Source organism: Marinobacterium halophilum (assembly GCF_003014615.1).
In the GTDB taxonomy this organism is placed as follows: domain Bacteria; phylum Pseudomonadota; class Gammaproteobacteria; order Pseudomonadales; family Balneatricaceae; genus Marinobacterium; species Marinobacterium halophilum.
This window is the reverse complement of the sequence record NZ_PYGI01000009.1, coordinates 95,376-140,472: the sequence shown is the minus strand read 5'-3', so window position 1 is coordinate 140,472 and position 45,097 is coordinate 95,376. Positions and strand designations below refer to the sequence as shown.

General features: G+C 56.8%; 34 protein-coding genes (1 of these 34 running past the window's edge). 12 read left to right on the top strand and 22 right to left on the bottom strand.

What is annotated here, in order from left to right; genetic code table 11:
• Positions 1 to 702 precede the first annotated feature (702 nt).
• Together CLV44_RS08050 and CLV44_RS17640 are read left to right on the top strand one after the other, a co-directional pair.
• On the top strand, positions 703 to 1,548 hold the full coding sequence (locus tag CLV44_RS08050) for an SDR family oxidoreductase (RefSeq protein WP_106591602.1): 846 nt from the start codon (positions 703 to 705) through the stop codon (positions 1,546 to 1,548).
• A 228-nt stretch (positions 1,549 to 1,776) separates the two neighbouring features.
• Positions 1,777 to 3,096: a methyl-accepting chemotaxis protein gene (locus CLV44_RS17640; protein WP_106591601.1), complete on the top strand. Its 1,320-nt coding sequence runs from the start codon at positions 1,777 to 1,779 to the stop codon at positions 3,094 to 3,096.
• A 71-nt stretch (positions 3,097 to 3,167) separates the two neighbouring features.
• Here the strand turns inward: CLV44_RS17640 and gdhA are convergent, their stop codons facing one another.
• A complete protein-coding gene (gdhA, locus tag CLV44_RS08040) occupies positions 3,168 to 4,520 on the bottom strand; it encodes an NADP-specific glutamate dehydrogenase (protein WP_106591600.1) in 1,353 nt (450 codons plus the stop codon).
• Positions 4,521 to 4,844: 324 nt separating this feature from the next.
• Here gdhA and CLV44_RS08035 point away from each other — a divergent pair, with 324 nt between their 5' ends.
• From CLV44_RS08035 to CLV44_RS08025, 3 genes are all read left to right on the top strand, one after another.
• Positions 4,845 to 5,357, top strand: a complete 513-nt coding sequence (locus tag CLV44_RS08035) for a disulfide bond formation protein B (RefSeq protein WP_106591599.1) — start codon at positions 4,845 to 4,847, stop codon at positions 5,355 to 5,357.
• Between the two features lie 60 nt (positions 5,358 to 5,417).
• A complete protein-coding gene (locus tag CLV44_RS08030; RefSeq protein ID WP_106591598.1) occupies positions 5,418 to 5,624 on the top strand; it encodes a hypothetical protein in 207 nt (68 codons plus the stop codon).
• Between the two features lie 146 nt (positions 5,625 to 5,770).
• A complete protein-coding gene (locus CLV44_RS08025) occupies positions 5,771 to 6,076 on the top strand; it encodes a c-type cytochrome (RefSeq protein ID WP_106591597.1) in 306 nt (101 codons plus the stop codon).
• 53 nt (positions 6,077 to 6,129) lie between these two features.
• Here CLV44_RS08025 and CLV44_RS08020 read toward each other — a convergent pair whose 3' ends face one another.
• Together CLV44_RS08020 and pomA are read right to left on the bottom strand one after the other, a co-directional pair.
• Entirely contained in the window at positions 6,130 to 7,059 is a 930-nt protein-coding gene (locus tag CLV44_RS08020; RefSeq protein ID WP_106591596.1) for a flagellar motor protein MotB, read from the bottom strand.
• A gap of 11 nt (positions 7,060 to 7,070) precedes the next feature.
• Positions 7,071 to 7,829, bottom strand: a complete 759-nt coding sequence (gene pomA, locus CLV44_RS08015) for a flagellar motor protein PomA (protein WP_106591595.1) — start codon at positions 7,827 to 7,829, stop codon at positions 7,071 to 7,073.
• Between the two features lie 181 nt (positions 7,830 to 8,010).
• Here pomA and CLV44_RS08010 point away from each other — a divergent pair, with 181 nt between their 5' ends.
• Genes CLV44_RS08010 through dxs form a run of 3 tightly spaced genes read left to right on the top strand, consistent with a single transcriptional unit; the run spans position 8,011 to position 10,951 of the window.
• Positions 8,011 to 8,259: an exodeoxyribonuclease VII small subunit gene (locus tag CLV44_RS08010; protein WP_106591594.1), complete on the top strand. Its 249-nt coding sequence runs from the start codon at positions 8,011 to 8,013 to the stop codon at positions 8,257 to 8,259.
• Complete coding sequence (locus CLV44_RS08005; protein WP_106591593.1) at positions 8,256 to 9,152, top strand: polyprenyl synthetase family protein; 897 nt, start codon at positions 8,256 to 8,258, stop codon at positions 9,150 to 9,152. Before CLV44_RS08010 ends, CLV44_RS08005 begins: the two co-directional genes overlap by 4 nt.
• The gene (gene dxs, locus CLV44_RS08000; RefSeq protein WP_106591592.1) at positions 9,152 to 10,951 is read left to right on the top strand and encodes a 1-deoxy-D-xylulose-5-phosphate synthase; all 1,800 of its coding nucleotides are present in this window, start codon (positions 9,152 to 9,154) and stop codon (positions 10,949 to 10,951) included. Before CLV44_RS08005 ends, dxs begins: the two co-directional genes overlap by 1 nt.
• A 9-nt stretch (positions 10,952 to 10,960) precedes the next feature.
• Here dxs and ribA read toward each other — a convergent pair whose 3' ends face one another.
• From ribA to CLV44_RS07915, 17 genes are all read right to left on the bottom strand, one after another.
• Positions 10,961 to 11,575: a GTP cyclohydrolase II gene (ribA, locus tag CLV44_RS07995; protein ID WP_106591591.1), complete on the bottom strand. Its 615-nt coding sequence runs from the start codon at positions 11,573 to 11,575 to the stop codon at positions 10,961 to 10,963.
• Between the two features lie 51 nt (positions 11,576 to 11,626).
• The gene (locus CLV44_RS07990) at positions 11,627 to 12,103 is read right to left on the bottom strand and encodes a phosphatidylglycerophosphatase A family protein (RefSeq protein WP_106591590.1); all 477 of its coding nucleotides are present in this window, start codon (positions 12,101 to 12,103) and stop codon (positions 11,627 to 11,629) included.
• Positions 12,100 to 13,065: a thiamine-phosphate kinase gene (gene thiL, locus CLV44_RS07985; protein WP_245912641.1), complete on the bottom strand. Its 966-nt coding sequence runs from the start codon at positions 13,063 to 13,065 to the stop codon at positions 12,100 to 12,102. The genes CLV44_RS07990 and thiL overlap by 4 nt, the downstream gene beginning before the upstream one ends.
• 18 nt (positions 13,066 to 13,083) lie before the next feature.
• Positions 13,084 to 13,560, bottom strand: a complete 477-nt coding sequence (gene nusB / locus CLV44_RS07980) for a transcription antitermination factor NusB (RefSeq protein WP_106591589.1) — start codon at positions 13,558 to 13,560, stop codon at positions 13,084 to 13,086.
• Positions 13,561 to 13,562: 2 nt separating this feature from the next.
• Complete coding sequence (gene ribH / locus CLV44_RS07975; protein ID WP_106591588.1) at positions 13,563 to 14,036, bottom strand: 6,7-dimethyl-8-ribityllumazine synthase; 474 nt, start codon at positions 14,034 to 14,036, stop codon at positions 13,563 to 13,565.
• A gap of 11 nt (positions 14,037 to 14,047) precedes the next feature.
• The gene (ribBA, locus tag CLV44_RS07970) at positions 14,048 to 15,166 is read right to left on the bottom strand and encodes a bifunctional 3,4-dihydroxy-2-butanone-4-phosphate synthase/GTP cyclohydrolase II (protein WP_106591587.1); all 1,119 of its coding nucleotides are present in this window, start codon (positions 15,164 to 15,166) and stop codon (positions 14,048 to 14,050) included.
• Between the two features lie 17 nt (positions 15,167 to 15,183).
• A complete protein-coding gene (locus tag CLV44_RS07965; RefSeq protein WP_106591586.1) occupies positions 15,184 to 15,855 on the bottom strand; it encodes a riboflavin synthase in 672 nt (223 codons plus the stop codon).
• Positions 15,855 to 17,015, bottom strand: coding sequence for a bifunctional diaminohydroxyphosphoribosylaminopyrimidine deaminase/5-amino-6-(5-phosphoribosylamino)uracil reductase RibD (gene ribD / locus CLV44_RS07960; RefSeq protein ID WP_106591585.1), 1,161 nt, complete (start codon positions 17,013 to 17,015; stop codon positions 15,855 to 15,857). Before ribD ends, CLV44_RS07965 begins: the two co-directional genes overlap by 1 nt.
• Position 17,016: 1 nt before the next feature.
• On the bottom strand, positions 17,017 to 17,499 hold the full coding sequence (gene nrdR / locus CLV44_RS07955) for a transcriptional regulator NrdR (protein WP_106591584.1): 483 nt from the start codon (positions 17,497 to 17,499) through the stop codon (positions 17,017 to 17,019).
• Between the two features lie 106 nt (positions 17,500 to 17,605).
• Complete coding sequence (glyA, locus tag CLV44_RS07950; protein ID WP_106591583.1) at positions 17,606 to 18,862, bottom strand: serine hydroxymethyltransferase; 1,257 nt, start codon at positions 18,860 to 18,862, stop codon at positions 17,606 to 17,608.
• A gap of 182 nt (positions 18,863 to 19,044) precedes the next feature.
• Entirely contained in the window at positions 19,045 to 20,391 is a 1,347-nt protein-coding gene (locus tag CLV44_RS07945; protein ID WP_106591582.1) for a DUF58 domain-containing protein, read from the bottom strand.
• Positions 20,388 to 21,371, bottom strand: coding sequence for an AAA family ATPase (locus CLV44_RS07940; RefSeq protein ID WP_245912640.1), 984 nt, complete (start codon positions 21,369 to 21,371; stop codon positions 20,388 to 20,390). The genes CLV44_RS07945 and CLV44_RS07940 overlap by 4 nt, the downstream gene beginning before the upstream one ends.
• A complete protein-coding gene (locus CLV44_RS07935; RefSeq protein WP_106591581.1) occupies positions 21,368 to 22,636 on the bottom strand; it encodes a DUF4350 domain-containing protein in 1,269 nt (422 codons plus the stop codon). Before CLV44_RS07935 ends, CLV44_RS07940 begins: the two co-directional genes overlap by 4 nt.
• Positions 22,627 to 24,153 (bottom strand): DUF4129 domain-containing protein, encoded by a 1,527-nt coding sequence (locus tag CLV44_RS07930; protein WP_106591580.1) that lies wholly within the window; start codon positions 24,151 to 24,153, stop codon positions 22,627 to 22,629. The genes CLV44_RS07935 and CLV44_RS07930 overlap by 10 nt, the downstream gene beginning before the upstream one ends.
• Positions 24,140 to 25,111: a stage II sporulation protein M gene (locus tag CLV44_RS07925; RefSeq protein ID WP_106591579.1), complete on the bottom strand. Its 972-nt coding sequence runs from the start codon at positions 25,109 to 25,111 to the stop codon at positions 24,140 to 24,142. The genes CLV44_RS07930 and CLV44_RS07925 overlap by 14 nt, the downstream gene beginning before the upstream one ends.
• A gap of 12 nt (positions 25,112 to 25,123) precedes the next feature.
• On the bottom strand, positions 25,124 to 25,819 hold the full coding sequence (locus CLV44_RS07920) for an RDD family protein (protein ID WP_106591578.1): 696 nt from the start codon (positions 25,817 to 25,819) through the stop codon (positions 25,124 to 25,126).
• Positions 25,820 to 25,835: 16 nt separating this feature from the next.
• Entirely contained in the window at positions 25,836 to 26,339 is a 504-nt protein-coding gene (locus tag CLV44_RS07915; RefSeq protein ID WP_106591577.1) for a DUF4234 domain-containing protein, read from the bottom strand.
• 191 nt (positions 26,340 to 26,530) lie between these two features.
• On the opposite strand from CLV44_RS07915, the gene ettA reads away from it, so the two are divergent.
• On the top strand, positions 26,531 to 28,189 hold the full coding sequence (gene ettA, locus CLV44_RS07910) for an energy-dependent translational throttle protein EttA (RefSeq protein WP_106591576.1): 1,659 nt from the start codon (positions 26,531 to 26,533) through the stop codon (positions 28,187 to 28,189).
• A gap of 63 nt (positions 28,190 to 28,252) precedes the next feature.
• On the opposite strand, the gene CLV44_RS07905 is transcribed toward ettA, so the two are convergent.
• Positions 28,253 to 29,368, bottom strand: coding sequence for a GGDEF domain-containing protein (locus CLV44_RS07905; protein WP_106591575.1), 1,116 nt, complete (start codon positions 29,366 to 29,368; stop codon positions 28,253 to 28,255).
• 147 nt (positions 29,369 to 29,515) lie between these two features.
• Between CLV44_RS07905 and CLV44_RS07900 the strand changes: the two genes are divergently transcribed.
• Entirely contained in the window at positions 29,516 to 29,881 is a 366-nt protein-coding gene (locus CLV44_RS07900) for a PilZ domain-containing protein (RefSeq protein ID WP_106591574.1), read from the top strand.
• A 17-nt stretch (positions 29,882 to 29,898) separates the two neighbouring features.
• Here CLV44_RS07900 and radA read toward each other — a convergent pair whose 3' ends face one another.
• Positions 29,899 to 31,272 (bottom strand): DNA repair protein RadA, encoded by a 1,374-nt coding sequence (gene radA / locus CLV44_RS07895; protein ID WP_106591573.1) that lies wholly within the window; start codon positions 31,270 to 31,272, stop codon positions 29,899 to 29,901.
• A 1,071-nt stretch (positions 31,273 to 32,343) separates the two neighbouring features.
• Here radA and CLV44_RS07890 point away from each other — a divergent pair.
• Positions 32,344 to 33,054 carry a response regulator transcription factor gene (locus CLV44_RS07890; protein ID WP_106591572.1) on the top strand — a complete coding sequence of 237 codons (711 nt, stop codon included), beginning with the start codon at positions 32,344 to 32,346 and terminating at the stop codon, positions 33,052 to 33,054.
• A 194-nt stretch (positions 33,055 to 33,248) separates the two neighbouring features.
• A protein-coding gene (locus CLV44_RS07885; RefSeq protein WP_106591571.1) for a DUF4347 domain-containing protein crosses the window boundary here: on the top strand, positions 33,249 to 45,097 show its 5' portion. 946 nt of this gene lie beyond the right edge of the window; 11,849 of the gene's 12,795 nt are visible here — the first part of the coding sequence; the start codon lies at positions 33,249 to 33,251; its stop codon lies off the right edge, out of view.

The following is a 45,097-nucleotide window of genomic DNA, read 5'->3' as shown; positions in this document are numbered from 1 at the left end:
TATAGTGCTGGTACTTTTTCCTGGCCATCTTACACCTCCGCGTCAGGGGTAAACCTAACTATAGAAGGTGTCTACTGTTCGTGGGTAACTCGGACTGCTAACGGTGTAAAAGATGCAACCACCCCTTCAGCATCCCGGCCGCACGCCTGTAGTCAGTCGCTTTCAGGGTCTGTATATTGAGTGGCGCAAATGAGCCGAAGTCGTCGGCAATAAAGGATGTTTGCATATCAGGGAAGAACAATGAGCACATTGAAAACAACAGTCACAACGCTGGCATTGTCATGCGTATTGGCAAGCAATGCACATGCAGGTTTCAGACTGAACGACGGACGCGTCCTGATCAAAACCGGAGATCCGGTCGCAAAAATCCATCAGCACATAAAACCAACAAAAAGCTACTCGGGCAAAGTGTGCGCTAAACCCTCCGTCATGTCGTGCAGGCGGAAAGGCAGCACACACGGGCGTATATACGAATACGAAATCAAGAAAGTCACGTATGTAGTGCAAAGCAACAGCGGACAGATCACGTATATCGAATGGAAGTATTAGTCGTAAAGCATCCCCATGTCCACCGGGACACCCGAGCAACAAGGCATTGCCAACAGGGGGCGTCCGAGGCACCTGTTTCCACATCATCCTGATATCGTTGAATTCGTCACACTGCGGTGTGCATAACATCGACGGTCCTGAAAAGAGGCAAATGTGACGCAATCCATACTTATTACCGGCTGCTCTACCGGCATTGGTCAACACTGCGCTATCCGGCTGCGTGAATCCGGCTACCGTGTACTGGCAACCGTGCGTAATCCTGATGATGTGGTGGCGCTCGAAGCCATGGGGCTGGAAAGTTTCGTGCTTGATTTGAACTCCTCGGCATCGATCGAGCGGGGGGTCGCCCATGCGCTTGAGCTGACCGGCGGTCGGCTCGATGCGCTGTTCAACAATGGGGCTTACGGCCAGCCCGGCGCAGTGGAAGATTTGAGTCGGGGCGTATTGCGTGCCCAATTTGAAACCAATGTGTTTGGCTGGGTCGAACTGACCAATCGGGTATTGCCGATCATGCGCCAGCAGGGCAGCGGCCGTATCATCATGAACTCTTCCGTGCTCGGTCTCGTCGCCATGAAGTATCGCGGAGCTTACAACGCGTCCAAGTTCGCTATCGAAGGGATCACCGATACCTACCGTCAGGAACTTCGCGGCAGCGGTATCCATATCAGCCTGATCGAACCCGGGCCAATCAGCAGTGCTTTTCGACACAACGCACTGACAGCCTTCAAGCGCAATATCAACTATATACGCAGCGCGCATGCTCAGGTGTACGCCGGGGTGCTAAAACGCCTGGAGGGCGGTGACAAGCAGGACTCCAGCTTTACCCTCCCACCCGAGGCCGTGTTCAAAGCATTACAGCATGCACTGGAAAGCAAGCGCCCACGGCCACGCTACTATGTGACTGTGCCAACCTATTTGTTGGGCTATTTGCGCCGTGTCCTGCCGACGCGTTGGCTGGACCGGTTACTGGCCCGCGCGGCCGACAGCGAGAACCGTTGATCGCGGCCCGATCACACCTTGCCCGCTCAAGGTACTCATATTATCGGCGACAGCCACTGATCCGACAAACCTCACAATGACGTATGTCACCTTTTGATGACGAAATAAATGCATATATTAACCAATAATTTTAATATATGACTCTGTGTGCTTTGGTGTTTCCCCCACTCATTGCCCGAGCTTCCACAGATGCCTCCCCCAAAATAGCCGTAATACGGGACGTGTCACATGTTTGCACGCAAACTGAAGCAAGAATTATCGACCTCCAAGGAACAGCTGTTCGAAGCACATCAGTTGATTGATGCCATCCGCGACAATATGGCGATGATTGAGTTTACGCCTGATGGCAAGATTCTCACCGCCAACCTCTTGTTTCAGCAGGCCAGCGGCTACCGTGAAGATGAGCTGATCGGACAGCATCACAGCATGTTATGCACACGCAGCCTGACCCAAAGCCCCGCCTATACTCAGTTCTGGCGCGAATTGGCCCGAAATAAAAGTGTCAGCGACCGTTTCAACCGCCTGAACAAGAATGGCGACAGCATCTGGCTTGAAGCCAGCTACATGCCGGTAGTCGACATGAATGGCCGAGTCGTCAAGGTGATCAAGCTGGCCAAGGATATTACCGAGGCCGTTGAGGCCGAACAGCTGCATAAAAGCTTTCTTAATGCGATCAACCGCTCAATGGCCGTCATCGAATTCAACCTCGACGGTGAAGTGGTACGCGCCAACGACAACTTTCTCACAACCATGGGCTATGCAGCACACGAAATAGAAGGCCGTCACCACAGCTTATTCTGCGCTTCCGATTACACCGCAAGCACCGACTACAAACAGTTCTGGAAACGGCTGAATCAGGGCGAATACATTTCCGACATTTTTGAACGGGAAAGCCGGTCAGGCCAGGCTGTATGGCTACGTGCAACCTACAATCCCGTGTATAACGCACTGGGTGAGCTCTTTGGCGTCATCAAGATTGCCAGCAATATCACGCCCGAGGTCCTGCGCCGCAACGCAGAATCAGATGCGGCACAAATTGCCTATGAAACCGCACTGGAAACCGACAACAGCGCTGTGAATGGTGCGCGGGCGGTAGAGGAAACCGTCGAAATGGTGCGTAGCATTGAAACCCGTCTGAAGACCGTCTCTGACCAAGTGCTGGCACTCAACGAGCAGTCAGGCAAAATCGGCCGCATCGTAGCCGTCATTCAGGAAATTGCCGAGCAAACCAATCTCCTCGCCCTTAATGCTGCGATCGAAGCGGCACGTGCCGGTTCACAGGGACGAGGGTTTGCCGTGGTCGCGGATGAAGTACGCAACCTGGCACAACGCACCAGCCTGGCCACTGAAGAGATCAAGCAGGTCGTCGAACAGAATCGGCAATTAGCCTCCAATGCCGCCGATGAAACCCGCAGCAGCCAGGCCCAGATAGAACAGGGCGTGATCCTCGCGAACAAGACCGGTGCGGTCATGCTTGAAATTCGTGAAGAAGCTCAACGCGTCGTCGCCACCATCGGCCAGTTCACCGAGCAGGTCAAGGCCGACTGACATCTCCGCCAGCCGCCAACAAAAAAGCCCGCAGAACAATGCGGGCTTTTTTTGGACTTAACCGTGCAGGATCAGACTACGCCCTGCTCCAGCATGGCATCAGCCACCCGGCGGAAGCCGGCAATATTCGCACCCAACACCAAATTATAGGGCTGGTCGAATTCCTTCGCTGTCTCGCTGCAGCGAGTATAGATATCGGCCATGATCGCCTGCAGCTGCTGATCAACCTGCTCGAATGTCCAGTTCTGCATGCTCGCATTCTGGCTCATTTCCAACTGGCTGGTCGCCACGCCACCTGCATTTGCCGCCTTGCCCGGCCCGTAATGGATACGGTTGGCAATGAACAACTCCACCGCTTCCGGCGTTGACGGCATGTTGGCACCTTCACTGATACAGCGGCAACCATTGTCCAGCAGCACGCGCGCATCGGCTTCGGTCAGTTCGTTCTGAGTCGCACACGGGAAAGCCGCATCCGCCTTGTAACGCCATACCGCATGACCATCTTCCGGATAGGCTTCGGTCGGGGTGAATTCCGCGTGCGGGAATTCGTTCAGGTATTCACGCAGGGAGACGCGTTTCTCTTCCTTCAACACCTTCAGTGTTTCCAGATTGATGCCGTGGCTATCGTACAACGTGCCACTGGAATCAGAGCAGGTCACCGGACGTGCGCCCAGCTGGTACAACTTCTCGATGGTGTAGATCGCCACGTTACCGGCACCGGACACCAGGCAGGTTTTGCCATTGAGCGTGTCCGCATGCGCTTTCAGCATGTTATCGGCAAAGTAGACACAACCGTAACCGGTCGCTTCCTTACGCACCAGAGAACCACCCCAGAGCAGCCCCTTACCGGTCAGGACACCTTCGTAACGGCCCGTCAGGCGCTTGTACATGCCGAACATATAGCCGATCTCACGGGCTCCTACACCAATATCACCGGCCGGCACGTCGGTCGTCGGACCGATATGACGGTAGAGTTCGGTCATGTAGGACTGACAGAAACGCATGATTTCCTGGTCGGAACGGCCTTTCGGATCGAAATTGGCACCGCCCTTGCCACCGCCGATCGGCAGACCGGTCAGTGCATTTTTGAAAATCTGTTCAAAACCAAGGAATTTGATAATGCCAGCATTGACCGACGGGTGGAAGCGCAGTCCGCCCTTGTAAGGACCCAGTGCCGAGTTGAACTCGATACGGTAACCCTTGTTGATCTGTACCTTGCCCTGATCATCAACCCAAGGCACCCGGAACATGATCTGACGTTCAGGTTCTACCATGCGTTCGATGATACGATTGTCACTATAGTGAGGGCTCTGTTCCAACAATGGTTCCAGCGATTCAAGCACCTCTTCGACCGCTTGATAAAATTCGGTCTGTGCAGGGCTCGAGGCCATCAGGCCAGCGATGGTGTTGTGAATATAGGACATTAAGTACCTCAGACGATGAAGCGGATATTGGTCAGAACGGCGCGCAGACGGTACAAAGACCCTCTGCAGTCACAGTTGGATTCAGGCAGGATCTGACGAAAAGCAGGTGACCTGGATATGTTCTGACGCGACAAAGCTGACTAATAATAAAACACTACATTAGTGCATACAATGCACCAAATGTAAGCTATTAGACCTGATCGTGCCCTGTTTTAGTACTTTTCTGTTAAGCCCCAACTGCGCCAATCAGCATAAGACTTGCTCCACCGCAGGCATAAAGCTACTCTGGCAACTATATGATTTATAATTAAAAGAGGCTTGATAATGTTCTCTCTGCAGCTGCTGGGCTCACGTATTTATTGGCTGGTTTTGCTGATTGGCGCACTGCTGGCGGAGAGTGTCGCACTTTATTTCCAGTACGTGCTTGATTACGGACCCTGTGTTCTTTGTATCCATATACGCTTGTGGTTGTTTGCACTGATTTTGGTCGCACTTGCGGCGCTGCTGACGCCCCGCTGTCCGAAAGCACAGACCGGCTGTCATCTGCTGACCTTGATTATTGCACTGGGCTTCAGTGAACGCAGCTGGCGTACACTGGCAACCGAGCGTACCTGGATTGAAAGCGCCTGCTCTCTGGATTCGGGCTTGCCAACCTGGTTTACTCCAGAGCTGTGGTGGCCGTGGATGTTTGAAATCTGGGAGTCATGCGGTTATACCCCCGAAGTATTTGCCGGTTTTACCATGGCTGAGCTGCTGGCCGTCGCCGGTTCCCTGTTTGTAGTTCTGGCCGCCGCCGCAATGGGTGCCAACCTCGTCAAGAAAACAGCGCACAACTGACACCAGACCGTCACAATCTGCAGTTCATAATGGCGTCATGACACTAAAGAGGATGCCATTATGAGTTCGATTCGACTCACCGCTCAGCTGAAGCAGTTGCTGAACCGCGGTTACTCCATTGAAGATGTCCGCAACCTGGTTGCGGTGCCCCACGAAGTACTTGAGCAGGCCATTCGTGAACATCGCCTGCAGGAACGCTCACGCTGCCATGACCGCCTGCTGCAGGGGCAAGCCGAATTCGCCATGCGCCTTGGGCGCGCACGCTAGGTAAACCGCAGGACTTTCCTGAACGTAAACAGAGGGGCGGCAACATGCCGCACCTTCGTTCTATTTACATTTGTCCAATACCAAACCTAAACTCAGCGTATTGAGTATAATCAAGTGTAAGCCTGACCAAACAAAGGAAACCTGCAATGAAAAAATCACTGCTGATCGCCGCAGCTACCATGCTGCTGACTCCGGCTGCAGCCATGGCCGAGCGTTCCGGCGAAGAGGTATACAATACCAAGTGTGCGGTATGCCACGTTGCCGGCGTTGCTGGCGCACCCAAGTTCGGTGATGCTGCTGCCTGGGCGCCGCGGGCCGAGAAAGGTATCGACGCCTTGCTGGCCACTGCCATCACCGGCATCAATGCCATGCCGCCGAAAGGCACCTGCATGGACTGCTCCGATACTGAACTGAAAGTCGCTATCGAGTACATGCTGGACGCCGCCAAGTAAGTCGCTGCAATCGGCCGATGTAAAAAAACCGCCATCAGGCGGTTTTTTTATGCTCAGAACAGAACACCCGGGTCAATCGGCTCACCCTCGGTATCGCCCTCTTCTCGCGACTGCAGTTTTTCCAGTGCCTCCTCGGCATCACCCTTCTGGATAACAATTTCGACGCGGCGGTTACGGGCACGCAAGGCCGCTGTATTGTTCGGGCCCAAGGGGCGCGCTTCGGCATATCCGGTAATGCTGAAACGGGATTGATCAATCCGCCGGTCGGCAAACAGTTCATGCGCCACCGACAGCGCCCTGGCCGCGGACAGATCCCAGTTGGATTCAAAGCGACGGCCACCATAGGGCAGGTTATCCGTATGCCCTTCGATCGCCACCTTGCCGCTGATATCGAGCAACAGGTCCCGGATCTTGGCAATCACCGGAATATAGGCAAATTTGAGTTCTGCCGAGCCCGAGTCAAAGGCACCACGTTCCTTGACCCGGATGATGATGCGAGTGCCTTCGGTTTCCACCTCGATACTGCCTTCACCGATTTCAGCCGACAATGCCTCCGCCACTGCAATCGCCTGCTCTCGCGCTTCGGCTTCCTGCTCACGGCGCAGCTCTTCCAGCCCTTTGAGCTTATCCTCTACCTGCGCCTCGCCTTCAAGCGAGCGGATATCGAGGCTGTTCATGTCATTGTTGACCGTCATCTGCCGCACTTCATTCAACGGCGTCGGTTCAGGACGTCCAGGGCTGAACTCCTGAGCAATGATCGAGGTCCCCTTGGGAATATCCTCGACCTTGATCTGGGTCTGAACGCCGAAAGCCTCACGCATGGAACCGGCCAGCTGCTTGAACTTGAGCACATCCATCTCGGAAAAGGACAGCAGCAGAACGAAAAAGCACATCAACAGCGACATCAGGTCGGCAAAGGTCGCCATCCACATGGGCGCCCCTGCAGGAGGACATTTACACTTTTCTTCGTTCTCGTCACTCATTGCCGACTCCCTCAGCTTTCGGCAACGACGCGTTTGCCTTCAGGCAGATAATTGCGCAGCATTTGATCGATTACACGTGGGTTCTGCCCCGCCTGGATGGCCAGCAAACCGTCAATAACCAGGGCCTGATTGAGTGCTTCCTCGTCACGACGCACCTCCAGCTTGTCAGCCACCGGCAGTGCGAACATGTTGGCGATCATGGCTCCGTACAGTGTGGTCAGCAGTGCCACCGCCATTGCCGGACCGATCGATTTGGGGTCGGACATGTTGGACAGCATCTGTACCAGGCCCACCAGGGTGCCGATCATGCCCATCGCCGGGGCCACATCACCCATGGCTCGGAACAACTTGCTGCCGAAATCGTGGCGGTCGTAGGTCAGCCGAGCTTCCTTGTTCAGCAGCTGCTTGACCACCTCCGGATCGTGGCCATCCACCAACAGCTGAATGCCCCGCTGCATGAAGTCCAACGAGACCTGCTTGTCTTCCAGCGACAGCAATCCCCCTTTACGCGCCGCGTCGGCCAGATCAACAGTTTCCGCAATAATATCTTCCGGGTTCACTGACTTGAACATGAAGGCCTTGACCATCGCCTTGCCCGACCCCAGAAACTGGGCCAGCGTGAACTTCATCAACACCACCAGCAAGGTGCCGCCGACAACAATCAGGATTGAGGGAGGGTTAACAAAAACACCGATATCGCCGCCAAGTACCATAGCCGCGATGATGATACCAAAGGCCCCGATAAGACCAACGAGGGTAGCCAGATCCACTGATCGCTCCTGAATAGAATTTCCGACCGAATACACAGGCAAGATACAGCCGCTGCCCACCACGATAATACCAGAATAGAACGGGTGTTCATCCTCTTTACCGGGGTTTTTCCCGATGCCGGATTGACCGTTATCACACGGTTGGTTAACGTGAGCAGCCTAGAGGAGACAATACACCGCCATGGCACGCAAACCGAAAACACCGGACTTTGAACAGGCCCTGCAACAGCTTGAAGGGCTGGTCGAACAACTTGAACAGGGCGACCTGCCTATCGAAGACGCACTCAAGGCCTTCGAGGAGGGCATTCGACTGACCCGCGACTGTCAGGGCATCCTGCAACAGGCCGAACAGAAAGTGCAGCTGCTGACCGAACAGGACGGCGAAATAGAGGTGACCGATTTCCCAGGCAATGGAGCGCCATCGGCATGAACCGTCTCGCACAGCTGTTGCAGCAGCACCGTAACCAGGTCGAGCAGCAACTGGACCAGCTGATTAGTACGGCCGGCAGCATCGAACCCAGGCTTCAGCAGACCATGCGCCACGGTTTGCTCAATGGCGGCAAGCGCCTGCGCCCGGCACTTGTGTACCTGAGTCACCAGCTCTGCACCGGCCAACTCCCCAATGAGTTGACCAAACGCGCCGCCGTTGCCATCGAGTGCATCCACAGCTACTCACTGGTGCATGATGACCTGCCCGCCATGGATGACGATGACCTGCGCCGGGGCCAACCCACCTGTCATATCGCCTTCGATGAGGCCAGCGCCATTCTCGCCGGTGATGCGCTGCAATGCCTGGCCTTTGAACACCTCAGCGAACCGATCAACGGCTACCCCGCCGCCCTGCAGCTGCGCATGCTCAACACGCTTGCCCGCGCCAGTGGCGAACGCGGCATGGTCGCCGGTCAGGCATTCGACCTTGCTCATGTGGGCAAGCCGCTGACACTGGAACAGTTGCAAGCGATGCACGCCTGCAAGACCGGCGCGCTGATCACCGCCGCCGTCGAGCTCGGAGCACTGTCCGCCGGTACTGCCGGGGACGACAAACTGCCCGACCTGCGCCGTTACGGTGATCTGATCGGCCTCGCCTTCCAGATCCAGGATGATCTACTCGATATCGAAGGTGATACCGCTACCCTGGGTAAACCGCAAGGCTCCGACGCAGCACAGAACAAACCGACCTATCCGGCCCTGCTCGGCCTCGACGGTGCCCGCGCACGCCTGCAGCAGCTGCATGACGAAGCGATCGGGATACTGTCCACCTACGGTGACGATGCGGACGATCTGATCGCCCTGACCCATTACATCGTCAACCGTGATCACTGATGCTATTTCACCAGATCCCGACCCAACGTCCAGCCACGCCACTGCTGGATCAGGCCAATGAGCCGTCGGCACTGCGCAGGCTGTCACGTTCACAGCTGCCGCAACTGGCCCGCGAATTGCGCGCTTTTCTGCTCTACAGCGTCGGCCAGACCGGCGGCCATTTTGGTGCCGGTCTCGGTGTTGTCGAGCTGACCATCGCCCTGCACTACCTGCTGCACACACCGGACGATGACCTGATCTGGGATGTAGGCCACCAGAGTTATCCACACAAGATTCTCACCGGTCGCCGTGAGCAGATGCTGAGCATGCGCCAGGCCGGCGGACTTTCCCCCTTTCCCAAGCGCAGCGAAAGCCCGTTCGATACCTTTGGCACCGGCCACTCCAGCACTTCGATCTCGGCCGCACTGGGCATGGCGCTGGCGCACCGATTGCAGGGCCGTGACCGCCACAGCATAGCCGTAATCGGCGACGGTGCCATGACCGCTGGCATGGCGTTCGAAGCACTCAATCACGCTGCCCATACCGGTGCCAACCTGCTGGTTATCCTGAACGACAACGACATGTCGATTTCGCGTAACGAGGGCGGTCTGGCCAGCTACCTGGCCCGCAATCTGAAACAGAAAGCGGAAGGGACAGTCACCAGCACACTGTTTGAAGCCCTGGATTTCCACTACAGCGGACCGGTAGATGGCCATGACTTCAGCCTGCTGCTGCCGGCACTGGAGCAGGCACTGCAGCGCTCAGGGCCCCAGTTTCTGCATGTCATCACCCGCAAGGGCAAGAGTTTCGCCCCTGCCGAGGCCGACCCGGTGGGCTACCATGCCCTGACCAAGATCGATCCGGTCAGCCCGCACGCTACCGCCAGTGCCCCCAAACGTCCCAAGTACTGCAATGTATTCGGCCGCTGGCTATGCGCCACTGCTGCGGTGGATGACCGTTTGACCGGCATCACCCCGGCGATGCGCGAGGGATCGGATCTGGTCGCGTTTGCCGCGCGTTACCCCGAGCGTTATTTCGATGTTGCCATCGCCGAACAACATGCCGCCACACTCGCAGCAGGCCTCGCCTGTGGCGGCATGAAACCGGTACTGGCGATCTATTCCACCTTTCTGCAGCGGGCCTATGATCAGGTCGTTCACGATATCGCGACCCAGCAGCTGGACGTACTCATTGCCATCGACCGCGCCGGTCTGGTCGGCGAAGATGGCGCCACCCACGCCGGCTGTTTCGATATCGCCTATCTGCGCTGCCTGCCCGAAATGGTGGTGATGACGCCCGCCGACGAGCAGGAACTGGACGCCATGCTGACCCTGGGTTACCAGCACCCTGGCCCGGCTGCCGTTCGTTATCCACGCGGCAGTGCCGCTTTGCCTCAGGCAAAAGTCCCCACACCAGTGACGCTCGGCAACAGCCGTACGCTACGGGCAGGAAAGCAGGTTGCGCTACTCAACTTCGGCCCATTGCTGGCGGCGACGCAACAGGTGGCCGAGACCAACGATTACACGCTGGTGGATATGCGCTTCGTGAAACCACTGGATACAGCGGTGATCAATCGGATGGCGGCCGCACATGACCTGCTGGTGACGGTCGAGGACCATGCGCGACAGGGCGGAGCCGGATCAGCGGTGGTTGAGTATGCTCAGGATGCCGGACTGACAACCCCGGTATTGAGATTGGGGATTCCCGATTACTGGATTGCCCACGCCGGACGGGACGAACAACTGGCCGAATGCGGTTTGAATGCTGCCGGTATCGAGGCTTCGATCCGGCAGCGGCTGCAGGGTGACACAGAGGGCTAAGCCCGCTGTTTACTCGTCACCTTGCTTGAAATGGTGTTCGGTCATCATATGGCCGAGCTTGCCCATTTTGGTCTGCAGGTAATCTTCATTGTGGCGGTTCTTGCCCACCTGCAGCGGCACCCGTTCACTGACGTTGACGCCGTACTTCTCCAGCGCCGCCACCTTGCGCGGGTTATTGGTCATCAGCTTCACCGCCTTGATGCCCAAATGTTCCAACATCGGTTCGCACATGGTGTAGTCGCGCATGTCAGCGGCAAAACCAAGCTGTTCATTGGCTTCGACGGTATCGGCACCGCCATCCTGCAGGTGATACGCTTTGATCTTGTTCAGCAAGCCGATGCCACGGCCTTCCTGACGCAGATACAGCAGCACCCCCTTGCCCGCCTCGGCGATACGTTTGAGCGCCTCCTGCAACTGAAAACCGCAGTCGCAACGCAAACTGAACAACGCATCACCGGTCAGACACTCGGAGTGGATTCGAGCCAGCACCGGCTCGTCGCCGGCCACATCACCGAACACCAGAGCAACATGTTCCTTGCCGTTGGCCGGGTCTTCAAACCCCACCATGGTAAACACCCCCCAGGGGGTCGGCAGCCGTGAATCGGCTACATACTGTACTGACACCTTGGTCGTTCCTCTGTCACAGATTCGTTTCACGGGCACCGGGTGTGGTGGTTAACCCCACCACCACAGCAGGCCCTGCAACACCAGCGCGGCAAAAGCACCGGCCAGCACATCGTCAAGCATGATTCCCAATCCGCCATGTACCCGACGGTCAACCGGACCAATCGGCCAGGGCTTCCAGATGTCGAACAGGCGGAACAGGGCAAACCCGAGCAGCGCCCAGACCCAGTCCACCGGTACCGCAATCATGGTAATCCAGTAACCAACAAATTCATCCCAGACAATACCGCCGTGGTCATGCACACCCAGATCGCGTGACGTACGACCACAGAGCCATATTCCGATCACAAATGCGATCAGGGTCAGGCACAGATAGACCGGCAGGGTGGTTTGGGCCATCAGATACCAGAGCGGAACAGCTGCCAAAGTACCAACAGTACCCGGCGCTTTCGGCGCCGCACCGCTGCCCAGCCCAAACGCCAGGAAATGAATCGGGTTGCGCCAAACCGATGCCGGTGCCTTGTTCATGTCGACTCCTTGAAATGATCATAACCCCGTGCCAGCCCGTCAACCGGACAGCCATCGGCCGTCACAACCGTCAGTCCCGGCTCGGCGCAGAACCGACCGATATCGGTCAACGCAACACCGAGACGTTCGGCCACCGCCATGCATGCGGCAACGTCAGCAGGCGCAACCGCGAGGCACAGTTCAAAATCTTCACCACCAGACAGCGCCCATTCTTGAGCCTGTTGTGGATAACTATTCAACAGCGCGGCCGAACAGGGCACCTGATCCCGTTCGACTACCGCCCCTGCCGCCGATGCATCCAGCACATGCTGCAGATCAGCCAGCAGACCGTCGGAAATATCCAGCCCGGCCTGCAACCACGGACGCAGCTGTCGGGCCAACTCCACCCGGGGCTCAGGCCGGTAGAAGCGCTGCTGCAGCCAGTCCACATTCCTGTTGGATGGGGTCGGCTGCAACAGGGTTTCCAGTCCGCCACGGCTGTCGCCCAGCGTACCGGAGACCAGAATGCGATCCCCGGCGCGAGCACCACTGCGCAGCAACGCCTGGCCGGCCGGTACCCAGCCGTGAACCTGAGCACTCAGGGTCAGGCAGGGACCGCGCGTGGTATCACCGCCCACCAGGCTGATGCCCAGTTCGCGGGCACGGGTTGCCAGTGCCGCGGCAAAGGGTTCCAGCCATACGGGATCCGCCTGCGGCAGGGTCAGCGCCAGCGTCAGCCAGGCAGGTGTTGCGGCAGCAGCGGCCAGATCACTGACCGCCGCTCCCAGCAAACGCCAGGCGACCTGCTCAGGTGCCGTACCGGGCAGAAAATGCACGCCCTCAACCAGGGTATCGATCGACACCACCAACTGCTGCCCATCAGGCACCTGCAGCACGGCACAGTCGTCACCGATACCGGTGACCACTCCCGGACCCTGCGCTGCCTGCATGAAGCAGCGGCGGATCAGCTCAAATTCGCCCACGGTTAACCGGCATCAACTTCAGTTGCCTGAACGCCGTGCCCGGATCTCTTCTCCACGCACTCGCTGGGCCAGCTTGTCGAGAATACCGTTAACGTACTTGTGGCTCTCGGTCGCACCGAACACCTTGGCCAGCTCAACACTTTCGTTGATCGCCACGCGGTACGGTACCTGCAACCGATGAATCAGTTCGTAGGCACCGATACGCAGTACGCTCAGCTCGACCGGGTCCAGATCTGCCAACGGGCGATCCAGAAACGGACGGTACGCTTCGTCCAGTGTTTTGCTGCCGCTGGTCACACCACGCAGCAGTTCACAGAACAGCTTGATATCCGTCGCGCTCATGTCGTTGTCGACACGGAACTGGGCTTCGATCTCGTTGACCAGCTGTCCTGCCACGGACCACTGATACAGTGCCTGCAACGCAAAGCTGCGGGCGTTGCGGCGCATTTCGGTCAGGCTCGGCTTGCCCTTTTTACGCGGAGTCGTGTCGTTCATGCTCAGGCCTCAAGCTGTCGTAGCAGACTGACCATTTCCAGTGCGGACAGTGCTGCTTCTGCTCCCTTGTTACCAGCCTTGGTACCAGAGCGTTCAATGGCTTGTTCGATGGAGTTAACGGTCAGGATGCCGTTAGCGACCGGAATATCGAAATCCATGGAGACCTGGGCAACACCCTTGGAGCTCTCGCCGGAAACATATTCGAAATGCGGTGTACCACCACGAATCACGGCCCCCAGGGCGATGATCGCATCATCTTTCTGCTGCTGTGCCAGACGCTTGACCACCAACGGAATCTCGAATGCACCCGGCACACGGATAACGCGGATGTTCTCTTCAGCCACACCGTGGCGGGTCAGTGCATCAATGGCACCATCCAGCAGGCTTTCAACGACGAACGCGTTGAAGCGGCCGACTACGATGGCATATTTACCGTTGGCGCTGACGAAATCGCCTTCAAATACTTGTACTGTCATAAGCGTGTCCATCAATCCTCGTAGGGAATATATTCTTCGATTTCCAGATCGAAACCGGAGATCGCATTGAATTTCATCGGTGAGCTGAGCAGACGCATCTTGCGCACACCCAGATCACGCAGTATCTGTGAGCCGGTTCCGACCGTCAGGTAGGCACCGGAAGCACTGACGTTAACCTTGGAACGGCTGCGGTCGGCATTGAGCAGGTTGTCGATGGCGTTGCCCAGATCAACCCGACGACCGGAATCGAGCAGCAACACCACGCCCTTGCCCTCATCCGCCACACGCTTGAGCGCCCGGCGCATGGTCCATTTCACCTGATCACCTGGACGCACACCCACCACATCACGCAGCACTTCATCGCGGATATGAACGCGCACCAGCGTTGACTCTTCAGGCGTGACATCGCCCTTCATCAGCGCCAGATGGGTACAGCCCTGAATTTCGTCACGGAAGGTTACGTAGCGGAAGTCACCGTACTCTGTCTGCAAGGTGCCTTCATCCTGACGCTCTACGGTATGCTCGTTGAGGGTGCGGTAGTGGATCAGGTCGGCAATGGTGCCGATCTTGATGCCGTGTTTGGCCGCAAACTTTTCCAGATCCGGACGGCGCGCCATGCTGCCGTCTTCATTGATGATCTCGACGATCACCGAAGACGGGCTGAAACCGGCCATTCGAGCGATGTCACAACCGGCTTCCGTATGACCGGCACGGCTGAGTACACCGCCGGGCTGGGCCATCAGCGGGAAGATATGACCCGGCTGGACGATATCTTCCGGCACCGCATCGGCCTTCACTGCGGCATGAATGGTCACCGCACGGTCAGCTGCCGAAATGCCGGTCGTCACACCTTTGGCCGCTTCGATCGACAGGGTAAAGTTGGTCGAGAAGGCAGCACCGTTGCTCTGCACCATCAGCGGCAGTTTAAGCTGCTCGCAACGCTCGCGGCTCAGGGTCAGGCAGACCAGTCCACGGGCATGGGTGATCATGAAATTAATATCTTCCGGACGCACGCACTGAGCCGCGATCACCAGATCGCCCTCGTTTTCGCGGTCCTCGTCATCCATCAGAATGACCATCTTGCCCTGACGGATATCTTCGATCAGTTCTTCAGTCGTATTCAGCTGCATAAATCTCTCCCGTCGCCTCAGCGACGCATGAATCCGTGGTTAGCCAGTAACGCCATGGTGACACCGTCCGCATCGCCATCAGACGGCGCATCCGTGTGTACAGCGCCCATCAGACGCTCCAGATAGCGGGCAATAATGTCCACTTCCAGATGCACCTGACGCCCGGCTGTATAACTGTCGATAAGGGTTTCCTGTGCCGTGTGAGGCACGATATTCAATAGAAAACTGTCGCCCTCCAGCGCATTCACCGTCAGACTCACACCGTCCACGGTGATTGAGCCCTTGGTGGCCACATAACGCTGAATAGAGGCTGGCATGCGCACCTGCAGGCGTACCGAGCGAGCGTCATCGCTGCGCTCGACTACAGTGCCCAATGCATCCACATGGCCGGTCACGATGTGACCGCCGAAGCGGGTATCCGCGCGCATCGCCTTTTCCAGGTTGACCGCTTCGCCAACCTGCAACGATTCAAACCGGGTGTGCGCCAGCGTTTCCCGCGACACATCGGCGATAAAGCCGTCACCGGGCAGTTCCACCGCAGTCAGGCACACGCCATTGGTGGCAATGCTGTCACCGAGTTTGACGTCAGCCAGATCCAACGTGCCGGTGCGAATATAGAGACGCATATCGCCGCCGATCATGCGGATATCGGCAATACTGCCTACTGCTTCGATGATTCCGGTAAACATCAGTCAGTCTCTTTCCGGCAGCTCAGGGTTAGACGCAGGTCGTCACCGAGCTGGCGTGTATCGATTAATTGCAGGCGGTGCTGCTGCGCCATCTGCTCCAACGGCAGATCAAACAGCGGCCGTGCCGCACTGCCCAACAGGGTCGGTGCCATATAGAGTACCAGCTCATCGACCCATCCGGCACGCAAGGCCGTACCAGCCAGGGTTGCACCGCATTCGATCAGCACTTCATTACAGTGTTCATGTTCCGCCAGCCAGGACAACAATGCCGTTAGATCGACCCGACCGTCCGTACCAGGCAACGCCAGCACTTGCGCGCCAGCCGCTGTCAACGCAACTGCTGCCGATGTGGATTCGGCCTGTGCCGTCACCACCAGGGTACGCCCCGGCAGGCTAAGCATGGGCGCGGTTGTCGGCAGCCGCAACTGGCTATCCAGTACAACCCGCAGCGGTTGCCGCAGCGCCGCCTGTTCCGCCTGTTCTGCCGGCAACCCAAGCTCGGCGGCCCGTACCGTCAAGGAAGCCTTGTCGATCAGTACCGTTTCCACACCGGTGAGCACCGCCGAGCTGCGTGCCCGCAACCGCTGCACATCAGCCCGTGCAGCCGGGCCCGTTATCCATTGTGATTCACCGCTCTGCATGGCGGTACGGCCATCCAGACTAGACGCCAGTTTAAGGCGGACATAGGGGCGGCCGCGTTCCATACGGCTGATAAAACCGGGATTCAGTGCCCGTGCGGTGGTTTCCAGCAGGCCCGATACCGCCTCGATACCGGCCTCGCGCAACCGCGCCAGACCACGACCGGCCACCAGCGGATTGGGATCCTGCATCGCACAAACCACGCGTGCCACACCGGCATTAACCAGGGCTTCGGCACAGGGCGGCGTGCGGCCATGATGGCTGCAGGGCTCCAGCGTGACATACGCTGTCGCGCCACGTGCTGACTCACCGGCAGCACGCAACGCATGCACTTCGGCATGAGGTTCACCCGCACGCAGATGAGCGCCTTCGCCGACCTGCTCACCGTCGCCCACGATGACACAACCCACCCGCGGATTGGGGTCGGTCGTATACAGCCCCTGACGCGCCAGACGGATCGCCTGCGCCATCCAGTGATGGTCCTGTGCGCTGAAGCCTTCAGTAGTTGGTACCGTGCTCATCTTAATCTTTATCCTGCTCACGGTTGAGAAGTGCTGCACCAGACAGGCGTTCGATCTCGTCACGGAACTCATTGATATCCTGGAAGCTTCGATACACCGATGCAAAGCGCACATAGGCCACTTCATCCAATGTATGCAACTCGGCCATCACCGCTTCGCCGACTTCACGCGAAGGCAACTCACGCTCACCGGTGGCGCGCAGGCGCTGTTTGATGCGGGTAATGCAGGCTTCAATCTCTTCGATGCTGATCGGACGCTTTTCCAGCGCGCGCTGGATACCGGCACGCAGTTTGTCTTCGTCAAAAGGCTGGCGGGTGCCGTCGTTCTTGATCACGCGCGGCATCAACAATTCGGCAGATTCGTAGGTGGTAAAACGCTCATGGCAGCTGATGCATTCACGCCGACGCCGGATCTGCTGACCCTCAGCGACCAGTCGAGAATCGACAACTTTGGTTTCATGGGTGCCACAGAACGGACAATGCATGGGTTGCCTCAGCGAAAGAGCGTTTCCCCGTTACCGGGGTGTATGGGTGGGACGCGAACAAAAAATAAAAAAGGGCGGCCTCAGCCGCCCCGGCTATTCTACCGGCTTACTTGTAAACCGGAAAGCGTGCGCAGATCTCTTTGACCTGACCCTGAACGCGGGCGATGGTCTCTTCATTGCTGATATCGTCGAGGATATCGCAGATCCAGTTCGCCAGCTGAGCGACTTCTTCTTCCTTGAAGCCACGACGGGTCACCGCCGGAGTACCGATACGCAGACCGGAGGTCACGAACGGTGAACGCGGATCGTTCGGTACGGAGTTCTTGTTCACAGTGATGTTGGCACGGCCCAGAGCTGCGTCCGCATCCTTACCGGTGATGTCCTTGCTGATCAGGTCAACCAGGAACAGGTGATCTTCTGTACCGCCGGAGACGATGTTGATGCCACGGGCGATGAACACTTCGGCCATGGCCTTGGCGTTACGTACGACCTGAGCCTGGTATTCTTTCCATTCCGGCTCCATCGCTTCCTTGAAGCAGACCGCCTTGGCCGCGATCACGTGCATCAGCGGGCCGCCCTGAGATTCCGGGAATACCGCGAAGTTCAGCTTCTTCTGCAAATCTTCATCAGCGTTGGCGGACAAAATCAGACCACCACGCGGGCCACCCAGGGTTTTATGCGTCGTAGTGGTAACGACATCCGCAAACGGCATCGGCGTCGGGTAAACACCTGCGGCAACCAGACCGGCAATGTGTGCCATGTCGACAAACAGGTACGCGCCGACCTTGTCAGCGATTTCGCGGAAGCGCGCCCAGTCAACGATCTGTGAGTAGGCAGAGAAACCGGCCACGATCATCTTCGGCTTGTTTTCAACCGCCAAACGCTCAACTTCGTCGTAATCAATGGAGCCGGTTGCAGTGTTCAAACCGTACTGAACAGCCTTGTAGATGCGGCCAGAGAAGGATACGGCAGCACCGTGGGTCAGGTGGCCACCATGGGCCAGGCTCATGCCCAGAATGGTGTCGCCCGGCTGGCACAGTGCCATATAGACGGCAGCATTGGCCTGGGAACCGGAGTGCGGCTGTACGTTGGCGTACGTAGCGCCAAACAGTTCCTTGGCACGTTCAATCGCCAGCTCTTCAACTACATCGACGTACTCGCAGCCACCGTAGTAACGCTTGTGCGGGTAGCCTTCGGCGTATTTGTTGGTCAGCACAGAACCCTGAGCTTCCATGACGCGCGGGCTGGTGTAGTTCTCGGACGCGATCAGTTCGATGTGCTCTTCCTGACGGACGGCTTCGGACTGCATTGCAGACCACAGATCCGCATCATAACTGGCGATTGACATATCTTTGCTAAACATTGCTGTCCCCTGAAGTGGCAAAAATAGCGACAAAGTTGGCGCAGGCGGTAACGAACTGACCTGTAGCTGCCTCATAAAAGAGGCGCATTATAGTCTAAAAATCATACGGAAGGCACATGAAAAGGGGTCAGTCCATTACGCAAAAGATTCATTTTGCTCTGCCCCCTCTCGGAAGACCAGCGTTACAGCTTGCCGGCGCGCTTGAGTACCAGGTACTGTTCGATCAGAGCTACATGCATTTGCTGCGGCGGCGCGTCCACCGTTATCACACCCTGCCTCTGCAGACTCCTGATTAATTCCTCGCGCTGCTCACGATAAAGGGTTCGGGCGCAGAAATTGAGCACTTCCCGAGTATCCTGTTCGCTCTCTAGCGGCGTGTCCAGACAGCTTTCGCGTAGACACGCCACCATCACCAGATGCTTACGCGCCAACAGTTGAACAGCCGCCTGAAGATCATCACTGTCATCATCCCGCAGATTGGTCACAAGAATGACCAGTGCTCGCTTCTGCTGACGCTGTAGCAGAGTGGCCGCCGCCTGCACAACGTCGCTGGCTTCGGTACTGCTGTGCACATCGTAGAGGCTGTTGAGCAACACATTGACGCCCTGACGCCCTTTGACCGGGCGCACCCAGTGACTACTCCCGGCAAAACCAAGAACGCCCACGGCATCACCAGCTCCCAAGGCGATATAGGCCGTCAGTAACAACGCATTGAGCGAATGGTCAAAGTGACTCAGCTCGCCATCTACTGCCCGCATGCGGCGACCGGTATCCAGCATGAACAGCACTTCCTGATCACGCTCATCCTGATATTCCCGCGACACGAGTCGTTGCTGACGAGCCGTCGCCTTCCAGTCTATCTGGCGGATCTCGTCACCGCGCTGATATTCTCGCAGCTGCTTGAACTCCTGTCCCGAACCGCGACGCTGACTCAGGTGCGCACCGATATGAGCAATACGCTGCTCGTAGCTGAGGAAATTCAGGTTGGCCAACGCCATAAAATTCGGATAGACCTTAACTCTTTGCGTTGCCGCTACGGATCGCTGCAGCCGCCAGAGCCGAAGCGGCGACTGGATCCGCATCCAGATCGCCCCGAATTCGGCATCCCCCCGGTGCTCCGCACGCGCCGTATATTCCACCTCTTGGCTCTCGCCGGGGGACAGTTTCAGTTCGACCGGCAACTGCTCGGTCGTCACCGCCGCCGGGTAGTCATCCATACAGCTGAACTGAAGCGCCCGCCTCCCAACATTTTCAAAGCGCAGGCGAATACGCGCATTGGCTCCCAGTGCCAGACTCCCCGGCAACTGACGCTGCGCCACGGGGATGGGCTGAGCACATACCCACAGGGCATCTATCAGTGCAATCAGCCCTCCCAGCGCCAGCCCCCCCCACCAGAGCGTGGTCAGCACATTCAGCTCAAGGGACGTAAAGGCGCGCATCCCCACCAGTATCAGCGCCGCCGTCAGTAAGATCAGCAGGGACTTGAACAGTGCCCGATCCGGTATCAACCACAGCAGCGCTCTAATCATGTACGCGGCGCGTCCACAGTCTGCATCAACTGCTGTAACACCCGGTCAGGCGTAAAACCATCGATTTCACTTTCCGGTGCCAGCAAAATACGGTGACGCAATACCGGCAGCACCACCTGCTTGATATCGTCCGGCAGCACGAAGTCGCGTCGGTTTATCAATGCCCAAGCCTTGGCTGCACTGACCAGACCAATGCTGGCACGGGGTCCGGCCCCTTTGAGGATACTGCTGGCGTTGCGGGTTGCCTGCACCAGACGTACGGCATAGACAAGCACTTCATCATCCAGCGTCACTCGCTCAACGGCGCGTTGTAACGCCAACACATCTTCCGGTCTTAGCGCCCCGGAAAGACGATCACTAATCGCGTCCATGCTCAACTCTCCGCCGGTCACTTGGCGTACCAGACGAATCTCGTCATTGAAGTCCGGGTAGTCGATAAATACTTTCATCAGGAAGCGATCCAATTCCGCCTCCGGTAGCGGGTAGGTCCCCTCCTGCTCGATCGGGTTCTGGGTCGCCAACACCATGAACGGCGGGGTCAACGCATGAGGGGTACCTTCAATGGTCACCTGCTGTTCCTGCATGACTTCCAGCAGGGCCGCCTGGGTCTTCGCTGGCGAGCGGTTGATCTCATCGGCCAAGAGCAGGTTGGTAAACACCGGGCCACGGCGCACATGAAAACGCCCTTCTTTCATGTCATAGATTGCATGACCGGTCATATCCGCTGGCATCAGGTCGGGGGTGAACTGAATGCGCCGAAAATGGCCACTGAAACAGGTCGCCAGAGCCCGTACCAGCAGGGTTTTGCCCAGCCCCGGCACCCCTTCCAGCAAAACATGGCCGCGACAGAGCAGCGCCACCAGTACTTGGTCAACCACCTCATCCTGGCCGATCAACAGCGAACCTATGCCGGTGCGCAGAAAATCAATCTGTCCGCTCACGTCAGTCGCGAGTGGAGGGGCTTCCATTTCGAGAGTCATAGTCGTTTCCTGATGTTAAGAAGAAGCTGCACCGTTTCGACCAGATCGGTCGAGTTATAGTGTTCCTGCGGCGTCAACGCCTGACGCACCTGCTCCAGCGGCAGCTGGGCCTGCTCGGCCACCGCCGCGAGCTGCAGTTTATCGGGCAGTTGTTCCAGCCCGCCCTGTAAACGGGCTGCACGGTTCAATACTTGACGCCGCAACGGTGCGAGCAGGTAATTCAGCTGGCCATGGCGATGATGAAAGCGCGCCACCGCTTCGATATGTTCATTCAATGTTCGCCGTTGCTGAGGCGAGGAGTGCAGCACCGGTCCGAAACGGCGGCCGCGATAAAGCAGCCAACCCAGCAGTAGAAAGATGCCGACGGTCAGCGCTTCGACAGCATGATCCAGCAACAGCAGAGACAGCGATGGCCACTGGCTGTAGCGCTGAATATGGACGACCGGACGGTCTCTATTGAGCCAGAGCAGCAGGTAGGCATGATCAAACAAGCCGATACGGTCGTTATCCCAGATGCTGATATTCCGCAGTACGCTGACACGACCATTACCCAGGCGCAACATCAGCAAGCTGGTCCGCTCAACGGGCAATGATCGGGCTTCCAGCTGCATCTCGATACCAAAGCGGCCATTTTCATGCCACTGCAGCGGCGACTCCAGTGGGCTGTAAATCCGCGCGTTATCGGCCGGGGCAAATCGGCTTAACGCAGTGGTTGCGACACCGGCTTCTCGTCGACGGATATCAACCATCACCTGTTCGGAGAGGCTTGGCGGGGCAGATTCCTGCGGCGCTTGAGCGAACTGTGCAGCGGCTTCATGCACAGTTTCCGAGAGCTCAGCCGCCGCTACCTTGTCATTCAGAGCCTGTTTGTTCAGCTCGGGGGGGGCATGGCTGACACCCAATGCCTGTGCCAACGGATGCTGCTCCATCTCAGACCTGTAGTGCCAGATCAGCTGCCCTCCAGATGCTACCCAATCCAGCAAGACATCAACCCGTTCCGGCTCATCCAGCAAGTATTCGGCACTGGTCAGTAGCAAACTGTCACGCGGACCCAGCTGATTGACGGCCACTGGATAACGACTGTGCTCAACCTGCAGCCCCTGCTGCTCCAGCAACTGACCCGCCGCCAGAAATTGATTGCGCCTAACCTCTTCCCCCGGGCCTTGGTCCACGACCTGATCGACAGATTCCAGCCCCGTCACCAACACATAACCCAGCAACATCAGCAACAGCACAGGCAATACCCGGAACAGGATCATGTGCATCCTGCCAACTCCCGCTGCACTTCGCGCAGCAACTGCTCGACACGCGGACGTATCGGTGATTCGTGTGCATAGGCCAGCCGCAGCCAAACCCCGGTCAGCTCGTCAAACAGAGTGCTGCCAGCCAAGTCCGGATGACACCGGGCGGCAGCCGCACACTCCAGCTCGGTATGCCAAGACTCGACCTCGACGCGATAGTGATGTACCAACCGATGCAGGGCCTGGCGATAAACCAGCGACAGCGCCAAGCGCGTATCCCCCTGATCCAGAGCCTCCATAACGGCAGCATTGAGATCGGATGGCAAACTGTCGGCACCAATCGCCATACCCATCAATACCCGGGGCGCATCAGCCTCAAGCGCATCCCTGTCGGGTTGCCCTTCTGACTGCCCCAGCTGTCGCCACAGCACCCGTGCCAACAGCACCAGCAGCATCAGCCCTCCCAACCACATTAAAATCTCAGCCAGACGGTAAAAGCCGTCACTGACTCCACCGCGCGAGACCTCCTGAATATCGAACAGCGATTCTAGCCAGGCGCTATCAACCGAATCATCGTCCGTTTTTTCCGTCTCCTTCCAACGCCACTGAGTCACTTCTTCTTCGATCACATAAGGGGGCGACGACAGTAGTTCCACTGCGGCCTTCTTGGTAGCATCCGGCGAAGCAACCTCGGCGACTACAGCGGCTTGCACTGGAGATGCAGGCAGATAGGTCAGCCACAGCATGACGACCAGCATGACAGTGACCAAGGAACTAGCTCCGGCACTGGGCTTGGCCTGGGTCACCTGATGATCCTGAACGATCTGTCGGAACAGCAGATCCAGATCCCAGGCCTCGAGTTCTATGCGACGGTTAATGTAAAGGGCAAAACCGGACGCGACATAAAAGGGGGCCACCAGCGACATGCAGATCAGGGTCAGGGCGTTACTCAGGTGCGCCAGCAGACCCGACTCATCACTGAACCACCACCCAGGGCCCCGTTCGAAGAAATCACCCACCAGCGCCAGCACCAATACCGGCACGGCCAGTACCAGCAACATTTCCACATGGGCCAGAATCAGCGTCAGCCAGGTCGCGGCACGGCCATGACCATAGGCCAGGGTACGACAGCGCTTCAGGCGGGCACGCCCCTTCTGTTTTTCCAGTACGGTGACCGCCTGCAGGAAGGCGCGCCGCGGATCGAACCGGCGCCACAACAAAGCGCCGATACTGCCGAATAGCCAAGTACGCAGCAGCTGCCACCACGTCAGGCCGCGCAGCGTACGCTCGGCAAACAGGTAACGACTGAGCAACAACAGCGGCAGGCGCTCAAACAAGGGCTTGAGCCACCAGATCACTAGAGTGACCACCCAGGGATCGTCGGCGAACCCCAGACTCAGCACGGTGAATATCAGTACTGCCGGCAACAGCCAGGCCAGCCACAAGGGCCGAAACCAACGGCGAGCCATCAGCACGCCCAAGTCAAGCGCCTGCCAGGGCGTACGCACCTGCGCGCGAATTTGCAGATCAGCGAGGTTCACGGCGCGTCCCCAGTGATGAAAAGAAGCAAAACCAGAGCACGCTCAGCCAGAACAAGGCCCCAACGCTCAGCTTGACCGCTACCGGCAACTGCGAACTGGATGACCAAAAGGCCTCCAGAAACGCGGCCACGAATAGCATAAATACACCACCGTACATCAGCTTGACCGCCTCACTGGCCGCTTGGCGCAAGGCATCCAGACGCCCCCAGCGTCCGGGATGGATCAACGCATGACCGATCATTAACCCTGCCGCCCCGCAAATGACGATCGCGGTTAGCTCAAAGGCGCCATGGCCGATAACAAAAGGATAAAACGTGACGCCCAGACCAACGCGGGTCAGGTAGCCGGTTACCGCACCCAGATACAGACCGTTGAACAGGACTACGGCAACGGTTCCCAAACCCAGAAAAATGCCACCGGCAAAGGCCTTGAAGGCGATACCGATATTGTGGCTGATGTAATAGCCGAACATGAACAGATCGGTTTCCGAGTCACGCTCAGCCCCCAACCGTGCATTGCCCGGGTCATACATGGCTTCCAGCTCGGCCGCCTGGTCCGGTGACAGCATGCTGTAGGTAAAGCTTTCACTCAGGTAAGCACCTACGCCCATGACTAGTGCCGGCAGTATAAACAGCAAGGCCGAACAGAGGACGTAGCGCCGTTGCTGACGCAAGGCAATCAGAAATGTCGCCAGCGCCGCGCCTAAACGTTGCAGCGTCGCACGGGAATCGCGCTGATACAGCCGATGGTGGCCCAGCATCACCAAGCGATTAAGGCGGCTGACCAGAGCATCGGAATAGTCGCGCTGACGCGCCATGGACAGGTGTCCACAGACCTGACGGTACTGTTCGGGGAAGTGTTCATCCGGCACTTTATCATCCCCACGCCCCGCTTCAAGCAGTGCTTCCAACAGCAGCCAGAGCGGCGAATAGCGTTGTTCGAACTCCGTTTCCTTCATCGCATCCTGCTTCTATTTGCGCCCCAGCAGCCAGGCACCCATGCCTTTCAGTCGTTCCAGTCCGGCTTCACCGGTAACGCCAGTCACCGGGGCCAACAATTCTGCCAGTTCCTGCTGTCGCGGCTCGCTGATGGTACGGCTGCGTACGGTAAGACTAATAATGCCCTGGCGCTCGGCCCGGGTCAGAGCCTGTTGTGGCATCCGCGGTTTAATCGACACATCCAACTGCGGTGCCGATTGCCTGTCCACATGGACGACCAAAGTACCCGCGGCCAGGTCACCCAAGCGCTGGAAGCGCCGCGACAACACCATGCTGAGTAACCCGGAGACATACATCAACGGAAAGAAGTCGGCCGCCCTCAGCAAGTTGCGGATCACCGATGCTCCCCAGCCCACAGGAGTGAAATCTTCGTTGACGACCCTCAAGCCCATCGCTTTTTTGCCCGGTGTCTGGCCTTGACGAAATACTTCGAAGAAGACCGGATAGAACCACTCCAGCAAAAAACCAATGATCAGATAAAGCCCCATGCCGAAGCCGCCCAAAAAACCGGAAAGGATACCGATCAGGGCATAAACCAGCCCGCGCCAGACCATATCGATGAGGAACGCCAAAATGCGCACCACCGGACCGGCCATGGCCTGAGTAAAGTCAATGCCTTCAGGAGTTTCAACACTGCAGTGATTATCGAGCAGCCTGGATGCCTGCATGGGAATCACCGTCCGCTTAGCGGCTGGCGCGAATATCGAGGTGCTGGTTTATCTTGTAGCTCAAGTAAAGCACGTTGAAGAAGAAGGTCAGGATAGGGCCTGCCCACGTCGGCTTGCCTTCGCTATTCGTGACACGATTGAGACGGTTACGGAACTTAAACGCCCATACCAATATCATGATACCGCTGGCGAGGCCCAGCAGGCCATCAACCAGAACCAAAGCACCGAAAGAGGAAGAGGGGCCTACGACGGCAACAACAATGGACGAGATGCCGCTGGCCACGAACAGACCGACGGACGCGCTGACAACACCTTGGGAAATCTGGTTTTCAGAGATACTGTTCAGCTTGCGCGTTCGGTCGTACAGCCAGTAGATGGTATAGATGCCCAGCGTAATGATCGATAGACCAAACACGGCCCAAGTGCTGAAGCGGGGAAAAACGGAAATATCACCGGCAGCTTGCTGGACTTCGAGATCAGCTTCCGGTGCGACATAAGGGTTGTCGGCAACTTGATTCATTTTTTTGTCCTTGAATGATTACAGTTTCAAGATGAACTGCAGGCGGCTTCCAGGCCGACGACTAGCCTATATCAGGCATCGTCCCTTGCCAACCGTCAACCCGATCTGTTGGCCGCGGGCAACATGGCTTTCCCCAACCGCCACAGGTAGAATCTGGCTGTTTTTCAACCTCTAAACCTACAGGCGTATCAATGGCTCAGTACGTTTACACGATGAACCGAGTGGGCAAGGTCGTACCGCCCAAGCGTGAAATCCTCAAGGACATCTCTTTATCGTTTTTCCCCGGTGCCAAGATTGGTGTACTGGGTCTGAACGGTTCCGGTAAATCCACTCTGCTGCGCATCATGGCCGGGGTCGATGCCGAGTACACCGGCGAAGCCCACCCGATGCCCAACATCAAGGTCGGGTACCTGCCGCAGGAGCCGGAGCTCGATGACAGCAAGACCGTGCGCGAAGTGATCGAGGAAGCGGTTGCTGACGTCAAGGGCGCACTGGCCGATCTGGATCAGGTCTATGCCGACTACGCTGATCCGGACGCCGATTTTGACGCGCTGGCCAAGAAGCAGGCCGAGCTGGAAAACCTGATCACGGCCAAAGATGGTCACAATCTGGATCAGGCGCTGGAACGCGCCGCCGATGCCATGCGTCTGCCGCCCTGGGATGCCAAGGTTGAGTTTCTGTCCGGTGGTGAACGCCGCCGCGTGGCCCTGTGCCGACTGCTGCTGGACAATCCGGACATGCTGCTGCTGGACGAGCCGACCAACCACCTGGACGCCGAATCGATCGCCTGGATCGAACGCTTCCTACAGGAATATCCGGGTACCGTGGTCGCGATCACCCATGACCGCTACTTCCTCGATAACGCCGCCGGCTGGATTCTGGAACTGGACCGTGGCCATGGCATTCCGTGGGAAGGCAACTATTCCTCTTGGCTGGAGCAGAAGGAAGCCCGCCTGGAGCGCGAATCCAAGTCCGAAGCATCTCACCGCAAAGCGATGAAGGCTGAACTGGAGTGGGTTCGTCAGGGGGCCAAAGGCCGTCAGACCAAGTCCAAGGCACGCCTGAAAGCGTTTGAAGAGATGAACTCGCGTGAGTTCCAGCAGCGCAATGAAACCCAGGAAATTTACATTCCGCCTGGACCCCGCCTGGGCGACAAGGTAATCGAGCTGCACAACGTCACCAAGTCCTACGACGACAAGCTGCTGTTCGAGAATCTGGATCTGGCCATTCCGCCGGGTGCCATCGTCGGTATCATCGGTCCCAACGGCGCAGGTAAATCAACCCTGTTCCGCATGCTGGCCGGTGAAGAACAGCCGGATTCCGGTGAGATCGAAATCGGTGCCACCGTGCAGCTGGCCTACGTTAACCAGTCCCGCGAACTGAACGGCAACAACACCGTGTTCCAGGAGATTTCCGACGGTCAGGACATCATCACCGTAGGCAACTTCCAGACCCCGGCGCGCGCCTACTGTGGCCGTTTCAACTTCAAGGGTTCGGATCAGCAGAAGTTCGTCAAGGATCTGTCCGGCGGTGAGCGTAACCGTCTGCACATGGCGAAGCTGTTGAAAGAAGGCGGCAACGTGCTGCTGCTCGACGAACCGACCAACGATCTGGATATCGAGACCCTGCGCGCACTGGAAGAAGCCCTGCTGGCTTTCCCCGGCTGTGCCGTGGTGATCTCGCATGACCGCTGGTTCCTCGACCGTATCTGTACGCACATCATCGCCTATGAAGGGGATTCGCAGGTCGAATTCTTCGAAGGCAACTACACCGAGTACGCCGAGGACTACAAGCGCCGTTATGGCAAGGACCATCAGCCCGAGCGCATCAAGTATCGCCGCATGAGCTGAACGTAACGATGGCCACAACCGTGGTCGTCACAACCGGCTCCCGCTCGGGAGCCGGTCCTGTGCTCACGCCGCTGAACGTGGCCGCACGCTGTCCGCCACACAGGCGCGATCACGGCCACTGTCCTTGGCCTTGTACAGAGCTTCATCGACCCGCTGCAGCACACTGGAACGGTCTTCGCCCGGCATCAGCTCCGCAATCCCAATACTGGTCGAGAAACTGACCTCTTCCCCGGTTGGCACCCGCAGACGGCTCTGGTGACAGGCCTGACGGATCGAATCCGCTACCTCACCCGCTTTCCGAGCATCCATATTCGGCATCAGCATCAGAAATTCCTCACCACCGAAGCGCCCGGCCAAGTCCTCGTTGCGACGCGCATGATCACGCAGAATGCGGGCAAACTGCTTGAGGACAATATCACCCGCGGCATGACCGTAATGGTCATTGAAGCTCTTGAACTTGTCGAGATCGAACATCATCACCACCAGCATCTGACCGCTGTCTTCCGCCGCCTCGATATCTTCATCCAACTGGTCCATGACCTGACGCCGATTGGCCAGCCCGGTGAGCGGGTCCCGCGTGGCCTGGCGATACAGTACCAGCAACATGCTCAACTGGTTCACCGACGCCCACCCGGCAATGCAACCCAGTATTCCCAACAGCCAGAGGTCATTCAGGGATTCAACCTGACCGAATGTACCCAACCACAGTTGAGTCACCCACTCCACCAGAATCACGAAGACGGTGAACCCTGCCACTTCCAGAACGGTCAGCGGGAAGATGGCGAGCATGGTAATAATCATGAAAGGAAAGAACGCGTAACCGGCCACATGGCTATGGTATCCCTGCTGTTCAAGCACCCAGGTGCTGGCAGTCTGGAACAGTGTCAGTACCAGTACCAGCAGCAACAGCCGGATCAGCGAAACCTCCAGCCGGTAGGCATGGCTGCACCAGAGCGCCAACAGCAAACAGCAGCCACTCGTCGCCAGACGCGCGTAGGCAATCGAACTACTGACAGCCGCCGGCAACAGCAGCCAGTCGATCAAAATCCAGCCGCTTTGCAGCACCATCAACAACCAGGCCAGCAAACGCACCCGCGTAAACAGGTGATGGCTGCGTGTATGATTGAAATAACGCGAGTGTCGCCCCGCCACCAACAGGTCAGTCATAACTTCCCACATGCCTTATCCTTTTCGGAACTACCCGTGAACCGAACAGCCTAGGGCAACAGGGCTGATCATGTATTGATCTGTCGCAGCCAGTCTCCACAATGCGACGCCAGTGTAATACCATGCCTATAGCGAACCATAACTGCCAGGAGTCCGAGCGTGAACAATAATCAAGAACGCCGCCGCTTTACCCGCATCCCGTTCGATGCAGAATGCGAGCTGCACAGTGACAAGGGCTCGGCCGTCGTCCAGCTGATCGATATCTCTCTGCGCGGTACCCTCGTCGAATCGGAACAGCCTCTGCCGATCAAAATCGGCGACAGTGCCCGCCTGCATCTGTATCTGGCCAACGATATTCTGATCGAGATACCGGCAACACTGAACCATGCAGCCCCACCACAGTACGGTTTTGTCGCGGGCGAAATGGAGATCGACAGCATCACCCATTTGCGCCGCCTAGTCGAGTTGAATCTGGGTGATGAAGCCTTGCTGGAGCGCGAACTGGAACAGCTGATCGACGGCTAAGACCAACCGCGTCGGATTCAGATTGCGTCCAGCGCTTCGGACAGGGTTTTAACGCCGACCACTTCCATGCCCGGCAAGGTGTCGCGAGGCACATTGGCGATCGGCACAATCGCGCGTTTAAAGCCGTGCTTGGCCGCTTCACGGATCCGTTCCTGACCATTGGGCACCGGCCGTATTTCACCGGACAGCCCCACTTCCCCAAACACCATCAGTTCCTGTGACAGTGGCTGGTCGCGGAAGCTGGACACGATCGCCAACAGCAAGGCCAGATCGGCACTGGTTTCCAGCACCTTGACTCCGCCCACCACATTAACAAAGACATCCTGATCGCCGGTCATCAACCCGCCATGACGGTTCAGAACCGCCAGCAGCATCGCCAGCCGGTTCTGCTCCAGACCGACCGCCACCCGACGCGGGTTGGACAGGTGCGACTGATCCACCAGTGCCTGCAGCTCCACCAGCAGCGGCCGCGTTCCTTCCCAGATCACCATCACCACACTGCCGGGACTGGGCTCGCTGCCACGGCTGAGGAAGATGGAGCTGGGGTTTTTCACTTCTTTCAGGCCGTGTTCCAGCATGGCGAACACCCCCAGTTCGTTGACGGCCCCGAAGCGGTTCTTGTGGCTGCGCAACGTACGAAAACGGCTGTCGGAGGAACCCTCCAGCTGCAACGAACAGTCGATCATATGTTCCAGCACCTTGGGACCGGCCAGCGAGCCATCCTTGGTGACATGGCCCACCAGAAACAGGACGGTGCCGGTCTGCTTGGCATAACGGGTCAAGAACGCCGCGCTCTCGCGCACCTGCGAGACCGAACCGGGGGCCGACTGCACATCCGCCACGTGCATCACCTGGATGGAGTCGATGACGATCACTTTCGGCTGCAGTTCATTGGCCAGATCACAGATGGTCTCCACCGAGGTTTCCGACAGCATCTGCAGCTGGTCAGCCTTAAGCCCGAGCCGTGCCGCACGCATTGCTACCTGCTGCAACGACTCCTCGCCGGTGATGTACAACGCCGGCATGTGTGCGACCAGATGACACAGGGTCTGCAGCAGCAAGGTACTCTTGCCGGCACCGGGGTGGCCGCCAATCAGCACCGCCGAGCCCGGTACCAGCCCGCCACCGAGCACTCGGTCCAGTTCACCACTGCCGCTGGAGAAACGCGGCATCTCTTCCAATGCCACTTCACTGAGGCTGACCACCCGTTTCTGCGTCCCGGTACCGCCTGCGTAGCCTTCAAAGCGGGTACTGCGCGCACCGCCGGCATCGCTGCCCAAGCGTACTTCGGTGATGGTGTTCCAGGCACCACAAGCGTTGCACTGCCCCTGCCACTTGCGGTAATCCGCGCCGCAGTCATTGCAGACAAAGGCAGTTTTGGGCTTGGCCATGGGGTGTCTCCGGAGGTATTGGAAGGTATTTGGTGGGAAATGATTGTAACAAGCCGAGCTGAAACTCACAGGCTGTCATCTGAGCTATAGTAGGTTGATTATATAACGGACAAGAATTAATCAGCCAGTAAATGTCAACTGAATCAAACAGGTATGTAATAAAGGTCGCTGTTTTCCTACAGCAGGCTGCTAATGCCTCCTTGTCGAATGACCTGACTGGAACTCATGATCTAAGTGACGATTGGGTGCTAGATGTAGATGCTAAGACTAGTCCTCCCGTGACAAGTTTGCGGCGGTGATTGAGACCACAGCGATGAACAGGTCGCCGCCTATTGCCGTCAGCGGGGCCTGTAACCTGAGCAACTGCAACGTTGGCGTCATGATTGTGAACAAGCGGCCAGCCTGCCCTATGACGAGCGGCGTCGATCACACATACGGCAACAGCACCCAACCTAACGGCAGCTCAACAGCAGGTGTACGGCTTCGTGCAGTGGTACGACAACGAGCATCGTCACAGTGCTATCCGCTTCGTGACGCCGATGCAGCGCCATACCGGTTAGGACAAGGCCATAGGCCATACTGGCGAAACGGCACACCCTGAGCGCTGAAGCGGTGACTTCCGTAACTGGGAGTCGGGCCATTAGTGTCGTTGAATCCAGAGCGGAAAGTGATCACCGAGGCAGTGCGAATGGCTGCATAAAAATCAGACAGGGCGACAGATGCATTGACAGTTACCGCTCCCCGGGAAGTCTCGTTTACAGCCATAATCAAACCTGACGCAACATGGCTTCACTCCCAAGGCGCAAGGCCTGCAGGATTCAAGAGAAAAACAGGTACACATAACCCAGATTGAAAACAAAACACTCGTTCATACAGGACATCAATCTGGTATCTTTTCTATTGTATCAATCACAGCATCTGTATCCTTTCAGGTACAGCTTTATGGGATAGGACAGTAGCCTTCAACTCTACGAGCCGTTCGCTTCTGTCGAAGTTAAAACCTGTCGCATTTACTGTGTTACACCAGCGATGGATCCTGCTTCCAAGAACCTTGCTAGATGAGAAAAATATATGGCTAAAAAAACAGTCCGTATTGCCATTATTGAGGATAACGAAGACCTGAGAGAGGAGCTGCTATTTTTTTTTCACGCACAAGGTCACGCCGCTTGGGCTGCAGGAAGTGCAGAGGATTTTTGGAAACAATTACACATAACACCTGTTGATATAGTGTTGGTAGACATAGGTTTACCCGGTGAGGATGGGTTCAGCGTGGTGCATTTCTTACACAAGATCGGTCATTATGGCACCATCATTGTAAGTGCACGAGATGGACGGCAGGACCATATGCGAGGTCTTAACTTAGGCGCAGACCTTTATTTCATTAAGCCCGTTAACTTTGCCGACTTACATGAGGCCATACTCATGTTATGGAACAGGCTCAATGCAAAAGATATCAGCAAGCCACTAAATGAGCAGAAAAAGCAACCTTGGGACCTTTCAGATAGGGTATTGAAATCCCCACAAGGTGAAAGCTTAAACCTTTCCCCGCAAGAACAATTACTTGTCAGCTTCCTACTCAGGCACCGCAACTCGGTATGCAGCAAAGAGCGACTGCATGATGAGCTATTCGGATACCAGTCAGAGCCTGATACGCACCGCATCGATGTTATCGCCAGCCGGTTGCGTAACAAAGCTCGACAACACCGGTTTCACCTCCCTGTGCGCGCACTATTTGGCAAAGGCTTGACCTTCGTCGACAAAAACCATGATGATCCTGTTTAAAACGAGAGTTTTGAGAGTACTGAGACTGTCGGCAGCGTGCGGCTCTTTGGCATAGTCATGTAATAAGGTAGATAACGACAGCATTTGGTCAGCCACCATTCATAGCTTTGAGAATAACTGTGCCGTGGCCTGTACTAGAGCTTAGAGTTATCGCCTGCACCCTATGCCCGATATCTGACCACGGAGTGTCACGCATGTCCAAGTCCCTCACACAGTCATTCTATTTCATAGATTCAACATTGCCTGAGCTGGATACCTTGCTAGCTGGACTGCCACCATATGCCAAGGTCGTACTGCTGGAACCCGATCAAAGCGGTCTTCAGCAAGTGCTGACAGCACTGGATGGATACACTAATCTCGATGCGGTACATGTTCTGACTCATGGAGCCCCGGGCAGTATTGAACTAGGTAATAGCACACTTAACAGCGAGAGCTTGAGCGAGGCCAGTGATGCATTACAGGCACTGGGGACTCACCTGAATGAAGACGCCGACCTGCTGTTTTACGGCTGTGACGTTGCCGGAAATGATGCAGGCAAAACCCTCATCGAACAGATATCAGCGCTGACCGGAGCGGACGTGGCCGCTTCTGATGACCTGACCGGTGCTGCAGAGCTTGGCGGGGACTGGGAGCTGGAAGCGTCAGTAGGTGTTATTGACACGACGGGCATCAGCGCCTTCGACTTCGATGCTACCTTGGCATTGCCAGGCGCTCGTAGCGTCACCCAAGGAGGCGAAGTTTTTCTGGGCGGTAACTATCTTGAGTTGGGTATCAGCAGCACCGGGTCGTTTGGGACCGTGGGCAGCAAGCCGGCAGGTTTTTTTGGTACTAGTCAAGACAACCGTGTGGGCATGGGTAACGATGCCGATGGTTTTGGCAGCGGCCAAGACCTGCGCATCGATTACTTCATGCCGGGCTCCACCGAAGAACGTTGGTCAATCGGTTACAACGGTTCCCAGTATGGAGGTTTCAGCAAACTGAATGGCAATTCAGGTAATGCAACCTCATTGACGGATATAACGCTGACCGACACGTCGTCCGGTGACAACTTGAGTGTCACTTTTGCCGCTACGATCAGCAATACCCTGCGGGTGGAGCAGACACATAGCTTCGGTGTCGATGACAAGTTTTTCAAGACGACCGTTACCCTGACAAATATCACCGGCAGTACCTTGACCGATGTACGCTACATGCGCTCGTTTGACCCGGATAACACCGTATATCAGGGAGGCTCTTACACGACTATCAATAAAATTGAGAATACCTATGCCGAAGACGGCAAGGCCGTCGTTTCAGCAACCAGTATGCCCGACAGTTACAGTGACAAGGCTGGCGACACTGCAAAAATCCTGTATTTCTCGTCTGATCCGCGTGCATACGTTGCCAACTTCGGTTTTTCTAACTCCAACCCTTATGCGGCACCTGAACAGCCTAAGGGTTATACCACAACCTCAGATTCTGCCATTGCGATTGTGTTCAAAGGTGGCACGCTGGCCCCTGGGGCTTCGGTAACCTTTGAAAAGGCCAGTTCTTTGGATACCGCTGATATCAGTGAAACCGTCGCCGCAATTGAGGCCGCTTCCAATCCTGCGCCGACCTTTACGGCCTTTGATGCACCGGTCGAGACCTCAGACGAAGATACACAGGTTGAGATCACATTTAATGAGCTGGCAGCGCGCGGCAACGAGGCTGATCAGGAGCCAATACCGGAAGACGAACTGACAGAGGGTGGTCCTACACTGCGTGAAGGTACGGTTGATGCCTTTGTAGTCACCAGTGTCAAGAGCGGCACTCTCAAAATCGGTACCGACGCGGCCAGCGCAACAGCCTGGAATCCAGGTACTAATGATGTTATCGATGCCACGCACAGGGCGTACTGGACGCCAGCCCCTAACGCCAACAATGCTGAAAACGCAAGCCAGCCGATTGATGCATTTGATGTCAAGGCCCGTGACAGCGACGGTCTGCTCTCCAGTAGCCATGTGACCGCGCAGATTAATGTTACGGCCGTCAATGATGCACCGGTGATCGCTTCAGCGTCTACCAATATCACACTGGCGGCTATCAATGAAGATCAGGCGCTTGATAGCATCAATGGTGCCACTGTCAGCGAACTGGTTGGCCCCCGCTTCACCGATGTTGATGCCGGAGCACAGATGGGCGGCATCATTATTATTGATGATACATCGACGCCCGATCAGGGGGTTTGGCGTTATACGACAGATGGCACCAACTGGCACGATATTGACGCGGTTGCATCTAACAGTGGCCTGGCGCTGGCGCCAACAACCAAGTTGGCTTTCTTTCCAACAGCAAACTGGAATGGGACACCCGGTGGGCTGGTTATTCGTGTCACGGATGAGCAATACGTTGGTGGTTACACGGCTGGCGCGTCGCGTGTAGTGGAAACCGATGCTGAAGCCTCGGGTGTTTCTGCCAATTCCATCAATATCGTTACCACTGTCAATGTGGACAATGACCTGCCCATTTTTACCAGCACCGAGGGGGCTGCGTCACTTTTAGAAACCACGGGGTGGGATGATGCCGTTTCGGTGGATACCGGTGCATTGACGGGTGTGCTTAGCGGTACCGATCAGGAAGATGTCACCGAAAATGGCGGCAGTGTCGGCTTTACCATTCGTGGCGGCACTCTGACCGGTGATGTTGTAACCAAGTCCGGTTTTTATGGCAGTCTGTCACTGGATACTACTACTAACAAATGGACTTATACGCCCGGCAACTTCACAGCCATCAATGCTCTTGCAGCTGGAGCGACGGCGGTGGACACCTTTGAATTCAAGGTGTTCGACAGCGATGGTGGATCATCGATCCAGAGGTTGGATATCACGCTGAATGGCACGAATGATTTGCCGGTGTTGGCTGCCGTACTGAGTGATCAAAGTTTCGAAGGCGGTGGCAGTTTCAGCTGGCAAATTCCGGCAGATGCATTTACTGACGCTGAAGGCATCGACCTCAACTATAGCGTAGAGACGGTTACCGATGCCTCAGGTGAGACAGTGTCTGGCGATGGCTCTCTGCCTGCCGGGCTGTCATTTGATGAAGCGTCACGAACTTTCAGCGGTAATCCCAATGCTGACGGCACATATTTCATCAAGGTCACCGCGACCGACTCGGCCGGTGCAGTGGTAAGTGACGTATTTCAGCTTGACTTGAGTAACGTCGGTAACCAAGGGCCTCAGGTTGCAGCAGCGGTGGCGCCCCAGTTGGTGCTTGCGGCGCAAGAAGTGACCGAGGTCGTATTTGATGCGGCACTGGGTGGCCAGACGCTGACGTTTGGGGGGCATACCGTGACCTTGGGCAGTGCTGTTGACGCCGCGACAGTGGCGTCGGCAGTCTTGGCGGCAGGTAACACGGACAACTACGCAGTTGCTCCCAAGGAAGGGACAAGTGACACCCTGGTATTCACAGCCGCAGCAGCGGGTGACAAACTTGATACCTCCTATGAGGATGTCGTGACCATCGGCTCTTTCAACGGCAGTGCGACCGTTACCAAGGTGAAGGATGGTGACACGGCACAGCCTGAAAGCTTTATTCTAACGCTGGACGATGGTGCTGGTACTGAGACATCCGGTCTGGCAGGCCAAACCGTGATTTTTGACGGCACTACGGTCACACTCGTGGATACGGATGCTTCAGGTACGGTTGAGGCCTCGGAAATAGCCGAACAAATCAGCGGGCAGACTTTTGACAACTGGATTGTAGCTAAGGTGGATGGGCAAAATGCTGTTCGCTTCGAATCAACCGCCGGCGACCAAAACCTCGAGGATATCCTTGACAGCGATTTCAGCGGAACACTGAAATCAAACGGCATATGGGAGACGCAGCTTACAGTTACTGATGGCAACGATGGCCTTGAAGTGTTTGAGGTTCAGTATAGTGGTGGCTATAGCGGCTCTACATTGACCTTTGATGGAGTAACCGCTACGGCCGGAACAGCTGTTTCAGCCGCCGATGTTGCCAGCACAGTCATTTCAGCCAGCGACAACTTTGCAGCTCATAGTGCGACTGCCAAGGATGGGGCTACGGATACCGTCGTGTTCACGGCTGACACCGCAGGTGAAAGTGCGGACATCACGGCAGAAAGTTTTACCGGTACCTACATTAATTCAGGCACCGGAACGCCAACCGTTACCATCACGACCATTGGTCGCGACTGGGCTTTCCAGCTGCCAGCAGGCACCTTCGTTGACCCTGAAGGTGATGCGTTGACTTATGAAGCGCAGCTGGATGGTAGTCCGTTGTCCGATACGGCAGCGCTGACATTTGATGCAGCTACGGCCACCTTCTCGGGTGATGGCAGTGCGCTGCCTTCAGGTGTGCTCACCGTTATTGCCACGGATAGCGTTTCAGGGTTGTCAGCCAGCACCAGTATTAATCTGTCACTGGGTAATACAGCAGATACAGGGGTGACAGCGGGCACGGCCATTACGGACCCATCCTGGAACGGGGATGGCCACTTCAGCTTCCAGGTGCCGGCTGACGCTTTTGCGTACAGTGAAGGTGACACCGACGGGAATGCGCTTAGCTACAATGCCACCCTGACCGACGGCAGCGCACTGCCTGCTTGGCTGAGCATCGACCCGGTGACCGGCACGCTGTCCGGCAACCCGGTGCATGATGTGCCATCAACCCTTGATATCAAGGTTACAGCAACCGATAGTAATGGCACGGAATCGTCAGCATCCCAGACCTTCACATTGGTGCTTGCCAATACCAATGATAGTCCATCGACGACGACATATTTGCCGGATGTTACTGTTAATGCTGGTGAATCGATCAGTCTCGATGTTGGTGACAATCTGTTCCAGGATCCAGATGGCCACATCAGTGGCGATGGTACGGCCGGGGCAACGGATGCAACATCCGGCATCACCTATAGCGCCCAGGTCAGTGACGGCCAAGGAGGCTGGCAGGCGCTACCGGCTTGGCTTAATTTCGATCCAGACACTCATGTTCTCAGCGGTAACCCACCGGCGGGCACACCCTACCTTGATATTCGCATAGTGGGTACCGATGCAGCGGGTGACGCTGCGTTTACGTCTTTCAAACTGAACATGGCTAGTGGTGCAGCGGCAGCGGCAGCTCCCAACGACACTGGCACTCTGGGCGCTATCACGGATGACAATGGTGGTGCTGTTGCACTGGGTGATGTTTTGACCGCTCCTGAACCGAGTGATGGCGACGGCTTCACAGCGAGTGAGGTGTTGTATCAGTGGCAGGTACGTGATCGTATTGACACTGAACCAGACACTTATGGTGAGTGGGTTGATATTGCCGGTGCAGATGCCAAGACATTCACGGTGACGCAGGCAGAGTCAAGCAGCCAGATACGTGTACAAGCCTTCTATACCGATAACGGTGGGTACGCAGAAGCTCCCGTATCCGATGCGTTGACCGTGCCGGCACTGAATGTGGCGGGAACGGCCGTCATGACCGGTTCGCCGAGTCCGGGTGAAACCTTGGTCGTGACCCTGAGTGACTCGAATGGCCTTGCCAAGGCTACACCGGTTTACCAATGGTATCGTTCCGATGACGCAGCAGGCGAAACCAATAAGGTTGCTGTCGGCAGCAACAGCAGTGCCTACACAGTCACCAATGATGATGGCGGCAAGTACCTGAGCGTATCGATCAGTTACACCGACGACGAAGGCACGGCCGAGACGGCTGCCGCCACCTCCACGCAGATTCAGCTCGGTACGGTTGCCCCAGTTGCAGTTGATGATGCTGATACCGCGACTGAAGCGGGGGGGCTTGACAACAGCACGCCTGGCACAAACGCAACCGGCAATCTGTTTGCCAATGATACCGATGCCAATGCAGACGATACCCAGACCTTGACCACCGTACGGTCTGGTGACAAGGAAGGGTTAGGAACCGTTGGCCTGCTGGCAGGTAACGAGTATGTGATTACGGGTAGTCACGGCACCCTGCGGGTCAATAAGGACACCGGTGAATACACGTATACGGTGAACCAGTTTGGTTGGTCCGTGGAAACATTGCAGGCCGGAGAAACGCTGACAGATAGTTTCAACTATACGCTGACCGATGCCAGCAACCTGTCTGATACGGCTGTTTTGACAATCGAAATAGAGGGGGCCAACGATGCACCGTCCGCGCGTGACTTGCCGGATAGTGTGACTGTTGTGGAAGATGCTCTCACTGCGATCCCCTTCAGCACGCCCTTCGGGATGACAGATCTGGACAGTGATGGCACCTTTACGGTTAAGCTGAGTGCGTTTGCCGGCAAGTTGAGCGGTGCCAGCGGTGATGCAGGTGCAGGTACTGTCACGGTGACCGGCAGTGAAAGCAGCACACTGACACTGACAGGGGCATTGAATGCGATTAATACCTGGCTGAACGCCGCAGACCAGCTGTATTACACCGGGGCGCCTAATGCTAATGGTGAGGGGGCTGACACTCTGACCCTGACGGCAGCAGATGATAATGGGTCCGGTAATATTACTCTGGGTACTGTGGTAGTCGATATCACCGCTGCCAATGACGCCCCCATCCTGGATCTTAATGCCGATAACAGTCTGGCGGATGGTGTGGTGCAAAACGATGCGTTGTCCGCGGGGGCCGACCTCCTGGGCAATGATCATGCAGTGGTTTTCCGTCCGCGTGGCGAGGCCGTCAATATCATTGACAGTGATGTTCTCATCACCGATATAGATGGTGATGCCACCTTAGTCGGTGCAACCGCCGAAATTACAGCGGGTGACTGGGACAACAGTTTCACGATTTACGAAACGCTCAGCTCAACAGTGGGCAGCAGTTATGTAGGTGCCAGCGGCACGATCACCATTACGGGCAATGGTACCGGTGAAAGCGGGCTGGTTGGTGCAACCAAGCTTAACCTGAGCGGTGAGGCCAGCCATGCGGATTACCAATCGGTTCTGCAGAGCATCCAGTACAACAATACTCTTGACAGTGCGTTTGCAGGCAACCGTGCTATTACGATTTCTGTATTGGATCAAGCCACCGGGGACGGTGGGCTGACATCAAATGCGGCGTCGTTCACGATTGACGTGGGCAATGGCGCTATTACTGTCGGACAGAAAATTTATATCGATGGAGCCGACAGCGGTCATACCGTAGCGGAGGTTATCGACAGCACTCACTTTACGGCTTCAGGCCCACTGATCGGATTGGCGGATGGCGCAACACTGAGTTTTACTCTGGATGGCAGCACTGTGACCACGGCGACGGCAAAAGCGGATCTGGCTACAGGCGCTTATGTTGCCTCCTCAGCCACGTCGATGGTCCAGGTGCTCTGGACGCCAGTGGTCGATTTGAACGGTAGTACGGCCGAAGGCACCAACCATTCAACCAATTTCACCGAGGGTAACCCCGGCACTTATATTGCCACCTCAAATGCTCAGGTCACGGATCAGGACGGTAACCTGAATACACAAACCGTGCAGCTGACCAATGCACAGGACGGAGCGGCGGAAACTCTGTTCATGGGAGCCACACAAGTGGCCAACCTGGCGAACAATCAAATTACCACCACCTTTTATGACGCCGATGATAACGCCATCAACAACGGCGACCCCGGTGTTCACAAGATTGTGTTCAGCGGTGACAAGGATGCCACTTTCTTCCAGCAGGGGTTGCGTGCAGTACTGTACAAGAATACATCTGATAATCCCGACATTACGCCGCGAGAGGTGACGGTTAATATTGTTGATGCTGCCAACAACACGGGGGTGCCAGCATCGACCACCATCGGCATCACCCCCGTCAACGACGCTCCGGTTAAAGGTGGCGATACTGCGGGTGAGCTGGATGAAGGTAGCGTTTACGTCTTCACCAGTGCCGATCTGAGCAGCACCGATGTCGATAACGACAACGGCACGCTCAAGTACGTGCTGACCTCAACGCCCGCTCAGGGCACGCTGTTCCGCGACACCAACAGCAATGGTGTCGCCGACGAGGGCGAGGCGATCGCCACGGTTGGTGCCAGCGATAGCGTGGGCGCGATCAATGCCATTGGTACCGACGGCTACGTCACTCAGGCCGAGGTGGATGCGGGTCAGATCAAGTACGCCCACAATGGCCAGAACCCGGACGGCATTAATCCAACTGGTGCCGACAGCTTTGGTTTCAAGGTTGTCGATGGCATGGAAGACTATGCCTTTGCCGATATTGCGGCCAACCAGGCAGGCGACGTTACCCTGACCATTACCGAAACCGATGATGCGCCCACCGGCGAGCCGGTCATTACCGGCGAGATGACGCCGGGTGAAGTGCTCACGGCGGACGTTAGCGGAATTGCCGATGCCGACGGGCCTGACAACCTTATTTTCAGTTATCAGTGGCAAACCTTCAACGGTACAGCCTGGGATAACGTTGGCACCGATGCGGCCAATTACACATTGGAAGCAGCCGACCAGGGTAAACAGGTCCGTGTACAGGTTAGCTTTGACGACGCGCTGGGCCGGACCAATACCCTGAACGGTGAAGCGACCGGCACGGTGGCATTCACCAATACAGCGGCCACAGGGCCTGTCACCATCGCTGATGATGGCACACCACAGCCAGGTGAAACGCTTACCGCCGATACCTCTGCTATTGCCGATGCTGATGGATTGGGGCCGTTCAGCTATCAGTGGCAGGTCAGCACGGATAACGGTGCTACCTGGGTGCCTGTAGAAGGAGCAACTGCCAAGGCGTACAGCCTGCCGACTGATGCCGCTGAGGGTGCACAGTACAAGGTCGCTGTCAGCTTCACCGATGGCCGCGGCAATGCTGAAGCGCTGGAAAGCGGTGTCACAACCGTGCAGGCACCGGATGCCACAGTGGATGTAGCACCATGGCTGACGGCAACCGGTGAAAACCCAACGCTTATCGACGGCAGCCAGGTGCTGTTCAGCGATGTGGTTGCCGACACCGTGGAAGACGGTCAGTTGATTACTCAGCTGACCCTGACGGTCACCGGCTTGGCCGATGGCCCGGATGAGCAGCTGAGGGTTGATGGTGAAGCAATCGGCTTAACCGATACCAATACCGGTACCACAGCCACGGGGGCGATTGGGTATGCCGTCGCCGTAACCGTAACCGGTACAACCGCTACGGTAACCCTGACCCACTCTGGCCTCACTGAAGCTGAAGCTGGGGCGCTGGTAAGCAACCTGGCCTACGTCAACAGCAAGAATGACGGTGCCGAACCGCCAGCATCCACTGCAACCGCTGGATTGCGGGTAGTGACGCTGGTCAGCCTGCAAGACACTGGTACGGGCGACAACACGGGGCTCATTGGCCTGAGCTCAACGCAGGATGTCGGAGACTCCCTGAGCGCGGAGCCTTCCAGTAATACTGCACCAGTAGCAGCCGGTGATCTCAATGGCGTGGTCAACGAGGGCGAGTCAGTGACGCTGACGTTGACTGACCTCAACGGCACCGATACCGAGCAGTCGGGCCTTGGTGTTCAGCTGACCAGCGACACCACCCATGGTGTTCTGTTCCGCGATACCAACGGCAATGGCACTGCGGATGCCGGTGAAGCACTGACTGCTGGCAGTACCTTTACGCTGGCCGATATCGACGCAGGCCGTATCCAGTATCAGCACGACGGCAGCGAAACCACCGCGGACAGCTTCAGCTTCCATATCAGTGACGGGCTAGCGCTCAGTGATGCTGGAACCTTCAACATCGCCGTGAACCCGATGGATGATGCGCCGACCCTGACGGTCACGGCAGCGGGTACCAGTTCCGCACCTGTCAGCTTTACCGAAGGCGACGCCAGTGCCGCAATGCTGTTCAGCGGTGCCAATGCAGACCCGATCGAGGCTGATGAAAATATCACCGGCCTGACAGTGATGGTGAGCGGCCTGAAGGATGGAACAGCCGAACACCTGGTTGTCGATGGCGCGAGTCTCGCCCTTACAGACGGTACAACAGGAATCACAACGACCAATGAGGTTGGATATAGTGTTGTGGTGACCGGCGGTACCGCTATGGTTACCCTCAGCAAAGATGCTGATGAGGCCACCTGGAATAGCCTGATTGATGGTCTTGCCTACCAGAACACCAGCGAAAATCCGACTGAAGGCAGCCGCACGGTTACCCTCACCAAAGTGACGGAAACCGGAGATAACAGTACAGACGTTGCTATTACCAGCCATGTTTCGGTCAGCGCCGTCAATGATGCACCGACATTGGTCGCGAATGGCTTCACGGTCGCTGAAGGCGGCTCAAAAACACTGACGACCACCGATATTGTGGCCGCAGATGTTGATGATGCTCTCAATACGCTGACCTACACGCTTGCATCGGTACCGGACAGCGGCACTGTTTACATCGATGCCAACGGTAACGGCGCGCAGGACATCGGTGAAGCCCTGATAACGGGCGAGTCCTTCAGCCACAGTCAACTGAATGCCGGCAAGGTGCGCTATCAGCATAATGACGATGAAACGGATGATAGACTCGCCTTGAGTGTAAGTGATCCGGATGCGGCAAGCGCAAACGCAACGCTGGATATCACCCGTACCGCCTTCAATGATGCGCCCGAAATCCGCGGTTTGAATACCGATATTCTGGGCTACCCGGCCAATTCCGGTGCCCAGACGCTGGAGCAAGACGGCGACGTTGTGATCAATGACCCGGATTCTGCCAACTTCGATGGTGGCAAGCTGCAAGTCTCGATTACCTTCAATCGTGATCCTGCTAATGACCTGCTGAGTATCAAGAATATCGGTACTAGCGCTGGGCAGATCAGTGTTGATGGCAGCAATGTTTCCTATGCAGGCACCATTATTGGTACCTTCGCTGGCGGCAGCGGCACTAACGACCTGGTGGTAACTTTTAACACGAACGCCACACAGGCAGCGGTCGCGGCACTGGTCGAAGCGATTCAGTTCACCAACGACCAGGAAAATCCGGTCAACACCTCGCGTACCGTGAGCTTTGCACTCAGCGACGGTGATGGCGGCCAGTCTCAGCCTGCAGCTGTAAACGTGAACATTGCCACTGGCGTCACCCCCAGCATTTCGATCGCCAACGGTTTCTTCGTGGTCGAAAATTCGCAGCAGGTGACGGCGCTGTCAGCGGTTGATCCGAATGGACGCCCGATTACCTTCAGCATCAGCGGTGTTGATGATGGGGCCAACAACCCGGACAGTGGGCTGTTTGAAATAGTCTCGGGTAACTTGCTGCGCTTCAAGGGGGCGCCGGACTTCGAAAACCCGACCGACAGTGGTGCGGACAACGTTTACAACGTGATCGTGCGTGCGACCAATGATGAAGGGTCTTATGCTGAACAGGCCTTGGCCGTCACCGTGCTTGACCAGGAACCGGAGGATGCAGCCGTCGGCGATACCAATGGCCCTGCCTTCGGCTTTGCAACGGTGAACGGCAACAGTCTGGTGATGACCTACACCGATGCCAGTCCATTGGCGTCTGCCAATCTGCCACCTGCCAGCGCCTTTGGTGTCAACGTTAACGGCTCTGTGGTTGCGGTGAATACGGTCAGTGTTGATGCGACAGCCAAGACCGTAACACTCACGCTTGCCAGTGCCGTCCAGGCCGGGCAAACGGTAACGGTATCGTATACGGACCCCACGGCTGCAGATGACGCCATTGCCCTTCAGGACAGCGCGGGGAATGATGCCCCAAGTCTGGTGGATGCCAGCGTCAGCAACATCACCCCGAGTACAGGAGGCGGTGGCACTAGACCTGTTCCTCAGCCAGAGCCGGAACCGGAACCGGAACCGAAACCAGAACCAGAACCAGAACCGAAACCAGAACTGCCCGATGAAAGTGAGTGGGGCGATATGCCGGATGACGATGGCGATGGCATTCCTGAAACAGTAGAAGATTTCGTACCGTCCATTGGCGGTACAACAATCGGTGACGGTAATGGCGATGGTGTAGCTGACAGCAGCCAGCAAGATGTCGCCTCAGTGCCGTTCCGTGACACACCATTGCCGTCGCAAGAGACCAACGCTGAGCCTATTTTTGTCTCATTAATCGGCGGCAGCAGTAACGGTAAGACCACATATAGTGGCACCAAACTGGC

Excerpts from the sequence above, each read along its gene's own strand:
- CLV44_RS08010 (WP_106591594.1), top strand. The coding sequence starts at position 8,011 with ATGGCACGCAAACCGAAAACACCGGACTTTGAACAGGCCCTGCAACAG.
- CLV44_RS08030 (WP_106591598.1), top strand. The coding sequence starts at position 5,418 with ATGAGTTCGATTCGACTCACCGCTCAGCTGAAGCAGTTGCTGAACCGC.
- CLV44_RS07940 (WP_245912640.1), bottom strand. The coding sequence starts at position 21,371 with ATGACTCTCGAAATGGAAGCCCCTCCACTCGCGACTGACGTGAGCGGA.
- CLV44_RS07935 (WP_106591581.1), bottom strand. The coding sequence starts at position 22,636 with ATGCACATGATCCTGTTCCGGGTATTGCCTGTGCTGTTGCTGATGTTG.
- CLV44_RS07915 (WP_106591577.1), bottom strand. The coding sequence starts at position 26,339 with ATGAATCAAGTTGCCGACAACCCTTATGTCGCACCGGAAGCTGATCTC.
- CLV44_RS08035 (WP_106591599.1), top strand. The coding sequence starts at position 4,845 with ATGTTCTCTCTGCAGCTGCTGGGCTCACGTATTTATTGGCTGGTTTTG.
- CLV44_RS08005 (WP_106591593.1), top strand. The coding sequence starts at position 8,256 with ATGAACCGTCTCGCACAGCTGTTGCAGCAGCACCGTAACCAGGTCGAG.
- nrdR (WP_106591584.1), bottom strand. The coding sequence starts at position 17,499 with ATGCATTGTCCGTTCTGTGGCACCCATGAAACCAAAGTTGTCGATTCT.
- CLV44_RS08020 (WP_106591596.1), bottom strand. The coding sequence starts at position 7,059 with ATGAGTGACGAGAACGAAGAAAAGTGTAAATGTCCTCCTGCAGGGGCG.
- CLV44_RS07925 (WP_106591579.1), bottom strand. The coding sequence starts at position 25,111 with ATGAAGGAAACGGAGTTCGAACAACGCTATTCGCCGCTCTGGCTGCTG.
- ribBA (WP_106591587.1), bottom strand. The coding sequence starts at position 15,166 with ATGCAGCTGAATACGACTGAAGAACTGATCGAAGATATCCGTCAGGGC.
- CLV44_RS07990 (WP_106591590.1), bottom strand. The coding sequence starts at position 12,103 with ATGAACAAGGCACCGGCATCGGTTTGGCGCAACCCGATTCATTTCCTG.
- glyA (WP_106591583.1), bottom strand. The coding sequence starts at position 18,862 with ATGTTTAGCAAAGATATGTCAATCGCCAGTTATGATGCGGATCTGTGG.
- radA (WP_106591573.1), bottom strand. The coding sequence starts at position 31,272 with ATGGCCAAGCCCAAAACTGCCTTTGTCTGCAATGACTGCGGCGCGGAT.
- dxs (WP_106591592.1), top strand. The coding sequence starts at position 9,152 with ATGCTATTTCACCAGATCCCGACCCAACGTCCAGCCACGCCACTGCTG.
- CLV44_RS07890 (WP_106591572.1), top strand. The coding sequence starts at position 32,344 with ATGGCTAAAAAAACAGTCCGTATTGCCATTATTGAGGATAACGAAGAC.
- CLV44_RS07965 (WP_106591586.1), bottom strand. The coding sequence starts at position 15,855 with ATGTTTACCGGAATCATCGAAGCAGTAGGCAGTATTGCCGATATCCGC.
- gdhA (WP_106591600.1), bottom strand. The coding sequence starts at position 4,520 with ATGTCCTATATTCACAACACCATCGCTGGCCTGATGGCCTCGAGCCCT.
- ribH (WP_106591588.1), bottom strand. The coding sequence starts at position 14,036 with ATGACAGTACAAGTATTTGAAGGCGATTTCGTCAGCGCCAACGGTAAA.
- CLV44_RS07920 (WP_106591578.1), bottom strand. The coding sequence starts at position 25,819 with ATGCAGGCATCCAGGCTGCTCGATAATCACTGCAGTGTTGAAACTCCT.
- CLV44_RS08025 (WP_106591597.1), top strand. The coding sequence starts at position 5,771 with ATGAAAAAATCACTGCTGATCGCCGCAGCTACCATGCTGCTGACTCCG.
- CLV44_RS07905 (WP_106591575.1), bottom strand. The coding sequence starts at position 29,368 with ATGTGGGAAGTTATGACTGACCTGTTGGTGGCGGGGCGACACTCGCGT.
- CLV44_RS17640 (WP_106591601.1), top strand. The coding sequence starts at position 1,777 with ATGTTTGCACGCAAACTGAAGCAAGAATTATCGACCTCCAAGGAACAG.
- CLV44_RS07945 (WP_106591582.1), bottom strand. The coding sequence starts at position 20,391 with ATGATTAGAGCGCTGCTGTGGTTGATACCGGATCGGGCACTGTTCAAG.
- nusB (WP_106591589.1), bottom strand. The coding sequence starts at position 13,560 with ATGAACGACACGACTCCGCGTAAAAAGGGCAAGCCGAGCCTGACCGAA.
- ribD (WP_106591585.1), bottom strand. The coding sequence starts at position 17,015 with ATGAGCACGGTACCAACTACTGAAGGCTTCAGCGCACAGGACCATCAC.
- ettA (WP_106591576.1), top strand. The coding sequence starts at position 26,531 with ATGGCTCAGTACGTTTACACGATGAACCGAGTGGGCAAGGTCGTACCG.